Genomic DNA, 57311 nt, shown 5'->3' on the forward strand with positions numbered 1-57311 from the left:
CCTTCCCCGACGCGTGCTCGCGCCGGATCCTCAACACCGTCTCCAATACCAGCATCCCGATCTCGCCGCCTGACACACCGCCAAGCGAACAGCCTAGACCACCGGGATGAGGGGTCCTTTTTCAACGCCGATCACCCCGCTACCGGGGTCCCTTTTCCACGCCGATCCACACCAAGTGCGAGCGGGAAGGCCGCACGGAGACCACGATCGGCAAGATCCGCTGGCTGCTGGGCATGGCCTATCCGCTGATCGGCTCGCATCCGATCGATTCCATCACCCCCACCGAAGCGCTGCTGGTCCTGCGCAAGGTCGAAGCCGGGGGCCGGTTCGAAAGCGCCCGCCGCATGCGCAGCGTTCTCAGCCGGATATTTCGCTACGGCATCGCGACCGCGCGCTGCGACCGGGACGTGGCGGCCGACCTGCGCGGCGCGCTGACCACGCCCAGGACCACGCATCACGCGGCCATCACCGATCCGCAGGAGGTCGGCATCCTGCTCAAGACGATGGATGGCTACACCGGCCAGGCCGTCACGCGCATGGCCATGCGGCTATCGCCGCACCTTTTCGTCCGGCCGGGCGAGCTGCGCCAGGCCGAATGGAGAGAGATCGATGTCGAGAAGGCGATCTGGTCGATTCCTGCCGAGCGGATGAAGATGCGGCGGCCACACAGGGTGCCGCTATCCCGCCAGGTGCTCGAGATGATCGAGGAGCTGCGCGAGATCACCGGGCATCGCCAGCATCTCTTCCCGTGCATGGGACGGCCGAGGAAGCCCATGTCCGAGAACGGGGTCAACCAGGCGCTGCGCCGGCTCGGCTATGAGACCGGCGAAATGACCGCGCACGGGTTCCGGGCGATGGCGGCGACATTGCTCAACGAGATGGGCCGGTGGCACCCCGACGCGATCGAGCGGCAGCTCGCGCATCAGGACATGTCGGCGGTCCGTCGCGCCTATGCGCGCGGCGAATATTGGGAGGAGCGCGTCGCGATGATGCAGCACTGGTCGGATTATCTCGACGGTCTGCGCGACGCCGCGGAGGCGCCGAGGCCTGCGAAAGCGACTTCCGGCAAATCGAAGGTGCGCGGATCAAGGGCCGGGCGCCCTCGCGGCCGGCCGAGGCGATAGGCTGCCTGCACCCTGCGGGGCATGGATCCGGTCCATGTCCCGCGAGGTACGGGCCGATTGACAGGGGGGACAGGGCCTCAACCCGGTTGCCTGGAGCACCCGACGAGGGCCTTGAGGCTGCCATATTGGATGAGCGTCGCCCTACCCACCTTCACCGTCTCGAGATCGCCCGACTGGATCAGCTCGTAGACGCGGGACCGGCTGAGACCGGTTATCCGCACCGCGGTCGAGATGCGCACGGTCAGCGGCTCGATCTTCTGCTCCCAGGCCCGCTCGATCATTTCTGCCCCCGCAGCCGTGCGTCGCGCTCGCGCACGAAGCTCCGGTCGCTTTCGAGGAAGGCGGCGAGCATCGCGGGAATGAGATCCACGACCGCCTCCTCCCGCCCATAGGCCTGCGCGTAGAGAGCCGCATAGTCGCAGAGCGCCTGGTTGAGGTCTGGCATCAGCGAAATGCCGAGCTTGACCGGCGTGCGGTCCGGCAGCTTCGCGAGCTTGAGATCGGGCATGCTATCGCTCCTGTCCGGGCCAGGGCGCGAGGAGGATGTCCTTGTGCACCACCACGCGCAGCGGCCAGCCTGGCCGGACCTTGATGGTCGGCTGGATGTTGAGGTTCTTCGTGACGATCTGGTCGCCGGCACGGGACGTGCCTTGCTGGGTCGATTCGCGGATCGCGCGGACCAGATCGCTCTCGTCGCCCAGGCTGAGTTCGGTGCCGACGCCGAGCAGCGTCGACAGCGCCACCCCCTTGAGCAGCTGCCAGGTGTGGCCGTCGACCTCGTCGGCGAGACCAGCATAGCCCGCCAGGTCGGTCGCCGGCAGATTGTCGATCCGGATCGAGCTGCCGTTCGGCAGCACGATGCGTTGCCACACGACCAGCGCCCGCTTCTGCCCGAAGGCGACGACGCTGTCGTAGCTGCCGATCAGGCGCGCGCCCTGCGGGATCAGCAGGATGCGACCGGTGACGCTGTCATAGGCGTTCTCGGTCACCTGCGCGGTGACGAGGCCGGGCAGGTCGGAATTGAGGCCGGTGATCAGGCTGGCCGCGATGATGCTGCCCGCGGTCAGCATGTAGGGCGCGGCCGGGGCGATCAGCGCGTGCGGGTTGATGTCGCCGGTCGCATCCTTGTCCGCGAGGAACGCTGCCTTGCGCTGCTGGCCGCCTGGATCGCGCACGGGATCGAGGGGCATCGTCGCGGGTGGCCCCATCGGCGCCGGACCGGCGGCCGGGTTCGCAGCTGCGGATGCGTCGCCGGCCGTCGCCCGTTGGGGAGTGGCGAGCTGCATCAGGATACCGGATTCCCGGGCCGCCTTGTGCTCGGCGGCGACGCGCTGCCGCTCGGCCTCGGCCGCCTGCGCCGCCTGGTCCGCGGAGCCCGCCGGCGGCACCGCGCCGAGCGCCTCCTGGCGGCGCAGGATCGGTCGGCCGAGATCGCCCGGCAGCGGCGGCCCGAGCTTCGGCACGTCGCCATAGCTCCTGGGGGCGCCAGCGAGGACATCTTCGGGGCCGCGACTCGCGATGTCCTTCTGGTCGTCGGCGCCGGCGACGACACGGAATGCCGCCGGCTTGAGCGCAACCCAGGTCACGCCGACGACCGCGGTCGACGCCAGCGCTGCGATGGCGATGATCGCGCCGCGGCGAAAGCGGATGATCCGGGCGGGCCGGCCGCGCAGCACCAGCGTTTCGGGATCCTCCTTGGGCGGGACGGCCGGAGCCGGCGTGGCGTCGCTCATGAGGCCCTCCGCTCCCGCCGGTGCCGGTCAGCGCCGGTCCGGGTGATGCGCACCACGGCCTGCTTCCTGGCGCCGAGGCGCAGCTCCGCGATGTCGAACAGGCGGTCGACCACGTAGAAGCGACCGGACATGCGGTAATTGACGAGCTGCGCCTCTCCCTGCGCGCCGATCACGAACAGCGGCGGCGCTTCGCCGACGCCGATGCTTGCCGGGAGCTCGATGAACGTCTGCCGGCCATCGTCGAAGGCGCGTAGTGGCCGCCAGCCGGGCTTGTCGCCCGTGATGGCATAGCCGAAATGGAGCTGCTCGATCGCGAGGCCGACGGCAACCGGCCTTGCCGCCTCCGCCGCCTCTTGCTGGCGGCGGATGGCGATCAACTCGTCTTGCGGATAGGTCCAGGACAGAGCGGCCATCGCCGTGGCCGAGGTGCTCTCGAGCTGTAGGTGATAGGCGCGCCGGTCGGTAGTGATGACGAGGTTGGTGGAGAGGCCGGCGGCGAACGGCTTCACGAGGATATGGACCCGCTTGGTCTCGCCGGCGCCGCTGGTCGTGTCGCCAACCGTCCACCGCGCGGTATCGCCGGCCGCGACGGAGATGATAGCCTCGCCGGGCTGCAGGGCGATGTCGGTCACGTTCTCGGGGGCCGCGAAGAGGCGGTACAGGACACCTTCGCCATAGGGATAGACCTGCACGGCGTTGACGAAGGCCGGGGCCCTCGGCTCCTGGATCGCCTTGGCATTCGCCGCGCGGACCCGGAGCTCCGCGCGGGACGGCTGGCGGCGGTGCCGGGGTGTCGTCGCCGCCTCGGGCATGGCCGGCGGCATGGGCTTCGCGGCGGGAGCCGCGGGGTCGCGGCTGGTTGCGGCGGCCTGCACTGGCGGGAGCGGCGGCGTTTGCGCGAAGGAAGGCGCCGCGACGAGCGCGCTTGCCGCGATGAGGATGCGGTTCATGGGCGTATCTCCGGTTGGGTCTGGTCGGGCTGGCCAAGATTCGGATCGAGGGGCGAGCCGCTCGGCACGTTGGCGGGCGGATTCGGGGCCGGTGCCGGCGTGGCCGGCGGATGATCGGCCGACGTCTCGAGCTCCCGGCTCCAGTCGATGGCGTCGACGTAGAGGCCGAGCGGATTCCTGCGGAGCGTGTCGGCGTCGCGCGGCGTTCTCAGCAGGACGGTGACGATCGCGGTCCAGCGCGATGTCCCGGTGAGGCTTCCGCGCTCATAGGCGCGCTCGGACCACTTCACCTGGAAGCTCGTCTCGGAGGCGCGCACGACGCTCGTCACCTGGACCGACACCGTCTTGTCGCCGACATCGGCGAAGGGATTGGCCGAGCGGGCATATTCGCTGAGGAAGATCGCGCCGCGCTTCGAGGCGAAGTCATAGGCCCGGAGCCAGTTCTCGCGCATCAGCACGGCATCGAGCGATCGTCCCCGGATGTCGGCAATGAAGCGGGCGAGGAACCACGCGATCTGCGGATCGGTCGGTCGATATTCGGTGGCGGCGGCGGCGACCGCCTGCGCCTGGCCGAGCTTGTCGACCTCGACGACATAGGGGACGACCCGGCTTTGCATCGATTGCCACACCAGCGCGCCCGACAGGCTTGCCGTCAGCGAGAGCCCGCCGAACGCCATCAGCCGCCAGTTGCGGGCCTGGACGCGAGCGGAGCCGATCCGCTCGTCCCATAGCTGGCCGGCCCGCTGGTAGGGCGTCTCGGGCGGGTCGGTTCGTCCGTAACGCTGGACGGCACGTTTGAAGCGCATCACTCCTTCTCCTTGATGTCGGGTGTCGCGCCGCCGCCGCCGCGATCCGCACCCTGGAGGGAATGGATCGCGGTTTGGCGAAGCTGACGGCGGGATTGCGTGTTCTGGAGGTCGCGCGCCCAACCCGGCATGGCGTTAGACGCAGAAGCCGGCGCATCCCCGGGGTTGGCTTGCGCGCTGGTGGTGCCGGCGTTCCAGGCAGCGCGCTGGCCCTGGCTCGCAGCGGCACGAACCCCGAATGCGTCGCCCATGCGCTGCGCGAGAGCGCCCCGGGCGGCGGTCGCGACGCCGCCCATCCCGGCGGCGACGGAGGTCGAGCCCGACGTCTCCTGGCCGAGCTTGTATGCAGTCGACGCGGCCGATCCCATCGCGGTTCCGGCGCGGATCGCGCCGAGCCCGGCGCCGGCAACGCCCCTGGCCACCGCAACGCCCGCGCCGCCGGCGATCGCGAGTCCCCCGGCGGTCAGCGCCGTGGTTGCGACGGCCGAGCCGGCGCCGAGCTGCGGCGCGCCGGACACGAGCCCCGAGGCGATCCCGGGGCCGAAGATGCCGAGGCCGAACAGCGCGAGGCTTGCGAGCACCAGGCTCATCGCAGCGCCGATATCCGGCTCCTGCCCCTGCAGCGCGGCAGTGAACTCGCTGAAGAAATTGGAGCCGATGCCGACGACGACCGCGAGCACCATCACCTTGATGCCTGAGGCGATGACGTTGCCGAGCACGCGCTCGGCGAGGAAGCTCGTCCGGTTCCAGAGCGCGAACGGCACAAGGACGAACCCGGCGAGCGTCGTCAGCTTGAACTCGAGGATGCAGACGAACATCTGCACCGCGAGGATGAAGAAGGCGACGATCACGACCACCCACGCGATCAGCAGCACCATGATCGTCAGGAAATTGTCGAAGAAGGTCGTGAACCCGAGCATGTCGCTCGCCTGGTCGAGCAGCGGCCAGGCGGCCTCGAAGCCCGTGCCGGCAACACGTCCGGGACGCAGCAGGTCGTCGGCGGCGAGCGTGCCGCCGCCTGCGGTCAGCCCGGCCTGCGCGAACGATCGGAAGATGATGTCGGCGAGCGTCGAGAAGCGATTGAGGATCAGCGCGAACACGCCGACGTAGAGGATCTTCTTGAGGAAGCGGCCGATGACATCGTCCTCGCCGCCCATCGCCCAGAACAGGCCGGCAAGCGTGATGTCGATGCCGATCAGCACCGATGTCAGGAAGCCGACATCGGGACCGAGCAGGCCGAACCCGCTGTCGATGTAGCGGCTGAAGGCCTGCATGAAGCGGTCGATCACGCTGAGATCGTTCACGGGCTTGTCCTTGGATGCATGGTGCCGCGGGGCCCCGGTGAGGGGAGCTGGGACCGGGGCCCCGCGGGCTGCGGCAGCGGCGGCCGGGGGCTGATGCCGCCGCGACCGGTCTCGCTATTGCTGCGGCGTGTAGGCCCGGCCGGTGCCGAGGAACCGCCTCGTCGCGGCGCGCGCCGCGGCGCTCTCCTGGACGTGGCGTGCCTGCTCGACGGCCTCGCTGCGGAACTGCGCGGCCATCAGCTGCTGGAGCTGGAACTGCTGCTTGGCGGTCAGCGCGAGCAGCTGGTTGGTCGCCTGGGCAGCCTGCAGCGAGCCTTCGGCACCCTGGCTCCTGGCGAGGATGGCATCGAGCTCGCCCATGTCGGTGCGGACATTCTCGACCACCTGCGCCTGGACCGTCATGGTGTGGCGGAAGGCGGCCATGCTGTTGTCGAGCCGACCGCGAGCAGCCTGCACCAACTGGTCGCGACGCAGCGCCTGATCGAAATCCTTCGGGAAGAGCTGGCGAAAACGCTCATCGAGCTGGTCGACGCGGAAATCGATGCCCTGCGCCTGCCGCATCAACCGGTCGATGTCCTGCAGCGCCTGGCGCAACCGGTCGAGCTCGGGGAAGCCGATCCGGCTGAGGTTCCTCGATTGGTTGAGGATCATCGTCGCTTCGTTCTGGAGCGACTGGATCTGGTTGTTGATCTGCTGGAGCGTGCGCGCCGCGGTCAGGATATTCTGGCTGTAGTTGCCGGGATCGAACACCGTAATCTGCGCGTGCGCCGGACTGGCGGTCATCGAGGCCATCGCCAGCGATCCGGCGGCACCGAGCGCGAGCGCGGTGGCGATCAGGTGTTTGCGGGCAAGGATACGCATGGGGGTCACTCCTTCGCTTGGGGATCGGGGAACTGGTCGAGGATCTCGGGCACCCATTCGAGGCCGCCCTCGCCGAGGAACCGGGCGATGAAATCGGCTGGGCCGTGTTCGGCGAGCAGCGCGTCGATGCGCTGCTGGGCAGCGGGGTCGGAGGATCCGCACAGCGCCAGCGCGACTGGACCAAGGCGCAGCTCGAACAGGCGGTTGCCGCGCGCGGACTGGAGATAATATTGCCGCTTCGAAGTGGCGCGGCTGACCAGCTCGACCTGGCGATCGTTCAGCCCGAACCGCGCATAGGCGGCGCGGCCCTGTGGCTCGATGGCGCGATCGTTGGGCAGCAATATGCGCTGCGGACAGCTCTCGATGATAGCGGGCGCGATACCGCTGTCGGCGATGTCGGCGAGGCCCTGGCTCGCGAACACGACCGCGACATTCTTCTTGCGCAGCGTCTTCAGCCATTCGCGGATCCGGGCCGCGAACAGGGGATGATCGAGGAACTTCCACGCTTCATCGAGGATCAGCAATGTTGGCCGCCCGGTGAAGCGTTGCTCGAGGCGGTGGAACAGATAGGTGAGCACCGGCGCCACCACGCTCCCGGACGCCATCAGCGCCTCGGTCTCGAAGCACTGGACATCGGCGAGCGCCAGATCGTCCTCCGCGGCATCGAGCAGCCCGCCGAACGGGCCTTCCAGCGTGTATGGGGCGAGCGCGGAGCGAAGCGCCGCCGACTGGAGCAGCAGGCCAAGGCCGGTCAGCGTCCGCTCCTCCACAGGCGCGGTCGCGAGGCTGGTCAGCGCGGACCAGATGGCCTCCTTCACCTCGGGTGTGACGGCCACCTTCTCGTGCGTGAGCAGCGCGTCGATCCAAGTCGCGGCCCAGGCCCGCTCGTCGGGGCGATCGATATGCCGGAGTGGCTGGAAGGCGATCGTCTCGCCGGCGTCGCCGCCGAGCCCGAGTCCGTGATGCGCGCCGCCCATCGCCAGCGTCGCGGCGCGGGCCGAGCGTCCCATGTCGAAGATGTAGATCTGGTTTTCCGGATAGCGACGGAACTGGAGCGCGATCAGCGCCAGCAGGACCGACTTGCCGGCGCCGGTCGGTCCCACGATCATCATATGGCCGACGTCGCCGACATGGGTGGAGAGGCGAAACGGCGTCGAGCCGCTGGTCTCGGCATAGAGCAGGGGCGGACCGTCGAGATGTTCGTTGCGCGCCGGGCCCGCCCAGACGCTCGACAGCGGCATCAGATGGGCGAGGTTGAGCGTGTGGACGAGCGGCTGGCGGACATTCGCATAGACATGCCCCGGCAGGCTCGAGAGCCAGGCCTCGACCGCGTTCAGGCGCTCGCGGATGCAGGTGAAGCCGAGACCGTTGACGATGCGCTCGACGCCGCGGACCTTCTCCTCCACCCGCGCACGATCCGGATCGGCGACCGTGATCGTGGTGGTGAGGTATCCGAACGCGACGTGATCGCCGCCGAGCGCCTGCAGCGCGAGGTCGGCATCGACCATCTTATTGTCGGCGTCGCTGTCGAGCAGCTGTACCGGCTGGTTGTAGATCACCTCGCGCAGTAGCGCGGTCACGGACTTGCGCTTGTTGAACCATTGACGGCGAAGCCGCGTGAGCGACCTGGTCGCGTCGGTCTTGTCGAGCGCGATGAACCGCGTGACCCAACGATAGCCGAAGTCCTGATGGTTGAGCGCGTCGAGGATCCCGGGCCGGCTGAAGCCCGGGAAGCCGAGAATGGTGAGCGTGCGCAGATGCCGGTCGCCCAGCTGCGGCTCGAGCCCGCCAATCAGCGGCGTGTCGGCGAGCAGCCCGTCGAGATACATGGGCGTCTCCGGCGGGGCGACCGGATGACGTCGTGTCGAGATCCTGCCGTGGAGGAAGGTGAGCGTCGCGACATCGTCGAGCGCGACGATCTCGGGCATGAAGCCGGAGAGCAGGTCGAGCGCGCGGTCGGTCTCCGCGACGAAGCCGGCGAGTGCCTCCCGCCAGTCGCGGTCCCGCCGGTCATCCTCGCGCTCGACCAGCGCCCGGCTGACCCTGTCGATCTGGTCGGGCGGCGGCAGGAAGGTCAGCGTCAGATAATATCGGCTCTCGAAATGCGCGCCCGCCGCTTCGAAGGCGGCGCGTCGTTCCTGGTCGACCAGCCACGACGCAGGATCGGGGAAGCTGCTCCCAGGATAGCCGAGCGCCTCGTGCCGTTCGGCCTCGATGTGCAGCGCCCAGCCCGAGCCGAACCGCTTGAGCACATTGTTCGCGCGCGCACAGGTCGAGACCAGCTCAGCTTCGGTGGCGGACTCGAGATCGGGACCGCGGAAGCGCAGCGTGCGCTGGAAGCTGCCGTCCTTGTTGAGGACGACGCCCGGCGCGACCAGCGCCGCCCAGGGCAGGTGATCGGCGAGCCGGTCGGCCCGCGAGCGATATTCGCCAAGGGCTAGCATGCGAGATACCCCCGCTGCCGGACGTGCCGGACCAGCACCGCGGCGAAGTCGGGGTCGCGTTTCGCCGCGAACACCGCGATCGTATGGCCGAAGGCCCAGACCATCAGCCCGGCGATCCATTGCTGGAGCCCGAGGCCGAGCGCCGCCGCGACCGTGCCGTTGATAATGGCAATGGCGCGTGGCGCGCCGCCGAGCAGGATCGGCTCGGCGAGCGCGCGGTGCAGCGGCGCCTCGAAGCCGTCGATGTGCCGGGCGCTGAGGGAGCTTGCACCGTTCACGCGACCAACGCTCCGCCGCCGAACGAGAAGAAGGAGAGGAAGAAGCTCGAGGCGGCGAACGCGATCGACAGGCCGAAGACGATCTGGATGAGCCTCCTGAACCCGCCCGCGGTCTCGCCGAAGGCGAGGGTAAGACCGGTGACGATGATGATGATCACCGCCACGATCTTGGCGACGGGCCCCTGGACCGACTCTAGCACCTGCTGGAGCGGCTCTTCCCAGGGCATGCCCGTGCCGGCGGCATAGACACGGGTCGCGGCACAGGCAGCGATGGCCGCAACGGCGAGGATCGGACCTGCGCCGGCGCGCGGGATCGGGGAAATCTTCATGGGTTAAGCTCCTTGGCTGGGGCGGGGCGGAAGGGGGCGAGCGCGTAGGCGCCGGTGTCCGGATCGACGCGGACGACGCGCGCGATCGTGTCGACGCGGCGATGGGCACCGCGTCCGGCGATGAAGACGACGAGATCGATGGCTTCGGCGATGAGCCGGCGGGGTACGGTGACCACCGCTTCCTGCACGAGCTGCTCGATGCGGTAGAGGGCGGCTTCGGCGGAGTTCGCGTGGACGGTGGCGATGCCGCCGGGGTGCCCGGTGTTCCAGGCCTTGAGCATATCGAGCGCCTCGGGCCCTCTCACCTCGCCGACAATGATCCGGTCGGGCCGGAGACGAAGAGTCGAGCGGACGAGATCGGCCATCGAGACGGCGCCCGGCCGGGTGCGGAGCGCCACCGTGTCCGGCGCCGGGCTCTGCAGCTCGCGTGTGTCCTCGATCAGGATGATGCGGGCATCGACCCAGCCCATCTCGGCGAGCAGGGCATTGGCGAGCGTGGTCTTGCCCGAGCTCGTACCGCCCGCGACCAGGATATTGAACCGCTGGGTGACCGCCGCGCGCAGCGCGTCCGCCGTAGCCGCGTCCATGAAGCCGTCGGCGACATAGTCGTCGAGGGTGTAGAGGCGCTGCGCAGGCTTGCGGATCGAGAAGCAGGGGCCGGACGAGACCGGCGGCAGCACCCCTTCGAAGCGTTCGCCCGCATAGCCTTCGCGATGCGGCGGCAGCTCGGCCGAGATGATCGGCTGCCCGGCGTGCACCTCGGTGCGCGCATGGCTCGCGACGAGGCGGATGATGCGTTCTGCCTGCGCGGCGCCGATGAAGATTCCGGTATCAACCCGGCCCTCCCCGAGGCGGTCGAGGCGCAACGACCCATCGGGATTGACCATGATCTCGAGGACCAGCGGATCGGAAAGCGCCGCAGCGATGTCGGGACCCATGGCGGTGCGCAGCATCGCGCGCTGCCGGTCGGCGGAAGGCGTGCCAGCCATCAGCCGTCCGCCTTCGGGAGAAGCGTGCGTCGCCCGCTCGCGACAGCGCGGCCGACTTGGGTGACGAACGCGTCGAAGCGCTCGCGCGCCAAGGCGCGGCCGACATGGTCGTTCTCGGCAAGGGGGGCCTGGACGGCGAGCTCGAACCGGATGAACAGCGCCAGCGTCTCGAGCACGACATCGCCGTCGCGCTCGATCCGAGCCAGAGCGCTCGATATCCGTTCGAGACGGAGCGCGAAGCGATCCTCCAGCTCGGACGTGCCGCGTCGATTCAGCCAGGCGGTCACCGCATCGGCGAGGATCGCGGATTTGGAGGCGCCCGGGCGCGCCGCAAGCGCCACGAGCCGGTCGCTCACTGGTTTCGGCAAGAAGAGCTGGTGGCGGACGCGCTCGACCATCTCAGAAGTCCAGCTCGAGATTGCCGGGCCGGCTGTCGGCCATGTCGATGGCGTAGGCGCGACGGACGGCGCTTTGCGCTGCCCGGTCCAGGGCTCGCTTGTCTGCCGCCGGGTCCGATTCATCCTCGCCCAGCCCGAGCGGATCGGCGGGCGCGAGGTCGACAGAGGCGGCGGGCTCGATCTCCTGCGCAGGATGGCGCGCCTGCTCGAGTCCGCCCGCTTCCTCGTCGTCATCGCTCGTGATCGCGGTCAGCCGATCGTCGATCAGACGAACGCGTCCGTACCAGTCGTTCGGCCGCGCGGGCGGCAAGTCGGCGGCACCGTGCGCGCCGGGCTCGGGGGGCGGGAGCAGGCGGGGCTTGAAGGATGCGTCCTCGAAGTAGCGCAGCTTCTGCGCCCGAACGGGTGGATGGCCGGCGACGAGCACGAGCTCGTCGGTGGGCGGCAGCTGCATCACCTCGCCCGGGGTCAGCAGCGCACGGGCAGTCTCCTGGCGGCTGACCATGACATGCGCCAGCCAGGGCGCGAGCCGGTGCCCCGCATAGTTGCGCATGGCGCGCTGCTCGGTGGCGGTGCCGAGAGCGTCGGAGATGCGCTTGGCGGTCCGTTCGTCATTCGTCGCGAACGCCACGCGGACATGGCAATTATCGAGGATCGCGTTGTGCTCGCCATACGCCTTCTCGATCTGATTGAGGCTCTGGGCTATGAGGAAGGCTCGGACGCCATAGCCGGCGAGGAAGGCGAGGCTGGTCTCGAAGAAGTCGAGACGCCCCAGCGCCGGGAACTCGTCGAGCATCAGCAGCAGCTTGTGGCGATCCGGCGCGCCGGCCGCGTGCAGGTGCTCGGTCAGGCGCCGCCCGATCTGGTTGAGCACGAGCCGGATCAGCGGCTTGGTGCGGCTGATGTCCGACGGCGGCACGACCAGATAGAGCGAGACCGGATGCTTCGCCGCGACCAAATCCTCAACGCGCCAGTCCGAGGCCGCGGTCACCGCGGCAACGGTCGGATCGCGATAGAGGCCAAGGAACGACATCGCGGTCGAGAGCACGCCCGAGCGCTCGTTGTCCGACTTGTTGAGGACCTCGCGCGCGGCGGAAGCGACGACCGGATGCACCATCGGTGCTTCGGCAGTGCCGATATGATTGGTGGTCATCATCGCGCGCAGCGTCGCGACGAAAGGGCGCCCGGGGTCGGACAGGAAGGTCGCGACCCGGGCGAGCGTCTTCTCTTCCTCGGCGTAGAGGATGTGAAGGATGGCGCCGACCAGCAGCGAGTGGCTGGTCTTCTCCCAATGGTTGCGCCGCTCGAGCGCGCCTTCTGGGTCGACGAGGATGTCGGCGATGTTCTGGACGTCGCGCACCTCGTCGGCGCCGCGCCGGACCTCGAGCAGGGGGTTGTAGCGCGCCGATCGCGCATCGGTCGGATTGAACAGCAGGCAATGCGAGAAGCGCAACCGCCATCCGGACGTCAGCTGCCAGTTCTCGCCCTTGATGTCGTGGACGACGGTCGACCCGGTCCAGCCGAGCAAGGTCGGAACGACCAGCCCGACGCCTTTGCCCGAGCGCGTCGGTGCGAAGGCCATGACGTGCTCGGGGCCATCGTGACGCAGATAGCGGCCGTGCGCGCGACCGAGGAACACACCGCCGCCGGCCGACAGTCCTGCCGCACGGATTTCGCGCCTGCTCGCCCAGCGGGCGGAGCCATAGGTGGTCACGTTGCGATGTTGGCGCGCCCGCCATACCGACCCCAGGATGGCGGTGCCGCAGCCGGCAAGCCCGCTCACCGCTGCGATCGCTCCGGCTTCGTCGAAGACGACCGGTGCATAGGCGTCGAACTGGAACCACCAGGGGAAGATCGACCAGGGCCGATAGACGGGCACGTCGCCGAGCTCGAACCATGGCGTGCCGAGCTCGGGCTGGTAGCCAAGCCACGCGGCAGCCCATTGGGTCGCCGCCCAAACGCCAGCGATGACGATCAAGGCAACAACCAGCATCTGGCCGAGAAGAAGCTTGGTGGGTGTCATGCGGACCTCCGCCCGCGCGACTACCGCTCGGGCCTTGGCCTCAAGGATCGCGCGCCGAGCCGCCGAACATCAGTCACTCTCGGGAGACCGGAGGTACGTTTGGAGCGCAACTCAACCGGGAAGCTGATTCGGGTTGAGTATCGTTCTATGTTTGTTCTAGTGGTTGTCCTGCCGCGACGCGGCGATTCGATATCAACGGAGCTTAAGCATGGAGCATGATCTCCAGCTGCGTGCGGCTGCGCGCGCGATCTATGACGCCTGCTACCCGAGCGAGGAATGGGCGCCGGTGGGATTCGAGGAAGCCGAGCGTTTCCGCACAATCCACTACCGCCAGGCCGTGGGCGCCGCCCAGCATGCCCGCGCGGTGCTGAACGACCGCGCAGTTCAGCCTAACCTCTTCGCGGGACACGCGCTTGCTGAGGGTGATGTGGCAACGAGGCAGTAGAGAAGTTCTACCGCTCGCCCATCGTTGCGATCTTCAGAAGTTGGACCGTTAGTGGAAGGTCCGCTGTGGTGGCGGTCAGCGCGAAAAGCCAACCATGTGCTTCGAGCGATGTTCGAGCTCTTCTCGAACCCCGATACAATTTACGGCTGGATTGACCGGACTGGTCCCCCAGCTCAGTCGAACACGCTGAATCCAATAGGTAATCCTTGCCACTAAAAATGGTGCAAGGTGCAAGGCGAAGAACTCCTTCTAATAAGCGAACGTATCATTTCGCGATTGATAATTCCGGTTATTATGACAAACTAAATGATCGCAGGGGGGCGTTATGCGATTCGCAGCGTTTGCTATCCCGTTGATGCTTTCCGCTTGCGCAGCCAACGAACTGCGCATCGAGCGGGCCAACAGTCTCTCAGCACAAGCCAAGGTCACGGTCGCCGCAGGGCGTACCTATATTACCGATCTTCAGGCTCGGCGTCGCGAGGCCGCGCTCGCTCTCATCGCCAGCGACCCTTCTTGCCTTTGGGTGCCGACCCTGACGGTGGATGCTGAGTGGGATGGCAGTCGCGGCTTGTGCGATCTTACCGGTGTGCCGGCAACGCGGCAGGAGACCATCAACCTGCAGCCTATATCGCCTGAGGGGCTGAAGGCGATGACCACTGCCATCGCCGGTATTGCCGCCTATCAAGGCTCGCTTGCCGATATTCTCGAAGAGGAACCCGAAAACGCGCGGGAATCGATCGGCACCGCGATCGAAACACTCGCCACTGCGGCCGGCGACATCAACCGCATCGCCGGCGACAATGTGCTCGACCTCGGACCGCTCACGAGCGATCGGGCGGCCGCCGTGGTTGCGCTGATCGGCACGCTCGACGCGATGCGGCAAACCGAACTCAAGGTTCGGGACGTGCGTGCCCTCGTCGCCCGAACCGACAGCACGGCGCTGATCGATGTGCTCGACGAGAGCGCGACACGTCTCAACCGCATCCAGGACGGCAATGCGGTCGTCCTTCGTCTGCAGGGGCTCAATCGCGCCTATTCGGATGAGCGTTCTAGGCTCAACTTCTCGGAGCGCGTCGAGCGGCTGCGCGAGCTTGCTGCCGCGAATGACGATTTTGTCTCTGGTCGTCGGCTCCGCCTGGAGACCTTCCGCGGCGTGCTGATCGAGCTGAGAAGGTCGGATGCCGCCTTGCGCGACGCGCTCGCCGGCCGGTTCACTGCGGAAGAGCGCCGCCGCATCGCGCGCGAAAACCGTCGGCAGCTATTCTCCATACTCAGCCAAGTCGCCGCTATCTTCCCACCGCTTTGAGGAGGCTCTCATGGTCGCGTGTGCGCTCGTTGTCGAGGCCTACACTGAACTTCGCGACGCCCTCACTGGTCGCGCGATGCGCACCAGCCATCCAGGCGATCGCAATCTCCTGCTTCACCGCGCGGGGGTGAGCGGCAGCCTTGCTGAACAGTGCGACGGCAAATTCTCGGGCCGGGATGTCCCGAATGGCGGCGCCGCAGTTGACCAGGCCAATGCCGTTAAGGCGCTCGCCGACCGGACCGACCATGCCGACCATGCCGCCAATCAAGCCGTCATCGAGGAGGCCGAGCACGCCAACGCGACATTGGCGGCGATCGTCGGGCGCGTCGCGTTCGGGGCGTCACTTTCCGACGCACTCGTGGGCTCCTTGCGCATCACTCCCTCGAGGCGTGCGCTGGCCCGCGCCGGCGGCAATTTTGCGGCGGCCGCTTCCGAAAGGCCCAAACCGGCGGTTCCGAGCTACATTACCCAAGTCGCGATGTTGTTTCCGGTCGAGGCGGCGACCTTGTTTCCGCTCGGCCAGAGCATCGCCGGCAATAGTCCGAGGATGCTCCTCGTGGTGATTGTCGTGACCGCGCTGTTCGTCATCGCGCTGCGCTATTTCGCGACGCAGGAGGACGGCAAGGCCTCGTGGAACGAGATCGGCGGGGCGCTCATCTCGCTCCTACTGTGGATCGGAGCGACCAAAGGTTACTGGGTCACCGGCGAAGGGCTGATCAACCTCGGCATCAACGCGACCGAAGGCGCCGCACTGTTCGGCTTCGTCACCGTGATGTGGGTCGCTTTGGCCCCCTACCTGGTCAAGGAGAAGGCCAGGCGCGACGCAGCCGCGGAAGATCTCCCGAAATGAAACGCGCCATTGCGGCGATACTGCCCGTCAATTCCTGAAATCGAGGTCGCCCCATGGCCAAGCCCCCAAAGATCGCCGAGTCCGCTCCCACCGACACCGCCGGAAGCGCGCGCTATCGCTTCGGGCCTGCCGCCTTTGCGCTGGGAGCGCTGGTTCGCCGTTCGGGCCTGCCTGCCGGGCTGTCGGCCGGCGCGATTTCGGCAATCTCGGCGATCATCGAAGAGCGTGCCGGCGCCGCCGCTGCCGCGGGCGTCACGCCTGGCCTCGCGAACGTCGCGTCGGAAGCGATAGGGATGCTGCCGACCCAGGTCTCCAACGCCGCCGCGCTGGATCCTGAAGACCTGCAGCCGATGGCGATCGGAACGAGCATTGCGATGGATCCCCGTCTCCAGCTCGCCATCGCAAACCGCCGTTCGGGCAAGAAGGGCCTGTTCACCGCCTCGACCGCGAGCGACGAGGTCGCGGTGATCGCGCGCGTCAAGACGCGGGCCGCGTGGACCGAGCATCCAGACGTCGTCCCGGGCTCCTCGCTCGGCAAATCCGAAAAGGGGGGGTGGATCGTCACCGGCCGGATCCCGCTCGATCGCGCCGAAGCGGTGCGTTCTTCGCCCGGCGTGCTCAGCCTCAAGGCGGCGCAGGCGGTCCAGCCGGCGCTCAAGGCGACGATCGAGGCGATGGGCACCGCGCCGGCTGCATTGCCCACCGGGTTCGATCCCTCGGACGGCGCGGGAGCGGTGATCGGCATCGTCGACTTCGGCTGCGACTTCGAGCACATGAACTTTCGCGCGGTGGACGGCTCGACGCGGGTCGAGGCGATCTGGGACCAGGGCGGCATCGCCGGGGCGGACAGCCCGTTCGGCTATGGCCGGCTCTATCGCAGTGACAAGATCAATGCCGCGCTCGCCGCCGCCGACCCCTATTCGTCGCTCGGCTATGGCCCTGAGCCCGACACGCCCAGCCAGGCCGGTTCGCACGGCACTCATGTCATGGACATCGCGGCCGGGAACGGCCGCGGCTCGTCCCAGGCGGGAGTCGCGCCCGCCGCGAGCATCATCTTCGTCGAGGCGAGCAGCTCGGACATCAGCTGGGTCGGGCCGGGCACGGTCAACCAGGCGTTCGGCGATTCGGTGCAATTGCTCGAGGCGGTCAGGTTCATCTTCGACGAGGCCGGCACACGTCCCTGCGTCGTCAATCTAAGCCTCGGCACCAACGGCGGACCGCATGACGGCACGTCGCTGGTCGAGCAGGGGCTCGACGCGCTGGTGCGCGAGGCGCCCAATCGCGCCGTGGTGATCGCCGCGAGCAACTCGCAGGAGGACAATATTCACACTTCGGGGCAGGTGCCGGGATCGGCAAGCGCCGACATCGTCTGGACTCACAGCCCCTTCGGCGGCGGCGAATTCGAATTGTGGTATCCGGGCGGCCAGCAGTTGAGCGTCGAGCTGATCGCGCCCGACGGCACGAATTTCGGGCTGGTCGGGCCGAACCAGAACCTTCCGCTCGGTTCGAGCGAAGTCGTCATCTTCATTTCCAATCGCCTCCAGGACCCGAACAATGGCGACAATGTCATCGGCATCTGGGTGGCGGACAGCGTCGCGGGGGGAGACTGGACGGTTCGCCTGACCGCGCTCGGTCCTGCGGCAGTGGACTATCATGCCTGGATCGAGCGCAACGATCGGGCCCAGTCGAGCTTCGCCGCGCCGGTCCCGACTCACACGCTGGGCTCGATCTCGACCGGGCAGGAAACCATCGTCGTCGGCTCGTTCGACGCCCACAAGACGACCATGCCATTGTCCGGCTTCTCGAGCAGCGGCCCGACCCGCGACGGGCGCGACAAGCCGGAAATATCGGCGCCCGGTCATGCGGTCATCGCCGCGCGCTCGCGGACGACCAGCGGCGTCATCCGCAAGTCGGGAACGAGCATGGCGGCCCCCGCCGTGACCGGCCTCGTCGCCCTGATCTATGCCGACGCCTTGCGCACCGGCGCGAGCCTGACGATCGAGGATTTGCGCAAGCGGCTGCTGGCGAACGTCAAGCGCGATCCGCCCCCGGGCAAGAAATGGGATGCCCGCTACGGCTTCGGGCGCGCCCATGTCTGAGCGCCTGCATTTCGAGTGCCCGCATTGCTTGCACCGACGCGAAGACCTATATTTGCAATCGGCTGTTGCGGCAGGATCAGATGCCGATCGATTTTGGATCCTTGAAGAAGCTCGAAGGTCTCCCCGCGCTGCGCCGCGCGCAGCCCGGCAATGCGATCACTCACCTGCTGGTGCTCCTCAAGCTGCGCAAGGGCTCGGACGTGCCGGACTATGTCGAGGCGCGCGGCGAGCCGGCGCCGGGCTTCTGCTCGGCGGTCGTGTCCGAGGACCAGCTCGCGCGGCTCAACGACGATCCGGCGATCGAATCCTTCACCGTTTCCCGAGCGCTTCCCGCAGTCGAATAGACCCATTGCCGGGCTCGGTTCGCTGCGACCCCTTCAGCCGCAGCGACGAGGTTCGACATGCGCATTCTCGATGATGCGAGCCGCTTTGCGGTCCGCCAGGTGATCGACCAGTACACCGAGGCGTTGCGGAAGATTCCGGGCTTCGTGGCGGCCGAGCCGGGATTTCCGGTGGTCGACGGCGAGGTCCTGCTAGAGCCGGCGGTGCTGGTTTTCGTCGACGAAAAGAAGTCGATTTCGCACCTGCTGCCGAGCGAGCGGGCGCCGCGTCAGCTCGGCCCCTATCGCGTTGCGGTGATGCAAGCGGATCCCGAACGGCAGGTGGCCGCACGGGCCGACGAGCTCGGTGCATTGCTCCCGGAGCTGTCGAGCGAGGATCTGACCTATGAGGGATTGCCCGGCGATCCGATCGATCAGCCGCATGAGGTTACCGGCAAGTTCCTCTGTCACGCCGGGCCCGACGCGGGCTGGCCGGTCCTGAAGACTTTTCTCTTGGGGACCCGCGAGCGGCTCACGGCAGCCATGTACGACTTCAACGCCGGCCATGTGATCGCGACCTTCATCGACACGGTCCGCGCGCTCGACGTCCCGACGACGCTGACCTGGGACGACGGGATGACACCGGCCGAGACAGCGGTGCGCCAGCGGCTGCGTCAGGCGCTCGGACAAAAGCTCGACGGCTGGATCGTGCGCTGCGGCGGCGGGCGGCGTTTCGCCAGCGCCTATCACGAGAAGGTCGCCGTGCGCGATTCGCGCGCCTTCTGGCTCTCCAGCGGCAACTGGAGCTGGAAGAGCCAGCCCGACATCGACCCGATCGCGCGACCTGCCGACGCGCGGTCGATGTTCAGCCGCGGCAACCGCGAGTGGCACGTCATCGTCGACGACAAGCCGCTCTCGGAACTGTTCGAACGCTATATCCGCCACGACCGCGACGGCTCCGAGGCGGAGCAGCAGGCCGGCGCGCCCGGAGTCGTGCTCGGGGCGGAGGAACGCCTCGCCTTTCCTGACCTGTTCGTCCCGCTCGAGACGTTCGCGCCATCATTCGATCTCGCGGTGCCCGAGCCCGCGCCGCCGGCCACGCTTCCGAGCGCCTCACGCTCCATCACAGTCCAGCCCCTGCTCAGTCCCGACAATTATCTCGCCCGGGTGAGGGAGCTGATCGCAAGCGCGGAACGCAGCCTCTATCTGCAATTCTCATATATCACCTGGAGCGCGGCGCAGCGCGACAGGGGCTTCACCGAATTGCTGCGCGACCTCGCCGAGCGGAGCTATGCGCCCGGCCTCGATTTGCGCATCATCGTCGGGAACAACAGCGCGCCCGAGAAGATCCGCCGCTTGGTCGAGGCGGGATTCAACCCCAGGGTCTTCCGCGTGCAGACCAACGTCCATAATAAGGGCATCATCGCCGATGGCGAGCGCGTGCTGGTGAGCAGCGCCAATTGGTCGAGCGACGGCGTGTTGCGCAACCGCGACGCTGGGATCGTCATCCACGATGCCGAGATCGCCGCCTATTATCAGGCGATCTTTCTTGATGATTGGGACAATCGCGCCCGCGCCAGGCTCGACGACGGACCGCCGGTGCGCGTGGCGGGCACGGAGGAGCCGACGCCGCGAGGAATGGTCCGCGTATCCTGGGCCGACTATTTTGGTTGAGCGCTAGGGGTCGACTGCTCCGCGGGGTCGCCTGCGGTCCGCGGAACGGAACGAAGGGCCAGGGCTGACCGGCAAGCAAGACACGTCTCGCTCCCGAGAAGGCGGGTGACACTGGCTTGGCATCGATCGAATGCTCTGCGGTTGACCCCGGTTCGCCAATGACGCCGTTGGCGCCGCCGCTGCCCGCCCCGAAGCGGCACCGATGACGAGCGGACGCTGGCTGCGCCCCCTCGCCGCCAATCGCGCGCAGTTCTTCCTCGATGTCGCCGTGCGCAGCCAGAGACCGGACGTTCCGCTTTGGGCTGTTCGGAGGCGCCGTCGACGACCGAGTTTGAGGCGCGAAGCAGCCGTTCCAAGTCAGGAAATCTGAGGCCCGCCGCGCCCTCTGCCGAGCTGCCAGCTGATCCCTTCGCTTCGCATGATTCCCGCAATCGGCTTGCCGAGGTGCCGCTCCAGTACGGGCCGCCATGGCACTAGGGTGAACTCCCGGCTGCGCTCGACAAGGGCATGGGGCCCGCTCGTCAACTCGAGACGCCGCGTGAGCCTTCCCTCGATCCGCGCGCCCGGCGCTGCCTCGACAAAGTCCTTGCCAAGCTCGCTCCCGATCTCCCCGGCGATGCGCAGCAGCTCGCGGCGCTGCAGAAGCACGATCGCATTGCGTTTCAGTCTGACGGCGTCGCCTTCCGGCTCGGCCAGCTCCTGCTCGACAAGCCACTGACGTCGGGCGGCGAGAGCGTCGCCCAGTTCCCGGCCGAAGCCGGTATCGCGCAACACCAGGGGTTCGGAGCGAGCGATCGCATGGTCGAGCCAGGTGGCGGCGTCCGCCCCATGCAGCCTCTCGAGCGGAGCCGCCGACAGCATCTCAATCGCCACCGGATGATCGCGCAGCTGCCGCGTCTCGAACGCGGCCGCCCGCTCGACATGGTCGGCCGCAATGTCCCAGCTGCCGTCCGACAGCCGCTCGACCACACCCGCACGCCGCATCGCCTCGAGCCGGCGGACGTGCGTCTCGGCAAAGGCCTGGCTGGCGCTCGGATCGTGCCGGAGATGCAGGGCGACCGAATAGCGTCCGCCATTCTCCCGCGCGATCTCCGCAACGGTCCGATCGACATCGCGCGCGCCGGCGCTGCGCGGCGCGACACGCACGATCGCCCCTTCGGGCGTCGGCTCGGTCGCCGCCGCGCGGCCGATGTCCAGATGGTGCACGCGCCCATCGACCCCGCCGACGATCAGATAGTGGCGGTCGCGATGCTCGTCTAAGAAGCCGCGCTTGATGACGCGCCCGATAATCGGCGCCTTCAGCTCACCCTCGATGACGCGATCGGCCGGCGTGCGCTCGAGGCGGCGCGCGGTCAGCTCGCGCTGCACCAGCCGGATGATATCGCCGCGCTCGCCCATCCGGCGCAGCGTCTCCTCGAGCCCGTCGGCGAGCCGCCAGCGGCCGCTCCCGAGATCCTCGGCCAGCCCCATCGCGCCGAGCTTGCGTAGGCGCCCGGTCGCCACCGCCTGCTGGAAGGGGTCATTGTGCGTGGGACTGGTGACGCGCTCGGCGTCCATCCGGCGCAGCAGCCGGCGGTCGATCGCGGTCAGCCGCTCCTGCTCGACGTCGCGCCGCAGCCGCTGCTGGATCTCGCGGTCGGTGCGCGGGCCGAGGTCGAGCGTGGCGAGCTCGGCCGCGCGCTCGCGAAAGCCATGAGCGATATACTCGCGCGCGATGACGAGATTCTTGCCGCGATCATCGACGCCGCGCAGCATGACATGGGTGTGTGGCTGGTCGGTGTTGAAATGGTCGACCGCGACCCAGTCGAGCCTCGTGCCGAGGTCATGCTCGGCCTGCGCCATCAGCCGCCGGATGTAGGGCTTGAGGTCGGGATATTCGGCACCGTCCTCGGCCGAGACGATGAAGCGGAACTGGTGGCGATCGTCGCGACAGCGCTGGAGGAATTCCTTCCCGTCGGCGAGGTCGGTCTCGCGCCCGTACAGCGCGCCCGGCGCTCCCTCCCGCGTGACCCCGTCGCGCTGGATATAGCGCAGATGCGCGCGAGCGGCGGCGAAGCCGTTCCCGGCCATGCGCACGAGCCGCGTCTTGACGATCGCGCGGCGCGCCCGAAATCCTGCCAGCCGGTCGCGGCTCGACAGCAGGCGGCCGATGCTCGCCCCGCGGCCGATCCGGCTGCCATCGAAGCGACGCGTCCGCACGCCGGTCTTGCTTCCCGCCAGCCGCGCGGCGGCGAGCACCCGTCCGCCATATCTGACGAGGCGCTTGCCGTCCTTGCCCTTCGACTTGCCGAGCCTGGGCGTGAACTCGTCGTCGCTCACCGCCCGCCTCCCGGAGTCTCCCGAAATCGGGCAAGAATGCGCGGTTTTCCGCCGTTCCAGCCATGCCCGTCTCGCGCGCCGAGAGGCAAGTCTCGTAGAAAAAGGATGTGCAGACAGTCACTTGAGCAGTGTCGCGAGACACTGCCTTTATCTTGTCTTCCCTGTCCCTCCTGCCTGCCCCCCTCTCGGCGCAAAAAGAAAGCCGGGACACGCCGCCTGTCCGGCAGCGCATCCCGGCCCCGAACGGATGCGATCTCATGCATCCGCGAACGCCCGCCGCGCCCGATCCGCGCGCGCGAACCGGCGCTTGCCGAACATGCCGTGCGCATTGCCATCGCCGTCGACGAGCATCACCGCGACGAACCAGTGCCCGTCGATCCGACCGAGGATACGCACCCGGTCGAGCTCGATCCCGGCCTCCTCGCTGCCATGGCAAAAGCCGAGCCAGCGCTCCTGCAGGCGCGCATCCCAGTGGAAATCGACCTCTTCGGCAGCAAGGAAACGCTGCGCCAATGCCGCGCCCGCGCTGTGCCCGAACTCCTGCTCGAGACCCGAAACCAGTGCCGTCATCACGCGATCGGCCGCGTTCGAGATGGATTGCAGCTGTGCCATGACCTGTCTCCGCTTGCGGTCCCCACCATCGAGGACGAGGCCTCCGGGACGGGTGGCGACGCGGATGTCAGGGCCGCCGGAGCGACAGCGCAGGCGCCGCGAAGCGGACGCGGGGGGAGCCGATTTGCGGAGCAAATCGGGGGGTACCCGCGGGCCTTGAGAGCCGCTTCGCCAGCCGTCATGCTGGGACTTCACGACGAGCCCTCCCTTGCCTCTCCACGTCACGGCACCTCGCGGCGAAGGACGAACATCGCCGGCGTCGAGGGCCCTGCGACGGACGACGGCGGCGCCTCGCGGCGCACGACGAACAGGGTCGCCGGGGGCGCCTCGGGCGGCCCCGGGGTAACGGGCGGGTGCGCACCGACGCTGCGCAGATAGGCGACCGTCTCTCCCGGGAGCATGGCCTCGCCCGCGAGCCAGGCGGCGTAGCGGCCGGGCCCGGCATTGTAGGCAGCGAACAGCCCGGGATAGCCGAAGCGGTCGTACATGCGCCGGAGATAGCAGGCACCGGCGACGATATTGTCGGCGGGCAGGTCGGCATCGTCGCCGAGGCGGAGATCGCGACGGAGCTCGGCCCATGTCCTCGGCATCAGCTGCATCAGCCCGATCGCGCCCTTGCGGCTGCGGATCGGGCGGCCGCCGAGCGTCGTGCGGCCACCGCTCTCGGCCCGCATCACCCGCACGATCCACTCGCCCGGGATGCCACAGCGAAGCGCCGCGGCGTCGATCTCGGCCGACCAGCGTGCGACGTCGCTTGCCGATGGCGAAGCCCCCGCCAGCGTCAGCGCAAGCAGGCTCAGCGCCGCCATATCAGCCTCGCGCGGCCGACGAGATCATGCGCGCGGCTGATCCCGAAATAGCGCCCGTCGAACGAGCCCGGCGCGTCCATCAGCAGCAGATATTCGGCCTCTGCGAGCCGCCGGCAGCCGTGCCACCAGGGCAGCGGCCGCCCGGCGCGATCATGGCCAAGCCGCGTCGCCGCGAGCTTGCCGTCGACCAGGATCCGGGCCCCTGACGCACAGACGAGGGCGCCCCGCCTGGCGGCGACGCGCTTGACCAGCGGCACATTGGCGGGGAGATAGCGCCGCCGCGCGGCGAGCGTGCGCCAGGGTTCGGGGACCCGCGCGACGACCATATCGCCGCGCGCGGCCGTTCTGCCTGGCCACACCCAGTAGAGGCCGACCGGCGCGCTCGCGCTGGCGTTCCAGACCAGCCGGGGCGCAGGCGAATAGATCGGGGGAGCGGCCAGCAGCACCAGGCCCGCGCCGCCGAGGATGGCGAGGCGGAGGTGATGGAGGTGGCGCTGGCGATGGGCATGGCGCGTAGCGCCCCATGCGAGCAGCGGCACCTCGGCACGCGGCTTGCCGGCCTTCATGGCCGGATGCTCCGCGCGGCGGTCTCGCGGCTCCAGGCCTCGAGGTCGTCGATATGGTATTGGACGCGCCGGCAATGGCGGCGGAAAGGCGGACCTTCGCCGGTCACGCGCAAGTGCATCAGGTGCCGCAGCGAGATCTGGAGCCAGGCCGCGGCCTGTTGCGGGCTGAGGAAGGGCGAGCCGTGCCTCGCGAGGTCGGCCCGATCGCTGCTGCTCCTGTCCATGGCGCATTCCCGTGGTTGTCGATTGCGACGGGATGCGCGTCAGGGCGCCGGCGAAGGAGTGTCGAAAAGGGCACCCCCTGATTTCGACACCCCGGAGGGATGCGCCCCGCACCGGTGAGGCGCGGGGCGCTTGCTGCTCAGCGCGACCAGATCAGATTATGCGTGCCGCCTTCGCCCTCGACCAGGGTCGCGTAGATCGGCGCGGGAAGCGACGGGTCGTCGAGCTTGACCGAGACATCGGGTCGTTCCTCGCGCGAAACCTTGGTCCAGCCGGCGCCGAACTCGACCCCCGCCGAGGTCGTCACCCGATAGTCCGGCGCCTTGTCGTGATCCTTGCTCGAAGGCTTGATGCTCGCCTTGGCGTTGAGCGTCAGGGTCCGGATGGTGCCGGTGAACACGCCGTTGTCGTCTTTGGTGAAGCTGCCGATGGTGGCCATGATGCGTCTCCTTCTCGTGCTCGAAGCCGCGCCAGTGCGGCCTCGATGGCGTCGATCCGGCACCGCCAGCGGCCGGCATGCACCCGGCCCGCAGGGCCGGGCCGCAGCGCGAGCGAAGGACGGCCAAAGCAAGGCTTTCTTGCCTCGCGAGGAAGGCGCGGGCGCGAAGCGCCCAAGCCGGGGAAGAAAGCCGGCGACGCCGTTGCTGGCCCAGGGCCGCGCGGTGCCAGACCGCCATCGTGAAAGAGGCCGCATGCGGCTGCGCACGTCGGAGGGGATGCCGAAACTCGCCGATCGGTACGGTTCGCCTCGACATTTTCGGCTCGCCGCATCCGGGCTGCGCCACGCCGATCGGCGCGCTACGAGGACCGGTTCGGGGGAACGACATGACGGTATTGGACCAGGTGCGGGCATTGATCGAGCGGCTGTCGCCCGAGCCGGTGTGCGACGACTGCATAACCGAGCGGCTGGCCCTGAGTGTGAGGCAGCACGCCAACATCAAGACCCGCGAGCTCAAGGGGCGAAGGGTCGGGATCGAGCGCGTCGGGCGCAGCTACGACCGCACTGTCGCGCGCGTCCGGCTGGACGGGCGCGACGTCGCGGCGCTGCTGGTCGAGAAGGGCGCGGCGCGCTGGTGGCCGCGCGGCAAGCCCAGGCCGAACTGGTGCAAAAGATGAGAGAAAAGCGGGGCGGCATCGCCGCCCCGCAGGAGGTTCAGGCGGCGAGCGCCTGCGGTTCGGTCGTGACTTCGGGAACGGGTTCCGGCTCGGGCGCGGGCCGCGCCGCCTCGGCCTTGGCATGGGCGCGCACGGTGCCGACGCCGCCGCGCGCCGTATAGGCCGAGGGCGGGAAAGCCATCCAGCGCGGCACCCAGTTCTCGACCTTGGTCCGACCATCGGCCCCGGCAAGATGGTCGGCGACGATCTTCTTGAGCGTCGCGCCCTTCTCGCCGGCATTGGCATTGGCGACCGTGTTGCCCGCCACCTCGGCGACGATCAGCTGCAGCACCTCCTTGTCGCGAATGAGGTCGAACAGCGCCTCGTCGGCCTGCCACCAGCGCGCCATGTCGAGCCCAAGCTCCAGCCCGACCGCCTCGACCGCCGGGCTCCCGGCGGCGAGCGTCTCGCCGATCAGCACCGCGACCGCGTCCATGACGACTCGGTCGGAGAGACCGAGCAACGCCATGAAGATCGCGGTCAGGCGATCCCCGTCCGCGCCCTCGACGCGCCCGCCGCGCACGGTCGGCGACTCGGGGTCGAAACCGAGGGTGACAAGCACCGTGCGGCGCTTCGCGTCGAACACCGTCTCGCCGCGACAGGTCTCGACCGACTCGGCAATGGCGTCGCTGCGCGCTTCCTGCGGCTCGGTATCGACGCGCCACAGGTGCGAGCCGGCGATGGCGTGCGCGACCATCAGCCGCAGCGCGACCTTGGGGCGCGACAGCAAGGCGGCGCGCACGGCGGCGTGGCGATGCAGGTCGATATAGGTCTGCAACGGCCCGGTGATCTCGGGGCGTGCGACCTTGGGCTGGTCGCTCGCCGGTTCCTCGCCGCGTGCGATCCGCCGCGTTTCCTTGCGGCTCATATAGCCCTCGTGGAACACGACCTCGCCGCTGGCGCGCACGTCGATATAGACGCGTCCGCCCTTGCGCTTGGGCGCCTTCTCATATTCCCAATGCTGGAAATGCTCGCCCGGCGGCGAGATTTCGACGCCTGCCCAGCCCGCTTCCAGATAAGCGGCCCGACGCGCCTCGATCGCCGCGTTCTGCGCCGTCCAGAAGGCGTCGGCATCGGCGATATAGCGCTGCTCGGCGAACAGGTCGGCGACCAGCGCCAGCCCCGCCGCATCCACGTCGAACAGCGCATGATGGGCGCAGATCGCCTGCCCGCCGAGCAGCCAGCCGCGCAATTGCCAGCCGAGCGGGCAATGCGCGTCGGACGAGTCCCACAGCGCGAGCCAGTCCTTCTGCCGCGCCTTGCTGGCGAGGGTCAGGTGCCGCACGGTCGCCGCGTCGATCTTGTCATGGCGATAGAGGTCGCGGATGCGCGGCAGCAGGTTGCCGAGCGCGAGCGTCCGCCTGACCGCGAGCACCGGCAGCGCGAAGGTGTCGGCGATCTCCTCCGGCGACTGGCCTTCCTTGACCAACCGCACGAAGGTTTCCCAGCGGGTCACCTCGTCGGGATCGAGCCGCGCCATGTTCTCGATCAGCGAGGCCTCGACGGCGGCGGCATCGTCGCCCGCCTCGAGGATCGCGCAGGGAAAGAGGAAGGGCTCCGGCTCCGCCTCGCCCTCGGCGCGCTCGCCCGCGACGATCTCGCCGGCGCGGAAGCGCCGCGCGCCCGCAAGGATGCCGAAGCGGTCCTCCTCGCCGGGACGCACGATCAGGGTCTGGAGGATGCCGCGCTTGCGCACGCTCGGCAGGATGTCGGCGACATCGGGCGGGCGCTTGGCGAAGCGCATGTTGGCCTTGTCGACATAGAGCTTGTCGAGCGCGATGAATTCGAGTTTCATGGGTGTCGCTCCTTGTGAGCGCCGGGCCCGTTTCATCTTGAGAAGTGGGGCGGGACCGGCTTCGGGATTGCGGCGGGACGGCGCGCCGCGCGCCTTTCCTTACCGTCACCCGGACGGCGGAAACCCGTCTGCGAGGCCGCTCGCCGTCGCGCTTGCCCGCGCGATCAGCGCCTCGGCCCAGAGGATCGACCCGGCCTTGCGCGCCCATGCCGCCCATTCCGACAGGCCGAGCGTCGTCGAGAAGAGCAGGTCGCGCTCGATGCGAAGCCCGAAGGGCAGGCGCAGCGCCTCGATCTCATGCAGAGAGAAATAGCCGAGTTCGGGACAGCCGAACCCCAAGTCGGCGAGGCCGAACAGCGTGTCGCCGTCCTCGCCCAGTTCGCTCGCCAGCCATGTCGCGGCGGAGAGCGGATTGAACAGCTTGACCAGCGGGCGCTTGTCGTCGCCGTCGCTGCTCGCGGCGAGACGCAGCGCGGCGCGAAGCTCGGGGGTGAGGAGGGTCATGCCGCCGCTCCCATCTCCGGAGCCTCGGCGCGGAACGCCAGCAGATAGTCGGCGGCCTTGCTGGCGAGGCTCGCGGCGCGGAAGATCGCGCGATTGTCGGCGCGCAGCACCGCGAGCCAGCTGCCCAGATAGTCGGCATGGCGCACGCTCGGCTCGATCCCGAGCGCCGCGCAGAGGAAGGCCGAGGCCAGCTCGGCAACCAGTTCCTCGCGGGCATAGCCCGCGCTGCCGAACGGATTGGACAGGTCGCGCGCCAGCCGGGTGGCATGGCCGGTCCAGTGCCCCAGCTCGTGGAGTGCGGTGCGGTAATAATCGATCTGGTGCCGGAAAGCGGGCTGCGGCGGCACCCGCACATAGTCGTCGCCGGGCGAATAATAGGCCTCGGCCCCGCCGATTCGGAAGTCGGCGCCACAAACTTCGATCAGCGCCTCGGCGACCGGCACCAGCTCGCGCGGCGGCAGCGGCGGTGAACGGCCAAGCATCCGCTCGGGCAGCCCGTCGCACTGCGCGACGTTGAACACCGTGAAGCGCTTGAGGAACGGTACCGCGCGCGCCTCGCCACCCTCGGCGGCGGCGCGCTCCTTCTCCGCCTCCGGAGTGAACCGGTCGGCGAAGACCACGCAGGTCCCCCGCTCGCCCTTTCGGACGCAGCCGCCCGCCTCAAGCGCCTGCCGGAAGGTGAGCCAACCCTGCGAGGCATAGCCGCGCATGATAACCTCGCCCCAGAGGATCAGCACGTTGATCCCGGAATAGGCGCGTCCCGAACTGGCATTGCGGGGCAGCCCCGGCACGGCGGCGGCGGCATCCCAAGGCTGCACCCATGGGAAGCGCCCGGCCTCCAGCTCGGCGACGATCCGCCCCGTCACCTCGTCATAGAGCGTCGCGCGCGCCTCGCTCCCGCTCGCCTCTCCACGCACCCGACGTCCGCCACGCCTGCCCATGACCGTCCTCCTCGTCCAAAATCCGCACCCGACCCCGGAAAGCGGGGTGGGCGGCGGGGAAGCCCGGACGGGCCCGCGACTTGAGGGCGGGGCGCACCGCAGGCTGGAACGACAGTGGAGGACCCGGGGCGAAGGCCCGGGTTGCGCCGCGCCCGAGCGGGCCCAGAAGGGCGCGCCGGCCATCCCGCGCATCCGGGATCGGCCACACCCAACGCCGGTGCGCACCAGCGCACCGTCCGCAGCAACGCGCCAGCGATCGTCACCGCCAGGCCGGGACGCAGCGCGGCCCGGCGGCGCGAAGCGCCGTAGAGCGCGGTCGCGGAACAGCGATGCCCACAAACCAACGCACTCTTGCCGACACCGCCGGCGCGGCGGCGTGCGCGCGGGCCAAGGGGGTCAGCCGCCGCCGTGCCCTAGGTCCAAGGCAAGTGTGCCGCGCGGGCAAACCGAAGGCGCGAACCCTGCGGCTGACTGCCAGCCGCAGTGTGCGCCCATAAAACGGCCGCGCCCCAAAAAGATCGCACCGCGAGGCGCCACCCCAACAAGCGGAGCTTCCACCCACTCGCTTCGTCGACCCGCAAACCCAAGGAGGCACCACCGATCGAACGCCTGGTCCGAGTGCTTACCGCTCACGCGCTGAGCAGGAACGAAGGCGACATGGACTCGGCGGGAGAGGGTGTCGACGTGCTCTGACCTGACCATGCCGACGCCGCACTGGCCGCGCTCAAGGCGCTGAGAGAACCCAGCACCATGATGGCCGCCGCCGGCGACCCGGCTATCTGGGCGCAGATGATCCAGGCAGCGATCGAGGACGAGCCCCGCATCCTGACCGAATCGGGTTTGCCAAAATTCGGTAAGCCTCAGATAGCAGTGGGATACCGAGGCCGGCTTGCGAAACTGGTGGGCGCGGTCATCACGTGCCTCAAATTCGCCGCTTACCCGGCTTGGCTTTCACATAGCCCATTCTTCGTGCGGGCGCGCGCGTAGCGCGCTCAATCCAACGTCGCTCGCGCCTGTCAATTTCGCGCGCGGCACGCAGCCATGCCTGGGCGGTATCGTCGCGCAGACGCCCTAGCGTCTGCACGGACGCGATTGCATCCAGATCCCAGGGCTGCGGATATAGCAAAGTCGTTACCTGAACGATTGCCTGCGCAGTATCGATACCAGGACCTTCGAATCCCGCAGCAAAGGCATCGGGTATATGTGTTGTTGGATCCCAATGATGCAGGGGCTGCTCCAATGTCTGAGTGCTCGCATGCGTATCGAAGGAAGAGAGGCGGTAGCGCAACTTCAATGACAGACTCCCCGCCACCTCTTGGAGATGATGAAATTTCGGATCGGCTGGCATACCGAGCTGGCCGCTGGCCCAGCCATACATTCCCTGGAAATGCTTCCCATGGCGCGCAACTGCAGCCGCATATTCTCGCTCTATGGAAACCGCCTGGCCGGAGGGGATAGCGTTCTCACCGGCGGCAGCTGCGGCCCGCCGATGGTCTTCCAGCGCCCGTTTGCGCTCGACCGCCTCATGGTCGAAGAATCGCCCGGCGAGCGCATCGCCTCCCTCTGCGATCAGCGATGCAGTGACGGCGATCTCGTGCAAGGTGCGCCAGCGGGCCTGCGCACCTTCGGTATGTCCATGTTCAAGCAGGAGCTGGATTTCATCGGCGATGCGGCAGGCGCGGATATGCAGTCGAGCAAGTGCCTGTGTTCGCCCTCCCTCGCGCGACCGCCGGGATTGTAGGTGCGCGATGTTGAACCTTTCGCCTTCCTCCGAACAAAGCGTCACCAGCAGCCGCAGCGCGTCGAGGGGCTCTGCCCAGTCCTTGCGGATACGAGCCCGCACTTCGGCCGTCGGATCGGTGGAAGGACGTGACTCTTCCCACTGTACGCGGAAGGCGGCTACCCTCTCCTCGACGGTCGCGGCGAGAAGCTCCTCTACCAGATCCGGCATGCGCTCGTTCAGCGCTGTTGCAGCCTCCTGTACCCGATTGAAATCCGCGTCGGTGAATTTGAGGCGGATCGGCCGATCACACGGAATATTCGCGGCCTCGGCATTGCCGCTCATCAGAGCATCCACGATGCGATCGAGCAGCAACTCATCCTCAATGCCCTCGTCGCTGAGCTTCTCCCGCACGACGCGCTCGATCCCGAGGCGGGGGAGCCTCTCGATCTGCCGGTCGAACGCATCCTGCAGCTTGCCCATATTCGTCGTCCCGGACTGTAGCTGTCACCATTGGAATCTATCTTCGCACCGGAGCCGTCACCATTCCTCCGGTCCCGATGGGTTGTCGCGCTCGATCGCCTCGATCTCCTCTTGGTAGCGCTGGGCCAGTGCTTCTGCTTGCGCGGCAAGAAGGGTCAGGGCCTCATATTTCTCGCGTAGAATCGATATATTCCGCCTGCCTAACTGGCGGCCCTCGTCAGCGGAAAAGCGCAGGATCAGTTGGATATCAGCTCCGCTGCCGACCTGCGCGTCCAGCGCGAGCTTCACCCAAGTCCTGGTTGTATCCGCGGCATGCTCGGCAGCATCGCGCAGCATTGCACCGATGAGCAGCCGCGCGCCCCACTCTGCGGTTCTGACTTCCGTGAGTTCGTCCGCACCTTCGCGCTCCGCCAAATCCGCAGCATCCCAGACCGGGCGGTGGAAAAAGGGTCGGCGCTGATCAGGGTCGAACGCCTGCAGGACGCCGGCAAGCGGTTCAAGCGCGGCGAGCGGCCTGACACCATTGGGCAGTTCCGCACGATGCGCCCACAGAGCGAGGATCGCGTCCTGGCACCTTTTACCCGCAGCTCCCGCATCTGCTTCGGACGCCGTCTCGGCTTCCGTAATGCACTGCGCGACATAATGGGCCATCCATTTGGTGAGGGTGTCGCTACGTTCGTCTAGGCCGAGTTCGGTTGCGAGCGCCGCGCCGAGCCGGAGGAGCGGATCCGGGTTGCCACCACCCAGTGCCGGCTTCGTAGAGATAGATCTGCGTGACGGTCCTCGCATCGGCGACGTCCTTGTCCCTAAATGTTGAATAGCGCAGTTCGGCCAGGTCGCGTTCGATCCGCACATGGACCAGCAGCGACATCCCTGTCGCGCTCACAAGTGCCTCAAGCATGCTTCGGTGCGAAACCGAACGGATGCCGCCGCCATAGCGGATCATGTCGCCGTCGATGCCGTCGCTCCATTGTGTCGTGGTCATCACCGGCTGGCCCTCCGCGTCCACCCAGACGCGCCCGTCGTGCCTCCCCGTGACCCCGAGCAGTGTCCGGTACGGTGCTGCCGGGGAGAAGAGGCTCGTTCCCAATTCGGCTGCCCACGGATCATGACGGTCCAGCCCCTGGTCATGATGCCCGCGCAGGATCCATCCCTCGAAACGGAATCCTTCCCTGTCGATAGCCGGGTCGCCGAAGTTCGGAACGTCGGCGCCCCAAGGATTGACGTGGATGCGGTAAGTACGCGCAAGTGCACGTCCATGCTCTGCCGAGACCAGAGCGCTCGCGATGGTGACGCGCTCGCGGCGCTGCCCGGAAAAGCGCGAAAAGCGTGCGCCGACCGTCACCCAGTCCCGCTCGGGGAACATATGCGCCTCCGCATCGACATCGCTCGGCGAGGCAGGCCAGCTTTTGTCCTCGCCCTCGGGTAGCACTGTCAGGTCGGCCGGCAACGGATCGCGATGGTCAGCGCGCCAGGTTCCATCAGGATAGGTCAGTCCCTCGTCCCGGAACCACCCTGCAAATGCATCTGCATCGAACCCGAGAGCCGCTGCCCGGATCCCCAACAGCTTGCCCGCGGCGACGTGCCGCGCATGGAACGAGAGATACCGGTTGAGGTCGTCAAACCGTGTCTCGCTGCCACCGGCATATTCCGTTTCCGGGTAGATGCTCCGCGTTGCCCGCGCGTCCTCGTCCCAGCGTCCGCGGTCATCAAGGCGCCAGTCATCACGAATCACGGCCTGTATCGTCTCGGAGACTACCTGATCCGAGACGCCGAGGGCAGTCGACAGGGCCGGAATTTCGTGGCGTCGGACATCGTGGTCGATCCCGAATCGTTCCTCGAAATCGGCTGCCGGACTGTTCGGAATATCGGTGACAGGGGTCCGACACCTGGTCCGTCCCGCGGACATCTCTTCCAGCTGTCGCACCCGAGCGGCTCCCATCGCCGGCATTCCCGCATGATGGAGGGACAACAGGGCACGCGCGGCGAACCCGCGGAGGAGAAGGTGCGGGTTGTCATCCGCGGCGATGGCGTCCAGCCAGTCGGCATGCGGCGCGATCGCTCCCGGGCTCTCGGCTGCAGCGCGTGCAAAGGCAATGACGAGCCACAGTCGCGCGTGAAGCGCATAGAAGCGCAGACCGGCGTCAGCGAATGGGCCGGCCTCTCCGGCTTGAGCGAAGGCGACCAGACCGGACAGCATTTCGGCCTGACCAAGGCGGGCCAGACTTCGTACGGCGTGCGCCGCTTCCCATCTCCGTGACGCCGCCGGAGCCCCAAGAGCCACCCAAACATAACCTGCCCAGACCTGGTCGGTCGCTGGAGAAGGACATAGATTAACGGACCAGGGACCATCTCCGCTGCCGGCCTCGAACAGCGGCTCGTACAGGTCGAGCGCGCGCGACATCGTCGCTTGTGCCTCGACCGGTGTCATGAGCGCCGCAAGCAGGTTCACGAGGCGGAACAGATCGTCCGAGCCGAGAGGATCCGACTGTTCGCCGGTTGCGGCTACTGCTTCCCGAGCGATATCCTGCTTCCCGAGCCCGCAGACCGCCTCGAGTTCAGACCAAGGCAGGTAATCATGATAGGCGCCCAGATACACTAGCCGGCTCTCGTCGCGGACGAGTTTGCGCACGAGCCGGGTGAGGGCGGGAGGAACCGAGGCACGCGAGCGCCACTCCAGGGGCAGGGCGCCGAACAGGTCGCGCAGTCCCAGCAGTCTGGGCGATGCACCTTCTGCCATCGCGTCGAGGAAGCGGGCCTCGCTCCCTGCGGGCACGAGGGCCATCGCCTTCGCGTAGAAATCGCGCCATTCGAAGGGAGGCCTGCCGGTCCGGAGCCGCTGCTCCGCTATCGCGAGGTCGGCAGAGCGCGTTGGGTCGAGGCCGCGAAACAGCCGGGCATAGCCGCGGCTTGAACGTCGCGGCCTCGAGCGGGCGCGCGTCGTCCGGACTTGGACGCCTGACCCGCGAGCAGCTTCTGCGCGGAGTGCGGTATCCAGGCCCGCCTGTGCTTCACAAGTATCGAGACCGTGCGCTTCAAGGCCCGCGATGATGCGGCGCCAGATTGAAGCGCCCGGCCGGTCGAACCGGGCGTGACGGACAAGCATTGTCGCTGCCGCTTGCTGCACGGGCGCGGCTTCGTGCTCGAGCACACGCTTCAGAAGATCTATTCGGTCCCAGTCGCCGTCGAACGACTCCAGCGCCACCGCGGCGGCCGGGGAGAGGTCTCCCCGTCCCAGCTGAAAGCCGGCAAGCGTGGGGAGGTAGCGACTTTCGCTGCCGAACCCCCGGTCGAGCCAGCGGCTGAACTGTGCCGGAGCGAGGCGGGGAGACAGTCCGGCAAGCGTGGTGACCGACCGCTCCCAGTCGAAATGCTTGTCGCGCACGCAGTGCGCATAGGTGAGTTCGGCGGCGCGGGCGAAGCGATATGCGGTCTCGGGCAAGTCGACGGGGTCTCGGGTGGCAGTTGCGCCGAGATCAAGCATCGCCTCCCAGCTCGGCACATTCTCCTCTCCCACGCGCGAGGAGAGGAGTACCGCGCGATCGAAATATGCGCGCGCTTCGTCGATACTCAGCGGCAATACGGCGCGAGCAATGCTGACGCAGCTGTCGATCTGACTCTCGGCATCCTCGTCAGGGCCGCCAATCTGCGAGAAGGCATCGTTGGCGAGGTCCAACGCGAAATTTCCGAGGCCCCCGCGCCGGGCGGCGCGTCGCGCCAATGCTGCCTCTGTCGGAATAAACAGCGGAACGTTGAGAATGCCCCGCCAGTCGAGAAGCTGTTGCCAGGCAGACTGATCATATCGCGGATCGTCCAGAATGCTGCTCCACACGCGCGCGATCTCGTCAGCGGTCCGCGAGCGTTCGCGGCTGCCCGGATAGTGATGGCTCCGCCACACAGACAGGCATTGGGCGAACTCGGCGGCGGCAACTGGTGCCAGGGTCAGTAGCGCTTTGGCTCTGAGATTATGCCAAGGGAGCAGCACGCTAAGCAGCTGCCTCGCCTCGTAGCTGTCACCGTCATACGAGCGGCGGGGTTGCTTCTTGCCTCGCTTCCCGGGCTTCTTACGAAGAGCGAGATAGGCGTCGACATCCAGCGGGCGGCCGCGGAGCGCGGCGCGCAGGGTGAAGCCGCGCAGATAGGTATGGCGGTCATCGCGCACCCCCCCATAATCGTGCCGCGAGAGTTCGGGAGGAGATTTGGGTAAATAGCGTTCGAGGAAGCGGGCGAGTTCTGGACGCCTGCCGACCCGGTGGGCAAGTGCCGCCTCGACCAGCGCGAGTACGGCCTCGAGCAGCGTCTGCTCGGCCCGCCAATCGCCGCAGCTGCGGAGCTTCACACCCCGCCGCGTCGCGATCCGCAATGCACGCCTGACGACCGGCTGCGGCGGTGAGCGACCGACCTCACTGAGCTCCTGGGAGAGCGCAAGGATCAGCCCGAGATCGTTCCCGGCCGCGAGAGCGAGCGCGTCGAGTTCCTCAAATCGGGCGGCATCGACCAGGCGTGCAGCGACGATCCGGCCCGCGGCGAACGAGACCTCCCGGCGGTGCCAACGCCGCAGGTCGGCCGCGCAGGCCACTGGTCCCCGCAAATTGAGCACGGCCATTGCGAGCTCGGCGACATCTGCCTGCTCGACGCGTTTGCCTCCGCGCGGCTGCTGCCCTGTTCGTGCCCAGTGGTTGAGCCAGTCGAAGGCGATCCGCAGCAAGCTCCGCGCATCGCCATGAAGTTCGGGTACCGTAGAAAGAAAGGCTGCCTCATAAGCATGTTCGGAGCCGGTCCACCCTCCGCCACGGATGAGGCGGCGCGACACCTGCTCGAGCATCTGCTCGGGCGCGAAAAAATTACCGCCCAGGTCGGTATGGGCGCTCAGCATGCGCTGCTGACGTGTGTCGGCAGCCGCCTCGCGGCCGGCCTTCATCGCCAGCGCAGCAGCATCGGCGTTCCGGCCCGCGCGGATCGCGGCCTTGATCGCGAACTGGAGCCGCTGCAGCTGGACATCGCGGCGCGCAAGCGCATCATTTTCGGGAAGGCCCGCATCGGCCAAAGCGAGTGCGATCAGGGCATCGAGTTGGCCCGCACCCAGCATCAGTGACGGCAGGCTTGCGGCAACATAGGCACTGCCTGCCGCCAGCGGGCGCAAGCGGTCGATGAAGGCACCGAGTTGGGCGGGAGGGGGCCGAAAGCGGTCCCGAAACCAGGTTTCGGTCGGCTCGTCACGGAACTGGACGGCATCCTCACGGATGAGCAGCGGATGGGCCAGATCGTTCGCGATGCTTCGCACCAGTGAAATCGGCACATCGGCCGTCGCAGCGACGATTCTGAGCGGCACGAAGGGACGCAAGGTTGCCAGGGCAGTGAAAACCCTGTCGATGTGTTGCCGTTCGATCACGCCCGCATCGAACCGGAGTCTCGCGATGGCGCCTTCGAGCAGACGTGCGATGGTCACGTCGACCGTAAGTGGTGCGGTGCCGAGGCGCTGAAGAACGCCGGCCAGCGTGTCGGCGGCTGCTAGCGCGGCCGACTGAACACGCGGATTCTGTGAGGTCAGACGATGAAACTCGCGGGAATCGTGTTCACTCGCATTCGGGTATGCCGCGCGCAGAAGCGCTGTGGTCTCGGCAGCCGTGAAGGGAGCTAGGTCGATCTCCAGGACGTCCGCCGGAGGTTCGAGCAGAGACACCCGGTGAGGCCTGGCCGTAAGGAGCAGGCGTACATTGTCCGGAAGCTTTTCGCGGAGCAGCAGGAACGCAAAGCTGTGACCGTCATGGGCTTCGGCAGCTGCCATCTCGGCATTGTCGGCGGCATCGATCACGATCGTGAGGAGGGCGTCGGGGTCACGCGCGGCGAGAACCGCACCCGCCTGTTCGAGCCGGGCTTTGAACGCGCGCAAATAGCTGCCTACGTCGGCGGTCGATGAGGGAATAAGAGGGTCGCTTAGCTGGCGTACGGCCATTTCATTGGCGAGTTGGACCAGACCATCGCGGGGGCGGTGCCGGTATTCGGTCGCGCTGCGATAGCCGCCATTGCCGAAACAGTCGTAAACGAAGGTTTCGCTTCCCTTGGGCAAGAAGCTACCCAGCCGGGTCGTCAGGACCGACTTTCCCACGCCTCCGTCGGCACGCAGGATCACTGCCGCACCTGCAGAGGCGATTGCACCGACAATCCCCGGCATCTGCTCGCGATCGACGGTACTCGTTGGGATGTCGATCAGATTTGGCGCGGGGAAAAGATCGCGCTCGCTGGCATTGAGCGCTTCTAGCACGTGCAGGCGAGTGATCTCGGGCCTGCCTTCATACTCCGACGTCGCACGGCGAGTAACCATTTCCTTCAGGCGAAGCGGTGCATCGCGATCGCGATCGGGAAGGTGGGCAAAGGCCTCTTGCTCAAGTAGGTCGCGCTGACCAAGATAGTCCGAGACCTTCCCCGTCAGAGTCAGGAGACTGGCAAATCCGGCTGTCCGATTCCCAGTCAGGCCGATCACTTTAGCGAGCCCGACAGCCGCCGGATCGGTCGATCCATCCTGCAGGAGTTTCAGGGTACGGCTCAGGGAACCGGCGATCGGCCGGTTGCTTAGGAATTCGAAGGTGAAGCGCTGGGCGACGTCCTCGATGCCGAAGCGATCGACCAGCGCATCGTAGCGTTTTCCGAAATTGCTGAGCGTGCGCTTCACGCCACTCAGGGTCCAGGGTTTGGCAGCGTCGCGGGTCGAATGCTTCAACTGAAGATATCGGACCCGTTCCGCCTTATCAATTTCCTGCGCACCATAATATTCGCCGACATCGATGGCGTCGAGACCGGCGCTGAGGCTTGCGCCCTCTCTGGCGGGCACACCCTCGACCGTAATGGCGACTGGCCGGCCCGTCGAACCGAGCATCGCAAGGCAGCGTCGCGAGGCCCAATGGTAGTGAAATTGATCCCCGTCCCGGCTGGGACGGACCAGGTCCTCGGTATTTGCCATCCAGTCGACTGTAGATCATCATTTTCGGGAGATCGATTGATACCAAGAAGCGTTGTCCAACAACGAAGCGGCGGCTTCACTCATATGTCATTTTCCTAGCAATGCCCGCCAGCCTCCCGCGGCCATCGCCCGGGCCTCCGCCGCGCGCCTGCGCACGCGGGTCATCAGGAAGTCGGAGCGCCCCCTCCACTCGGCGCGAACCCGCTCCTCGCCATAGAGTGCGACCGCCATCTCGCGATAGGAAGCGCCGTCCGTGAGCGCGTCCCCGATGCGGAGCGTCTCGAGCCGCCGGGGCAGTCCCGGCTCGGGCGGATAGAGCATCGGGGTGAAGCGCCCAGTGCGCCAAAGCCCGAGCATGCGCCGCAGGGTCAGGACATGCGCGTCTACCCGGGTCAGCCCCGACAGCAGATAGTCGAGCCGGGCGGGGCCTTCCTCGACCAGCGTCCCCTCGACCACATCGATGCGGATGCGATGCCAGCCATCGGACAGGGCGACATGCTGGCGGTCGCCGCCGCGCACGATCGTCGCCCAGCGGGCCAGGCGCGCGAGGTCGATCGCCTCGGGGTCCGACCCTTCCGCGGGCACTGCACGGACCTGAAGCACGAAGGGATCGAGATCGGCGTGCCAGAGCAGGCGTGCCGCGGGCGCAGGCCGCCCGGCATCCTCGGCGAAAGCACAGCCCGAAAGCCCGGGCGTCGGCCTCCATCTCGAGATGCGCGGCGGCACCGACGGCGACCCGACGCAGCCGCGCGCTCAGCGCCGCATAGGCGGGATCGCGGCGCAGCCATTCCCAGGCGAGACCGGCGCGGTCGATGCCGATCAGCGCGCGATACGGCGCGCTGTCCCGCCAGTCCGGACGGCCCTCAGGCGCGGGCCCCATCGCGGGACCGCGAGGCCAAGATCCATGGACGACAAACGCTTGACCCGGATTCCTGCGATGCAAATTTGCGCGACGCCCGCGAACCCATTATCAGCATCGATCTTTCGAGCCGGTCGCGGCGCCGATGGGAAAGCGGCGCGCGCAGGCATGGCATGGCTGGGGCAAGGACGTAGCGGCTTGGGGCGCGTCCAGCATCGGCATGGCATCGCCTATGGTTATCGCGACGGCGCAACAATTCGCACTGGCGGTCGAGGCTGCGGAGAGCATCGACGAGCTCAGCAACCTGCTCGACGCGATCACGGGCGAGATGGGTTGCCAGTTCTTCGCGCTGTCGCATCATGTCGACCTGCCGAGGGCGCCGCAGCCCGCGATCCGCATCCACAACTATCCCCTCGAATGGGAGGAATTCTTCGACGCTCAGCGACTGGGTCCCTCCGACCCGGTCCATCGCGCGAGTCATCTGACCAATGTCGGGTTTCCCTGGTCCAGGCTCCCCCAATTGATCGTGCTGACCCGGCGCGACGAGGAGATCCTCGCGCGCTCGAGGCGCGTCGGTCTCGCCGATGGCTTCACGGTGCCTGCGCATATCCCCGGAGAGTCGGCGGGCTCCTGCTCGTTCGCGACCGCGCACGGGCGGACCATCCGCGCGGAATGGCTGCCGCTCGCGCAATTCGTCGGCGCGGCCGCGTTCGAGAGCGCGCGACGCCTGTCGGGCGTCCGCCGCACCGACCAGGACCGGCCGCGGCTCAGCGACCGACAGCGCGACTGCATCTACTGGGCCGCGCGCGGCAAGTCGGACTGGGAGACCTCGCAGATCCTCGGCATCGGGCATGACACGGCGTCCCAACACATGAAGGAGGCCCGGAAGCGCTACGGGGTCACCAACCGGACCCAGCTCGCGATCCACGCGCTCTATGACGGGGCGCTCACCTTCACCGATGCGCTCAAGCGGTAAACTCCCCAATTCTGGGGAGTGGCCATCGCCGACGCCCAAGCACAGCATCCGGGCTCCACCACGGGAGCACCGCCATGTTGTTCACGCAGGACGATCGCAGCGCCGCCAGCGACGCGGTGATGCGCGCGATGTTCGAGGCGAGGAAGCGCGTGTTCGTCGACCTGCTCGGCTGGGACGTGCCGGTCCTCGCCGGCAAATATGAGCTCGACCAGTTCGACGACACCCACGCGCGCTACCTGATCCTCGCGGACAGCGACCAGAATCATCTCGCCTCGGCACGGCTGCTGCCGACGACCAGGCCGCACATCCTCGACACGCTGTTCGCCGAGCTGTGCGACAACCCTCCGCCCACAGGTCCTCAAACATACGAAATCACGCGATTCTGCCTCGACCGCAGCCTAAGGGCCGCAGAGCGGCGGCGCTGGCGCGACGCGCTGGTCACCGGTCTCGCCCATTATGCGCTCGAGCACCACATCACCACCTATACCGGCGTCGCCGAACAAGGCTGGCTCGAGCAAATCCTCGCGTTCGGCTGGAACGCCCGGCTCCTGGGCGCGCCCAGACCGATCGACGGGATGATGCTCGGCGCGCTCAGGATCGACATCGAGCCCGAGACGCCCGCGTTGCTCGCCGCGAACGGCATCCTGCCAGCCACCCAAATCCCGCAAGCAGAGGCAGCGTGATGGCGACCCAGCCCAAATCCCCGGCGCCACAAGCCGACGTGGCGAGCGACGCCGTCTGGCAGCTTCGCGAGCATGGCTACGCCGTCGTCAAGCGGGCCATCTCGGCAGGCACCATCCATGCGCTCGACGGCGACCTTGCCGATGCCTTCGCGCAAACGCCCTTCTGCCGAGGCGGCTTCTATGGCGAGCGCACAAAGCGCTTCGGCCGGCTGCTCGCGCGCAGCCCCCATGCCGCCGAGCTGGTCATGCATTCCCACATCCTCGCTATCGCGAACGAGATCCTCGACCCATGGTGCGACTGCCTGCAGCTCAATCTCACCCAGGCGATCGCACTCCACCCGGGCGCGCTGCCGCAACTGCCCCACCGCGACCAAGATATGTGGCGCGGCGCGATCGGCGAGACCGAGTATCTGCTCAACGTCATGTGGTCGTTCACGCCATATCGCGAGTTGAACGGCACCACGCTCGTCTGGCCCGACAGCCACGGCTCCAAGGCGCTCGAGCCCATCCCGGACACAGCACCGATCGCCGTCGAGATGGATCCCGGCGATGCGCTCCTCTTCCTCGGCTCGACGCTGCACGGCGCCGGCGGCAACCGGAGCTTCACCACGCGCCGCGGCGCGATCGTCAGCTACTGCCTAGGCTGGCTCAAGCCCTATGAGAACCAGTGGCTGGCCTATCCACCCGAGACCGCGCGCCACTTCTCGTCCGAGCTTGCCCAGCTGGTCGGCTACCGCCAGCACCGCCCCAATCTCGGCAACTACGAAGGCCAGTGCCCGTCGATCCTGCTCCAAGACCGTCAAGACCGACCAATCGGCGCGATCGACGCACTGCGCCCGGACCAGCAGGCACTGATCGAAGCGCATGTCGCAGGCCAGCACGGCTGGCACAGGTCATGAGCCCGGGTGCCACCTTCGAGCGCGTCTATTACGATCTGAGGCGTATGCTGGCCCAAGGGGAGCTGCCGCCAGGCTCTCCCATCGAGCCCGCGCTGATCGGCCGGGAGATCGGCGCGAGCATTACGCCGGTGCGTGACGCACTGCACCGCCTGGTCGGCGAGCGCCTGGTCGAGGCGCCGAACCACAATGGCTTTCGGGCGCCGATTCCCACCGAAGCCGGCCTTCGCGACCTCTATAGCTGGAATGCCCAGCTGCTAGCCCTCGCGGCACGTCGCATACGTCCAGCTCAGCCCGGCCACGAGGCCAGCGGGATCGAGCATGGGCAGGATGCGGTCGCAGCAACAGAGGGCCTGTTTGTGGAAATCGCCCAAGCGGCCAGCAGCATTGAACATGTCCGCGCCGTCCAGCAGCTCAACGATCGTCTCGCACCTTTTCGGCGTCTCGAGGCGCGGATGCTGAGTGATATCGCTGACGAGCTTGATTTGCTGGTTCTGCACCATCGGCGGGGAGACCGCGCGCAGCTGGTTCGCCTGCTCGAGCGGCACCGTCATCGCAGGCTGAAGATCGTTCCTGCTATTCTGCTCGAGCTTCACAACCCGTAGAACCCGGCGGTTCACTGAATTCGGCATCTCTCCTAGTTTCCTCAGGCCCAGTTCAGCGCCTTACACGAGTAAATGCGCGCTGGATTGCACGCTTGATCGAGTATATGACATGGCATCGCTCGACCGTGCTGCAGTTTATGTCATGCCTATCCTCATCACTGCCTGTACCAAGAAGAAACTGGGCACTGCACAGGTCAGCGCCGCCGATATCCGCTCGGGCGCGATCGAGGTCGTGGGAAGCAGCTGGGTCGCCGCTCTGAGCGCGGTAGAGGACCTGACGCGCGCGGCCAAACTCTATCAAGGCGGGAGCCATGCCGAAAGCAGGCGTGCCGCACAAGATTCGGGCTATCCCCATTTTATCGTCTCCGCCGGTCTCGGTTTGATCGCGGCGGATGCCGAGGTTCCGCATTATGCGGCGTCGGTGCTCGCCGGTGACGACGATATTCTCGGCAAGCTGGGGGACGGCACGAACGCCGATACCTGGTGGCGCTGGCTGCAAGACCGATCGCCCTTCGCCCGGTCGCTCAAGACCATAATCCTCGCGACCCACGGGCCCTGTCTGATCGCGCTTCCGCAAGCGTATCTGGAGATGATTCGGGAGGAGCTCCTAGCCCTTCCGGAGCAGCTGCTAGACCGGGTTCGCCTGTTCTCCGGATCGCGCGCGCCGGCGGCGCTCGCGCACCTGCAAATGCCCTATGACGACCGGCTCGACGGTCCTCAAAGCCCGTACAAGGGCACGCGGTCCAATTTCGCGCCAAGAGCGCTGCGGCACTTCGCCACCCGGATCCTCCCGGGCAATGAGGGCCAGACGGCCGGGCAACATGCCGAGGCGGTCGAAGCCGCGCTTGCGAACTGGAGCCGGCCCGTCAGAACCTCTGGAGCCCGCAAAACGGATGCCGAACTGCGCGCGATCCTCGCGACGCACTGGGAGGCAATGGGCGGGCGGTCGACGCGAATGCTCCGGCTTCTTCGCGACGAACTCGGGATCGCGTGCGAGCAGGGCCGCTTTGCGGGGCTGGTGCGCGGCATGCGCGAAGAACGGGGAAGTGCGGCATGACGCGAGCAGAAAAGCTGAGCGTCCGCGCGACACGCACGCGGCAAGGCAACGATATCGAAGTCTTCTCCTTCTTCCTGCGAGGCGCCGACGTCGCGCGCATTGCGGACATCAACCGCGTCGGACGCTCGAACGATGAGCTCGAGGGCTTTCAGCGGCCCGAGGTCAAGGATCACGTCCGCTCGATCGTCGAGTTCCTCGATTCCGGACCCGTCCTGTTTCCCAATGCGATCATTCTGGCCTTCTCGTCGGACGTCACGTTCCGGTCGGTTCGCGGACGCGGGGTCAAGGATTGCTCGGACATCAGCGACGGCGGCGTCATCACCATTCCCGTGCGGACCGAAGGCAAGCGCGCCGCATGGATCGTCGACGGCCAGCAACGTTCTCTCGCTCTGGCCCAGGCCCGGAACGACACGCACGTCGTGCCGGTCGTGGGCTTCCTGAGCGCAGATCTCGCAACCGCACGCGAGCAGTTCATTCTCGTCAACAAGGCGAAGCCGCTGTCGCCGCGGCTGATCGACGAACTTCTTCCCAAAGTCGGCGGGCTCTTGCCGAGGGATCTCGAGGAGCGCCGACTGCCGAGCGTGCTGACCGATGAACTGGCGAAGGATTCCAACTCGCCCTTCTACAAGATGCTGAAGCGCAAGTCGGATCCGGCAAACGTCGGGGTGATTACCGATTCCTCGCTCCGCGCTGCGATTGGGCAGAATCTGAAATCGTCGATGGGAGCGCTGTCGCAATATCGCGGCGGCGATGAGGTCGACACCGACGCGATGTACCGGACGCTTTTCATCTATTGGTCGGCAGTGCGCGACGCCTTTCCGGATGCCTGGGGCAAGAAGAGCACGCAAAGCCGGTTGATGCACTCGGCCGGTATCCGCGCGATGGGCGTGGTGATGGACCAGATCATGGTGCGCGCGGACAGTACCGCCGATCCGGAACTGGAGGTTCGCACGTCGCTCGAACGCCTGGCGCCGCATTGCCGCTGGACCGGCGGCGAGTGGGATGAGCTCGGCCTCAAATGGAACCAGGTCCAGTCGACGTCCCAGGACATCCAGCGCCTTGCCGAGCATCTATGCCGCATCGACCGCAAGCTCGCGCGGGTGCGGACATGAAGTTCATCTTCGCCGACAGCCTCGACTATGTCGATCCGGCCTTCGACTTCATCGCCGACCGCAGCCCGGCGGAGCGCCAGCCCTATTGGGACGACGCTTATCCGCACGAGATATTGGGCTACGCTCCCTATGACGGGGTGCTGGTCTCGCGTGGCATCATCGGGGATCACCGCGTCAAAGGAAAATATACCGCGAGCCAAGCGCGGCGCTTCCATCTGGTCGGCGCGCGCAAATTCCTGCGTCTCGACAAGCCGCAGTTCGCGAAACTCGACATCTTCGGAGACTGCGGCGCCTTCACCTACGTCCAGGACGAGCGGCCGCCCTACAGCGCCGTCGAGATGGCCGAATTTTATGACGAGTGCGGCTTCACCCACGGAGCGTCGGTCGACCATATCATCTTCGACTTCGAGGCCGAGGGCACGGGCATGTCCGGCGGCAGCGACGACGCCAAGGCCCGCTTCGATATCACGCTCGAAAACGCCGACGCCTTTCGCCGCGAGGCGCTGGCGATCGATGCGAGCTTCGTGCCGATGGGCGTGGTACAAGGCTGGTCGCCCGGCAGCATGGCGGAAGCTGCGCGCCGGCTGGTCGCCATGGGCTATGACTATCTGGCGCTCGGCGGCATGGTCCCGCTGAAGTCGCCCGAGATCAAATTATGCCTGGCGGCGATCCGCGACGCGGTTCCGCCATCGACCCGACTGCATATCCTCGGCTTCGCCAAGGCGGACGATATCGATGGCTTTCATGGCTTCGATATCGCGAGCTTCGACACGACCTCGCCACTCATTCGCGCCTTCAAGGACGCGAAACAAAATTACTATTTGCCGGGCGAGGACTTGGGGCTGCGCTATTTCACCTCGATCCGCATCCCCCAGGCGCTCGAGAACCCCAAGCTCCAGCGAGCGGTAAAGAAGGGGGTCTTTCGTGCCGAAGATCTGGTGGCGATGGAAAGCGCGGCGCTCTCGTCGCTGCGCGCCTATGACGCAGGAGCTGCGGAAATAGGCGATGTTCTCGACGCCGTGCTCGTCTACAGCGCGGCGCTGGTCGAGGAGAAGCCGTACGAAGAGTGCGCGGGCAGCCCTTTGCTGGCGCGTCTTGCCGCGCGCTATCGGGAGACGCTGGTTGAGAAGCCGTGGCAACAATGCAGCTGCCCGATCTGCTCGACCGCGGGGGTCGAAGTCATCATTTTCCGCGGAAGCAACAGGAACAAGCGCCGCGGGATTCACAACCTCGCAATTTATCACGAACACATCGAACGATTGGATTTGAAGCGTGCCGTCGACCGACCCGATGACCTATCTCGCCATCTGTGCACAGCAGAGCGATGAGCATCAGCTCTTCACTTTCGCCGCACGAGCGGGCGACATCCTGCGCTTTGCCGCGATCGACCGGATCGGGCGCAGCGTACAGGGGGAGCTCAGCGGGTTCCAGCGGCCGCAAGTGGCGGCGCATATTCGCGAGATCCGCGACTATCTCGAAAAGCCCAATGCCGTGCTCCCCAACCCGATCGTCGTCGCCTTCATCGAAGGGGTCGCGGTCGAGACCCGCGACGGAGGAGCTTCAATGTTCCACATCGACGTGAGCGCGGGCCCGCCAGGATTGGTGGTCGACGGCCAGCAGCGCCTGTCGGCACTCGCCGATCTCGACCGCGACTTTGAGGTGTTCGTGTCGGCACTGATCTGCCGGGATGAAGCGGAACTGCGGCGCCAGTTCGTGCTGATCAACAACACCAAACCGCTGCCCAAGTCGCTGATCTACGAGCTGCTGCCGACGGTCGACGACCTGCCGCCGCGACTCTCGCGCCGTTCGACCGCCGCCGACATCACCGCCCGGCTCAACTTCGAGAACACTGCGCTCAGGGGCTATATCAAGCAGCATACGATGCCCGAGGGCGTCATTTCCGATACCGTGATGCAGAAGGTCATCATGGAATCGCTGACCAACGGCGTGATGCGTGAGCTTGTCCGCACGCCGAAGGGCGAGGATCGCTGCGTGCGGCTGGTCTCCAACTTCTTCGATGCGGTGAAGCGCGTCTTCCCGCTCGACTGGCACGGCCATAAGCCGTCGACCTCGCGTCTGCTGCACGGTGCCGGGATCCAGGCGCTCGGCGACGTCATGGAAGTCCTCGCCCAGCGCGCCGACGCTCGTTCGATCGACGAATTCCAGGAAGGGCTCGTCTGCCTAAAGGGAAGGACGGCCTGGACGTCGGGCGAATGGGACTTCGGTGGCGAGGTGCGCCGCTGGAACGCGCTCCAGAACGTCAATCGCGACGTAGCACTCCTCAAACATTATCTCGTGGGGGTCGTGAAGGCGGATCTGCGCCGTCGCGAGAAGGCCGCGCCCGCGCCGTTGCTCGATCGGGCGGCCAGCGCATGAGCTACGCGGTCAAAGAGATTTTCCGGACGCTACAAGGCGAAGGCGCGCAGGCGGGCCGCGCCGCCGTGTTCTGCCGTTTCACAGGATGCAATCTCTGGTCCGGGCTCGAGCGGGACCGGGCAAAGGCAATCTGCACCTTCTGCGACACCGATTTCGTCGGCATGGACGGGACCGGCGGCGGCCGCTTTGCCGATGCCGAGGCGCTGGCGGAGGCGATCGCCTCAGCATGGGGCGAAGGATCCGCGCAGCGTTATGTCGTGCTGACCGGGGGCGAGCCGCTGCTTCAGGTCGACGCGGCGCTTGTCGATGCGCTGCACCGCCGCGGCTTCGAGATCGGGGTCGAGACCAACGGAACCCAGGCTGCACCCGATGGGATCGACTGGCTCTGTGTCAGCCCCAAGGCGGGGTCCGAACTGGTGCTTCGCGCCGGCAACGAGATCAAGCTGGTCTACCCGCAGTCCGCCGCCGATCCGGCGAGCTTCGAGGATCTCCATTTCGAGCATTTCTTCCTCCAGCCGATGGATTCGCCGACTGCCGGAGAAAATCTCGCCGCCACCATCGCCTATGTGTCGCAAAACCCGCGCTGGCGCCTGTCGCTCCAGTCGCACAAGATGATCGGGATCCGCTGATGTTCGAACTGAGCAAGCAATTCCGTTTCGACGCCGCGCACACGCTCGAGCGCTCGATCGAGACCGAGTCCAGCCGCCGCATTCACGGGCATAGCTACCGCGCGGAAGTCACGGTGCGCGGCCGCCCCGATCCGGCGACCGGGATGATCATCGACCTGGGGCTGCTCGAGCGTGCGATGGAGGATGCGCGCGACGCGCTCGATCACCGCTTTCTCGACGAGATCAACGACCTTGGCCCGGCGACGATGGAGAATCTCAGCCGCTGGATCTGGGATCGGCTTCATCCGACGATCGCCAATCTGCACAAGGTCGCGGTACACCGCGATTCGAGTGGCGAGACCTGCGTCTATTGGGGAGAGGAAGTCGCGGCATGAGCGAGGGCGCGCTGGTTCTGTTCTCCGGCGGCCAGGACTCGGCGACGTGCCTCGCCTGGGCGCTCGAGCGCTTCGATCGCGTGGAGACGGTCGGCTTCGATTATGGCCAGCGCCACCGCGTCGAGCTCGAGTGCCGAACGAGCTTTCGCGAAGCGCTTACCGGTCTCAACCCGGAATGGGCGGCTCGGCTCGGGCCCGACCATATGCTGGACTTGTCCGTACTCGGACAGGTGAGCGAAACCGCGCTGACGCGGGATGCCGAGATCGGGCTGCGACAGGACGGTCTGCCGAACACGTTCGTGCCGGGGCGCAACCTGCTCTTCTTCAACCTGGCCGCGGCGCTCGCCTATCGGCGCGAACTGCGCCACATGGTCGGGGGCATGTGCGAGACCGATTATTCGGGATATCCCGATTGCCGGGATGACACGCTGAAATCGCTCCAGGTCACGCTCAACCTCGGCATGGGCAACCGCTCGGTCATCCACACGCCGCTGATGTGGCTCGACAAGGCGGCGACCTGGCGGCTCGCAAAAACGATCGGCGGCGAGGACCTGGTCGAACTTGTCCGTACCGACACCCACACCTGCTATGTCGGTGAACGCGCACATCTGCATGATTGGGGCTATGGTTGTGGAGATTGCCCTGCGTGCGAACTGCGCGCGCGCGGCTATTCGGCATTTCGGGAAGGCGCATAGTGAACGAGCCGATTGCCACCGCTGCGACTTCCCCAGCGCCGGGTGATGCATCGGTCACGTCGGCGAAGGTCAGGACGGGCGCGAGCCTGTGGATGCCCGGTGCTGCGGTGCGCTCGTTCTTCGACATCCCGCTCGGTTTCTATCCGCGGCTGGGTGAGCCCAGCAAAAGCGTCACACCGGAGCAGATCGTCGCGCAACTTGTCGGACCCGGCGGGGCGATGGAGCATTGGGACACGCTCGACCCGACCGACGACGCGCTCGACGACGCGATCGATCTGGCCAAGGCATCGCTTGAGGAAGCCAAGGCCCAAACCGAATATCAGGATGGCAAAGCCACGCGGCTGCTGACCGTCACGACCTTCCTGACCGCGCTGGCGGGCGCATTCTTTGCCAGCTTCGCCACCGATTATCCGCTGCGCACTCTCGCCGATCAGGCGGGCGGGACCTATTGGCTGTTGCTGTTCACTTATCTCGCTTTTCTTGCCTTCGTATTGTTCGCTCTCGGCGGCGCGCTGGTAACCTTCCATGCGACGCGCACCCGATTCAAATACCCGGCTACCGCGACCGTGGCGAAACAGGCCGGGCCCACAAAGTCGTTCCTCTTCTTTCGCGAGATCATCGGCGTGACGCCGGCGGGATGGGCGAATTCGTTCGTGACCGTGGCGGATGCGAGCGGCAAGCTGGCCGCCACGCTTCGGCCTGACCTCAAGATCGAGTATCTGAAGAACTATGTCGTGGAGGCGTATCTGGTCGCCGCCAAGGCCGCGGACAAGCTACGTTACCTTCAGCCAGCACAGAGCCTTTTGGCATGGGCCCTTCGCTGTCTGCTGATCTACATCGTACTGCTGACGTTTTCGCAATCCATGATCAAGCCGACCAAGCCAGCGGCTCAGGCGAGCAAGGTCGAAGTGATCAAGGCGCCCCAGCCGCTTCCCGTCCAGATCATAGCTCAGCCGGCGCCTGCCAACGCGGGAGGAACGCGATGAGTGCGGCGCCCGAGCGAGCCACCATCTTCATCGACGCCGACAACACCTTGTGGGACACCGACGCAGTGTTCGCCGAAGCGCAGCTCGCGCTATTGGACGCGACGGAGGAGCGGCTTTCCCGCCCGGCGGGCGCAGATGATCGTCTGGGGTTCGTTCGCGCGGTCGATCAGGCTCTGGCGCAACGTCATCATGCGGGCCTCAGATACCCGCCGCGGCTGTTGGTACGCGGGCTCGAACTGGCCCTGAAGGGGGCTAGTGCCGACGATGCCGCGCGCGGCGCATGGCGTGGCGGCCATTCCTACGCAATCGCCGATGACACGGCCGGCGAGATCGAAGCCGCCTTCTTTGCCGCTCTTGGTACAGCGCCGGCGATCAGACCAGGCGTATCCGAAGGGCTAAGAGCGCTTGAAGCGGCAGGATATCTGTTGCTGGTCGTGACGGAGGGCGCCAGGCCGAAAGTCGAAGGCAACGCCGAGCGCCTTGGCCTTCGCTCCTTTTTCGACCGGATCGTGGAAGGGCCCAAAGCGCCGACGCTTTACCGGCGGGTTATGTCGCTGACCGGGGCGCCCAGGCGTGCCTTCATGGTCGGTGATCAGCTCGACCGGGATATCGCGCCCGCGCGGGCCGCCGGGCTCCGGACGATCTATTTCCCCGGTGGCTTCCGTCCAAGCTGGGCGCCGGACGCTAAAGCTGTGCGGCCCGATCACGTGATCCGAAGCTTCGCCGAAGTGCCCGGCATCGTCGAGGCGGAGCTTGCCGACGAGCCGCGTAGGGCGGCCGCGAGCTAATCAGGCCCCGCCGGAACGACGAAAGCGGCGCCGGAGCCAAGCGGCCAGCGGGCTCAATGCGAGCAAGCATGAAAGTTTGAGACGATCGAGCACCAGATTGGAATATAGATCATCCACTTTTTGATTGGTTCTCAACCCTCTCCAGGTAAGATGCTGATCACGGCGCGACAGCGGGGGTCGCTAGCCGAAGGGGGATGCACCTGTTTAGGGGGATGCTTGTCGGTCTGCCCGGCCAAAAGGGCGTCGGGAAGCTGCAATCTGCGGCTAATGGCCGCTGCACTGTTTCGGTCTTCTATTCTATTCAGCGCAGTGAAGACATCGACTGCGATATAGCGGAAGTCGAGCGCGCTTTCCTCAGTCCTCAGACGCGTGCCTATGTCCTCGACGGCGACCGGATGCGTGTCGGCCGGATCAGCGACTATCTCCAGCAGGAAAACGGGCTCGTTACCTACGAGGTACGCTTTCCCAACGGAAAACGGAGGGACGTCAGCGAGATCGACTTGGTCGTTCGACCATGGAGCGCACCTGAAGATCCTGCTGAGATACTGGCTGCAGGAGGTGCCGAGAGCCAGTTCCTCCATGACCGTCGCCAAGCCGCCCTGGCGCCGCTTCGGACTCTCACCAGCGCTGCACAAGGTCTGACTTCGCTGCTCTCGGCAGGCATCGATTTCGTCCCGCATCAGGTTGCCGCAGTTCGGCGCGTCCTGAGCGATCCCATCCAGCGCTATTTGCTGGCCGACGAGGTTGGTCTCGGCAAGACAATCGAGGCCGGGCTGATCATTCGCCAGCATCTGATCGACAATCCTGAAACCGAGGTGCTGATCGCCACCCCGCCCGCGCTTTGCAGCCAGTGGCGTCGAGAACTCACTACGAAGCTGCGCCTCGATCAATTCGGCGAGGCTTTCGAATGCTGTTCGCATACGGAGATCGCACAGGTGAGGCGGAGACCCGATGTTCTGGTAATCGACGAGGCCCACCACCTCGTAGGGGTAGAGAGCGGGGCTTTGGCCAAATCGGCGGCACGCCTGCGCGAACTTGCCGAGGATGTTCCCGTCCTGCTGCTGCTCTCGGCGACACCGCCACTTGGCGAGGAAGCGAGATTTCTGGCGCTTCTCAACTTGCTCGATCCCTTGACCCATCCGCTTGAAGATCTGGAGGGATTTCGCGCCAAACTGGAGCAAAGGAGAGCAATTGGCCGGTTGCTCCTCAGTCTCGACCCGGACGGGTCTGGCCTCGTGTTGCGGCAGCGTGGCGCTGAACTCGGCCGGATATTCCCCGACGACACTGTCGTGCAGGAACTGGCGCCGCAGATGATTGCCGCCACGCGCGATGCGCCCGAACGCCTGGTCGATCTATGCGGCGCGCTCAAGGAGCATATCGCCGACAGCTATCGCATCCACCAGCGGCTGATCCGATCGCGACGTGCGGACGCGCAAGGATGGGAATTTCGCTCGCGTGGGCCTGATGGCGAGGCGCTGACGCATGTCCGTACGGAAGGCGATCCAAGCGACGATTTGGCGGTCCTGCTCGCGACACTCGAAGACTGGCGAGCAGCAGCGGTCGACTCCCTCGTCGATCATGATCTCGGGAACGCCTCGCTCGTGTCACGCTATCGAGACTTGCTGAGTGCAATCGGAGAAGGTCGCGACGCACTACGCCTGTTGCTTGCCGACGCCAGCCCCTTGTTCGCAGGTGAGGCCGAAATTCTGGATGCGTTGCGGGAACATGCCGAGGCAGTTGACGATATCGGTCGCATCGACACCATGATCGAAAGCGTCCGCCGGTTGGTCAGCACGCTTGGTGCCGAGGTCCCGCACCCCAAGATCGTCGTGTTCGCGACGGCACCCGCTTTGGCAGAGGCATTTCACGAAGCCTTGGAAAGCGCCGTCCAGGGGGCGCTGTGCCTGCTGCTTTCGAAGGCGGACCAGGCTGAAACCGAGGACGAGTTTGAAGAGGGCGCCGAGAGCCAATTCGCTCTCGCGCAGAAGGCCGCGATTCTGACGGTGGATCGCTCGGCCGAGGAAGGTCTCAACCTCAGTTTTGCGGATGCGATCGTCCATCTCGATCTGCCGCTGAGCGCGAGCAGGGTCGAGCAACGCATCGGTCGGCTGGACCGCTATGGGCGCACGCAGGGCATCATTCGGCACCGAATCCTGCTCCCTTCCGATGAGGACGGCAGCCCTTGGGCGGCCTGGTATAGCTGGCTCGCCGAAGGGTTATCCATCTTCCACCGCTCGATCAGCGACGTCCAGTTTCTGCTGGAGGCCTTCGAAGCGCGGGCATTCGAAACGTTGCTTATGCGCGGCTCGGATGCGCTTGCGGCACTTGCGGCCGATATCCGGGCTCAAATTGTGGACGAGCGCAAATCGCAGGACGAACAATATGCGCTCGATCGCATCGCGCTGGCGGAGGAGCCTGTCGAGACGTTCATCGGGGCGCTTGATGATGCCGAGGCTGACGAAGCAGCGCTCGAGGCGGGTGTAGATCAGTGGCTGGTCGCCACGCTGCAGATGGTGAAGCGGCCATATGCCTGGCCGGCCGAGGACCCATTCAAACTGGCAATCGCCAAGCAGACCTTGATTCCCAAGCTACCATGGCAACAGCAATTTGAACTCGACGACAGCGAGGCATTGAGCTGGAAACGTCGAATCGCGACGCGGCGTGCGGGCGTGACCTTGCTGCGACCCGGGACACCGTTGATTGACGCCGTTATGCGCTTCACGCGCTGGGACGATCGCGGAACAGCCTTCATCACATATCGCACTGTTCCCGGCCTCGAGGATGCCTGGATCGGGTTCAAGCTTTGCTTCACGATCGAGCCAAATCTGCAGATGGTAGATCTGCTGGCGCCGTCACGCTCCGAATTGGCGAGTTTCCGTCGAGCGCAGCGCTATTTTCCTCAAAGCGAGCATATTCTCTTCATCGACATCAACGGTGATCCGGTCACCGATCCGATGCTGCTCGAGATTTTATCCAAGCCTTATGGCGCTGAGGGCAAAGGCGCGAGCGCCGATCTCAACTTGGGAAGCCGGCCGAACATCCTCGCCGAGTTCATCGAGCCTTCGGCCTTCGAAACCGCCTGCCGGCGCGTGCGCGACGAAGCGCGTCATCTTCTGTCGCAGCAGCCAAGCGTCGAGCAGGCAATCAAAACTGCAACGGCCCTCGCATCTGGGGACCTGCAGCGGCGCAAAAATCGCCTCCAGCGGCGTCACTCTGCCGGTGATGCCATGGCACGCGAGGATATCGCACTCATCGAATCGATCCTGCCGAGTATCTCGGCGCCTGCGATCCGGCTTGACGCGATGGGATGCCTGGTCCTGGGTAAAGGGATTGCGGCGGAATCCAGCCATGGCTGAACTCGACGGCCATGATGCCTTCCTGGCACTGAGCCGGCTGCTCGATCGCGCCGACAGCGGCGTAGACTGGCAGGCGCGCTCGCCGGCAATCGAGCGTTTGCGTTGCGCGCTGATCGATCCGAGGCGCATCGCGAGTGCGCTCGACCTCGCCGTGCTGCTCCGTCAGGCGCTGACGCACGAACATGTCCGTCGCGGCGCGGCCGTATCACCTGCCGTTACCGTTTCGCATCCGCGGTTCGACGGCTTTGCATTGTGGGAGCGGACCGGCTTGCGCGCGGCCGCAGCCGATCAGACGCGACTGGTAACCCTTCTGCCCTGGAAACCCGCCTGGCTTTCCGATGTCGGCGAGGGCGTCGACACCTATGCCGCGTCCGAGACGAAGCGCCGCGCGTTCAACATGGCAGGTTGCGAAGGCGATCCCCTGCTCGCAGCGGTCGGGCGCACGTCCTATCGTAGCCGTGGGCAGCGCGCCGCCGTGCGCGCCGCGCTTTCAACGCCGACTGGAGGAAGTATCGTCATTGCCCTTCCGACCGGGGAAGGGAAGAGTATGATCTTCCAACTCGTCCAGACCGTTGGTTTCGTTGGCGCGGACCAGGCCGAGAACCGCGGCGTGACTTTGGTGATTGTCCCGACGGTCGCTCTGGGGGTCAATCATGAAAATGAAGCGGTCGAGGTTTGCGGCTTATCGCGGCCACTAGCATTCCAGGGCGGCAATGACGTCCAGAACGGCATCATTGCCGAGCGAATCGCCGATGGCACCCAGGGACTTTGCTTTGCATCGCCCGAAGCCGCCTGTGGTCGTTTGCGCGACTCTTTGCGGCGTGCCGCGGAAGCGGGCCTGCTCCGCGCGATCGTCATCGACGAAGCGCATCTCGTCGACCAATGGGGAACCGGATTCCGAACCGAGTTCCAGGAACTGAGCGGCCTGCGGCGCGAACTGCTGTCCGCAGCCCCGGAGGGGCAAGCGCTGCGCACGATCATGCTGTCCGCGACGCTGACGGACTCGTCTCTGGAGACGCTCCGATCACTGTTTGGCGCCGAGGACGCTTTCGAGAGCCTGGCAGCTGTTCAGTTGCGCCCCGAACCAGACTATTGGATTGCCCCGTTCGCCAGTGAAGCGAACCGCATCAGCCAGGTTCTTGAGGCGCTTCATCACGTACCTCGACCAGCGGTTCTCTACGTGACCGAGGTTCCGGCCGCGAACGCCTGGTTCACCCGCCTGACCGATGCGGGCTTTCGCCGCGTGCGCAAGCTTCACGGCAAGACCAGCCGCGCCGAGCGTGAGGAAATTGTCGGTCAGTGGCGCGACGGCGCGCTCGATATCGTTGTCGGCACATCTGCCTTCGGCCTTGGCATCGACTATGCCCACGCCCGCAGCGTCATACATGCATGCGTGCCGGAGACGCTCGACCGTTTCTATCAGGAAGTTGGACGAGGTGGGCGCGACGGCAAGGCCGCGCTCTCGCTGATCGTGCCCACAACCAAGGACGTGGCGATCGCCGAGCGGATCAACGCCCAACAAGTCATCAGCGTCGATCGCGGCTATCATCGCTGGGCGGCGATGTTCGCCCGCAAGACGCGCTTTGGCGACGGGCGCTTCGCCGTGCGGATCGACGGACGGCCGGGTACCGACGAGCGCGATATCGACATGTTCGGTGACGCGAACACCGATTGGAATCTTCGCACCGTGGCGCTGATGGCGCGCGCCGGCATAGTTCGCCTGCTGGGCACGCCCTATCCAAGGATCCAGCAAGAGGGCGATTGGCTGGAGATCGAAATCATCAACGATCACCATCTCGACAAGGCGTTGTGGCAGGAGCGCGTGGAACCGGTCCGGCGGATCGGATGGCTGGCCGCCAAGCGCAATCTCGACCTTATGCGTGAATTTCTTCGCAATATGCGCTGTCCGGCGACTATTCTCGAAGAACTCTATGGCGCCAATCGGGTCGGGCGTGTGTGCAGTCGCTGCAGCCGTTGCCGCTTCGACGAGGCTTGTCGTCTGAACTCCGTGCCGGTCGGAGAACCGCGTAGTCCCTGGGCTGAACCGCTCGACCCTCTGATCGCAAATCTGCTGGATCGCGACTTGCGCCTGCTCGTCAGCTATGATCCAGGCGCCCTTACGCGAAATTCTTCACGCCGTCTCGGCGAGACCCTGCAGCGCCTCCAGAAGGCGCGCCTCTCCAAGCTAATCACGCTCGGGCCGCAACCGTTCGACATGGACCGCGTGCTCAAGTTCGCGGAAAAAGCGGCTTTCTTCGTCAGCGATCTCCCATCGCTCGCCTTGTCACGACTGCCGCGCGGCCCCGAACTTGTAATGGTAGGCGACCAACAGGTTCTGGAACCGCAGAATCTGGTGTCGAGGGCCGACAATCCCCGGATATTCCTGGCGCCGATCGATCAACCCGCGCCTGATGGCCGCAGACTGAAGGATGTCTTCGGTGGCCGGACGCTGACGCTAGACGAATTCAACGCAAGAGTGGCGCAATGAGCATTGTTACAACATTCGAAGCTGTACCCAGCCGGCTATACGCCATTTATGCAGCGTTGTTCGATAGCGAGAGCGGAGAAGTAAAAGATCGTCTGGAAGCTTGGGCGACACCACCTTCCTTGAGAAATCGCGGCGGCGAAGAGGGAGAATCGACCACCACCCTGTTCAGCAATACGCTCGCTGAAGCGCGCCGCATCGGTCTCGTGGAAGAGATTGACGGCAAGCTACGATTGACCAGCGATGCCCGTGGGGGCGGGAAAAAGGGACGCGACAGCGAGACCTATTTTCGCGCTTATATGCGCCGCACCTTGTTCGATCCGACGCGCGCGGCAGACACCAGACAATCCGGGTATATGACCGCCCTTTCGTGGTTTCTCAGCACCAGCCCGCTCCGACCGATGAACTTCTCAAAAGAGCCGATCAACGAGTTGAGGGCCCTGATTGGTGATCATGCTTCGAAGTTTGAGATTGCGGACTATGCCGGCTGGCAGAGCTTTCTCTACTGGAGCCGTTATCTCGGCTTCGCGACCATCGTCGGTGGCGGCAACAATGCCGAGGATCTCACGACACGCCGGGTAATCCCCGATCCGCTCGAAGCTATAGAAGGCGCGCTTCCGGCCATCTTTGCCGAAACGAATGAATTGCCCGTAGAGCAGTTCGTCACGCGGTTGGCGGCGATCTTCCCGGTGTTCGAAACGGGCAGCGCTCGCCAGGACTTCGAAGGGATGCGACTCACACCCCTCGTCGATGGAGACAAGCGCCTGTCGATCGCCACCAGCCTTGCTCTTCAGCGTCTGAGCGATCGCCAGCGCTTGACCATGACGAGCGTCGCGGACGCCGCGGCGCGCATTCTCGACTTTGGGTCACGCGAGGGCCGGGTCAGCCGCATCGCGCTACGGGACGCCGCATGATGCGCAACTATCTGTGCTGGGATCCTCGCGCCGTCCGTCAGATCATCAATCCGTTCGCCGAACACATTAGCGACAGCCTGTTCCGGGCGGTTCACAGCGACTGGGATTTGAAGGTCAGCCCTCAGGTCGGCAAGTCCTTTCAGGAGATTGGCGAAGCCTCATGGGCCGACATGACTCCAGCCGTCTTTCTCGAGGATTTCCTGCGCGACGATCGCCCGCATGCGCTTGCGGCGATCCTCGGTGAAACCGGTTCTGGAAAGTCGCATCTGGTTCACTGGATGCGGCTTAACATCAAGCCGTCCAAAGAGCGTGTCGTGCTGGTGGTGCGCAAATCGGGCACCAGCCTGCGCAACATCGTCAGGATGATCATTGATAGACTTCCCCCGGAGCAGCAGGGAAGTTTTCTCGAAACGCTCCAGTCGGCCGGCGACGGCACCCAAAGCCGCAATGATCAAAAACAGCAGCTGCTCAATGACCTCGCCCAGGTTATCCGCGAGGAA

50 protein-coding genes and 2 pseudogenes (1 of these 52 running past the window's edge) are annotated in these 57311 nt (G+C 66.4%); 25 read left to right on the top strand and 27 right to left on the bottom strand.

Annotated elements, in window-relative coordinates; genetic code table 11:
- Positions 1-173: 173 nt before the first annotated feature.
- Positions 174-1124 (top strand): annotated as a pseudogene (locus tag ABLE43_RS17605) (tyrosine-type recombinase/integrase); the annotation flags it as partial.
- 77 nt (positions 1125-1201) lie between these two features.
- On the opposite strand, the gene ABLE43_RS17610 reads toward ABLE43_RS17605, so the two are convergent.
- The 13 genes from ABLE43_RS17610 to ABLE43_RS17670 all read right to left on the bottom strand — a co-directional run bounded on the left by ABLE43_RS17610 (position 1202) and on the right by ABLE43_RS17670 (position 13239).
- The gene (locus tag ABLE43_RS17610) at positions 1202-1405 is read right to left on the bottom strand and encodes a helix-turn-helix domain-containing protein (protein ID WP_331027544.1); all 204 of its coding nucleotides are present in this window, start codon (positions 1403-1405) and stop codon (positions 1202-1204) included.
- Complete coding sequence (locus ABLE43_RS17615; RefSeq protein ID WP_348979631.1) at positions 1402-1632, bottom strand: DUF2274 domain-containing protein; 231 nt, start codon at positions 1630-1632, stop codon at positions 1402-1404. Before ABLE43_RS17615 ends, ABLE43_RS17610 begins: the two co-directional genes overlap by 4 nt.
- A 1-nt stretch (position 1633) precedes the next feature.
- The gene (locus tag ABLE43_RS17620; RefSeq protein ID WP_348979632.1) at positions 1634-2857 is read right to left on the bottom strand and encodes a TraB/TrbI/VirB10 family type IV secretion system protein; all 1224 of its coding nucleotides are present in this window, start codon (positions 2855-2857) and stop codon (positions 1634-1636) included.
- Complete coding sequence (gene trbG, locus ABLE43_RS17625; protein ID WP_348979633.1) at positions 2854-3807, bottom strand: P-type conjugative transfer protein TrbG; 954 nt, start codon at positions 3805-3807, stop codon at positions 2854-2856. Before trbG ends, ABLE43_RS17620 begins: the two co-directional genes overlap by 4 nt.
- Positions 3804-4613: a conjugal transfer protein TrbF gene (gene trbF, locus ABLE43_RS17630; RefSeq protein ID WP_348979634.1), complete on the bottom strand. Its 810-nt coding sequence runs from the start codon at positions 4611-4613 to the stop codon at positions 3804-3806. Before trbF ends, trbG begins: the two co-directional genes overlap by 4 nt.
- Positions 4613-5917, bottom strand: a complete 1305-nt coding sequence (gene trbL / locus ABLE43_RS17635) for a P-type conjugative transfer protein TrbL (RefSeq protein ID WP_348979635.1) — start codon at positions 5915-5917, stop codon at positions 4613-4615. The genes trbF and trbL overlap by 1 nt, the downstream gene beginning before the upstream one ends.
- Positions 5918-6031: 114 nt before the next feature.
- Complete coding sequence (gene trbJ / locus ABLE43_RS17640; protein ID WP_348979636.1) at positions 6032-6778, bottom strand: P-type conjugative transfer protein TrbJ; 747 nt, start codon at positions 6776-6778, stop codon at positions 6032-6034.
- Positions 6779-6783: 5 nt separating this feature from the next.
- Positions 6784-9222 carry a conjugal transfer protein TrbE gene (gene trbE / locus ABLE43_RS17645; RefSeq protein ID WP_348979637.1) on the bottom strand — a complete coding sequence of 813 codons (2439 nt, stop codon included), beginning with the start codon at positions 9220-9222 and terminating at the stop codon, positions 6784-6786.
- Entirely contained in the window at positions 9216-9500 is a 285-nt protein-coding gene (locus ABLE43_RS17650) for a VirB3 family type IV secretion system protein (RefSeq protein WP_348979638.1), read from the bottom strand. Before ABLE43_RS17650 ends, trbE begins: the two co-directional genes overlap by 7 nt.
- The gene (locus ABLE43_RS17655) at positions 9497-9829 is read right to left on the bottom strand and encodes a TrbC/VirB2 family type IV secretion system protein (protein WP_348979639.1); all 333 of its coding nucleotides are present in this window, start codon (positions 9827-9829) and stop codon (positions 9497-9499) included. The genes ABLE43_RS17650 and ABLE43_RS17655 overlap by 4 nt, the downstream gene beginning before the upstream one ends.
- Positions 9826-10818 carry a P-type conjugative transfer ATPase TrbB gene (trbB, locus tag ABLE43_RS17660; RefSeq protein ID WP_348979640.1) on the bottom strand — a complete coding sequence of 331 codons (993 nt, stop codon included), beginning with the start codon at positions 10816-10818 and terminating at the stop codon, positions 9826-9828. Before trbB ends, ABLE43_RS17655 begins: the two co-directional genes overlap by 4 nt.
- Entirely contained in the window at positions 10818-11216 is a 399-nt protein-coding gene (locus ABLE43_RS17665) for a CopG family transcriptional regulator (protein WP_348979641.1), read from the bottom strand. The genes trbB and ABLE43_RS17665 overlap by 1 nt, the downstream gene beginning before the upstream one ends.
- 1 nt (position 11217) lies before the next feature.
- Positions 11218-13239, bottom strand: coding sequence for a conjugal transfer protein TraG (locus tag ABLE43_RS17670; RefSeq protein WP_348979642.1), 2022 nt, complete (start codon positions 13237-13239; stop codon positions 11218-11220).
- Positions 13240-13447: 208 nt separating this feature from the next.
- On the opposite strand from ABLE43_RS17670, the gene ABLE43_RS17675 reads away from it, so the two are divergent.
- From ABLE43_RS17675 to ABLE43_RS17700, 6 genes are all read left to right on the top strand, one after another.
- Positions 13448-13684, top strand: coding sequence for a hypothetical protein (locus tag ABLE43_RS17675; RefSeq protein WP_348979643.1), 237 nt, complete (start codon positions 13448-13450; stop codon positions 13682-13684).
- Between the two features lie 325 nt (positions 13685-14009).
- Positions 14010-14990 carry a hypothetical protein gene (locus ABLE43_RS17680; protein ID WP_348979644.1) on the top strand — a complete coding sequence of 327 codons (981 nt, stop codon included), beginning with the start codon at positions 14010-14012 and terminating at the stop codon, positions 14988-14990.
- A gap of 10 nt (positions 14991-15000) precedes the next feature.
- On the top strand, positions 15001-15840 hold the full coding sequence (locus ABLE43_RS17685) for a hypothetical protein (protein WP_348979645.1): 840 nt from the start codon (positions 15001-15003) through the stop codon (positions 15838-15840).
- 53 nt (positions 15841-15893) lie between these two features.
- Entirely contained in the window at positions 15894-17939 is a 2046-nt protein-coding gene (locus ABLE43_RS17690) for a S8 family peptidase (protein WP_348979646.1), read from the top strand.
- Between the two features lie 101 nt (positions 17940-18040).
- Positions 18041-18283, top strand: a complete 243-nt coding sequence (locus tag ABLE43_RS17695) for a hypothetical protein (protein ID WP_348979647.1) — start codon at positions 18041-18043, stop codon at positions 18281-18283.
- 57 nt (positions 18284-18340) lie between these two features.
- Positions 18341-19933 carry a phospholipase D-like domain-containing protein gene (locus tag ABLE43_RS17700; RefSeq protein ID WP_348979648.1) on the top strand — a complete coding sequence of 531 codons (1593 nt, stop codon included), beginning with the start codon at positions 18341-18343 and terminating at the stop codon, positions 19931-19933.
- A gap of 357 nt (positions 19934-20290) precedes the next feature.
- Here the strand turns inward: ABLE43_RS17700 and rlxS are convergent, their stop codons facing one another.
- From rlxS to ABLE43_RS17730, 6 genes are all read right to left on the bottom strand, one after another.
- Entirely contained in the window at positions 20291-22252 is a 1962-nt protein-coding gene (gene rlxS, locus ABLE43_RS17705) for a relaxase/mobilization nuclease RlxS (RefSeq protein ID WP_348979649.1), read from the bottom strand.
- Positions 22253-22507: 255 nt separating this feature from the next.
- Positions 22508-23059, bottom strand: coding sequence for a hypothetical protein (locus tag ABLE43_RS17710; protein WP_348979650.1), 552 nt, complete (start codon positions 23057-23059; stop codon positions 22508-22510).
- Between the two features lie 26 nt (positions 23060-23085).
- The gene (locus tag ABLE43_RS17715) at positions 23086-23673 is read right to left on the bottom strand and encodes a lytic transglycosylase domain-containing protein (protein WP_348979651.1); all 588 of its coding nucleotides are present in this window, start codon (positions 23671-23673) and stop codon (positions 23086-23088) included.
- A complete protein-coding gene (locus ABLE43_RS17720; protein ID WP_348979652.1) occupies positions 23661-24239 on the bottom strand; it encodes a S26 family signal peptidase in 579 nt (192 codons plus the stop codon). Before ABLE43_RS17720 ends, ABLE43_RS17715 begins: the two co-directional genes overlap by 13 nt.
- Entirely contained in the window at positions 24236-24463 is a 228-nt protein-coding gene (locus ABLE43_RS17725) for a helix-turn-helix domain-containing protein (RefSeq protein ID WP_331027579.1), read from the bottom strand. The genes ABLE43_RS17720 and ABLE43_RS17725 overlap by 4 nt, the downstream gene beginning before the upstream one ends.
- A gap of 137 nt (positions 24464-24600) precedes the next feature.
- Positions 24601-24900 carry a DUF736 domain-containing protein gene (locus tag ABLE43_RS17730; protein WP_348979653.1) on the bottom strand — a complete coding sequence of 100 codons (300 nt, stop codon included), beginning with the start codon at positions 24898-24900 and terminating at the stop codon, positions 24601-24603.
- A 386-nt stretch (positions 24901-25286) separates the two neighbouring features.
- Between ABLE43_RS17730 and ABLE43_RS17735 the strand changes: the two genes are divergently transcribed.
- Positions 25287-25577 (top strand): thermonuclease family protein, encoded by a 291-nt coding sequence (locus ABLE43_RS17735; RefSeq protein ID WP_348979654.1) that lies wholly within the window; start codon positions 25287-25289, stop codon positions 25575-25577.
- 37 nt (positions 25578-25614) lie between these two features.
- Here the strand turns inward: ABLE43_RS17735 and ABLE43_RS17740 are convergent, their stop codons facing one another.
- The 8 genes and pseudogenes from ABLE43_RS17740 to ABLE43_RS23195 form a co-directional block, all read right to left on the bottom strand.
- On the bottom strand, positions 25615-27411 hold the full coding sequence (locus tag ABLE43_RS17740) for a ParB/RepB/Spo0J family partition protein (protein WP_348979655.1): 1797 nt from the start codon (positions 27409-27411) through the stop codon (positions 25615-25617).
- Positions 27412-27516: 105 nt separating this feature from the next.
- Positions 27517-27915: a DUF2958 domain-containing protein gene (locus tag ABLE43_RS17745; protein WP_348979656.1), complete on the bottom strand. Its 399-nt coding sequence runs from the start codon at positions 27913-27915 to the stop codon at positions 27517-27519.
- Entirely contained in the window at positions 27912-28856 is a 945-nt protein-coding gene (locus ABLE43_RS17750) for an ArdC family protein (RefSeq protein ID WP_348979657.1), read from the bottom strand. Before ABLE43_RS17750 ends, ABLE43_RS17745 begins: the two co-directional genes overlap by 4 nt.
- A 922-nt stretch (positions 28857-29778) precedes the next feature.
- The gene (locus tag ABLE43_RS17755) at positions 29779-31059 is read right to left on the bottom strand and encodes a DUF5677 domain-containing protein (protein WP_348979658.1); all 1281 of its coding nucleotides are present in this window, start codon (positions 31057-31059) and stop codon (positions 29779-29781) included.
- A 57-nt stretch (positions 31060-31116) separates the two neighbouring features.
- Positions 31117-31710 (bottom strand): hypothetical protein, encoded by a 594-nt coding sequence (locus tag ABLE43_RS17760; RefSeq protein WP_348979659.1) that lies wholly within the window; start codon positions 31708-31710, stop codon positions 31117-31119.
- Positions 31711-31729: 19 nt separating this feature from the next.
- Complete coding sequence (locus tag ABLE43_RS17765; protein ID WP_348979660.1) at positions 31730-38020, bottom strand: hypothetical protein; 6291 nt, start codon at positions 38018-38020, stop codon at positions 31730-31732.
- Positions 38021-38107: 87 nt separating this feature from the next.
- On the bottom strand, positions 38108-38623 hold the full coding sequence (locus ABLE43_RS17770) for a DNA -binding domain-containing protein (RefSeq protein WP_348979661.1): 516 nt from the start codon (positions 38621-38623) through the stop codon (positions 38108-38110).
- 76 nt (positions 38624-38699) lie between these two features.
- Positions 38700-38900 (bottom strand): annotated as a pseudogene (locus tag ABLE43_RS23195) (transcriptional regulator domain-containing protein); the annotation flags it as partial.
- Between the two features lie 211 nt (positions 38901-39111).
- Between ABLE43_RS23195 and ABLE43_RS17775 the strand changes: the two are divergent.
- The 17 genes from ABLE43_RS17775 to dpdH all read left to right on the top strand — a co-directional run.
- Positions 39112-39855 (top strand): LuxR family transcriptional regulator, encoded by a 744-nt coding sequence (locus ABLE43_RS17775; RefSeq protein ID WP_348979662.1) that lies wholly within the window; start codon positions 39112-39114, stop codon positions 39853-39855.
- A gap of 74 nt (positions 39856-39929) precedes the next feature.
- Positions 39930-40538, top strand: a complete 609-nt coding sequence (locus ABLE43_RS17780) for an acyl-homoserine-lactone synthase (protein WP_348979663.1) — start codon at positions 39930-39932, stop codon at positions 40536-40538.
- On the top strand, positions 40538-41437 hold the full coding sequence (locus ABLE43_RS17785) for a phytanoyl-CoA dioxygenase family protein (protein WP_348979664.1): 900 nt from the start codon (positions 40538-40540) through the stop codon (positions 41435-41437). The genes ABLE43_RS17780 and ABLE43_RS17785 overlap by 1 nt, the downstream gene beginning before the upstream one ends.
- The gene (locus ABLE43_RS17790) at positions 41434-42039 is read left to right on the top strand and encodes a GntR family transcriptional regulator (RefSeq protein ID WP_348979665.1); all 606 of its coding nucleotides are present in this window, start codon (positions 41434-41436) and stop codon (positions 42037-42039) included. Before ABLE43_RS17785 ends, ABLE43_RS17790 begins: the two co-directional genes overlap by 4 nt.
- Positions 42040-42148: 109 nt before the next feature.
- Positions 42149-43096 (top strand): hypothetical protein, encoded by a 948-nt coding sequence (locus ABLE43_RS17795; RefSeq protein WP_348979666.1) that lies wholly within the window; start codon positions 42149-42151, stop codon positions 43094-43096.
- Positions 43093-44208 (top strand): DGQHR domain-containing protein DpdB, encoded by a 1116-nt coding sequence (gene dbpB, locus ABLE43_RS17800; protein WP_348979667.1) that lies wholly within the window; start codon positions 43093-43095, stop codon positions 44206-44208. The genes ABLE43_RS17795 and dbpB (ABLE43_RS17800) overlap by 4 nt, the downstream gene beginning before the upstream one ends.
- On the top strand, positions 44205-45536 hold the full coding sequence (dpdA, locus tag ABLE43_RS17805) for a tRNA-guanine transglycosylase DpdA (RefSeq protein WP_348979668.1): 1332 nt from the start codon (positions 44205-44207) through the stop codon (positions 45534-45536). The genes dbpB (ABLE43_RS17800) and dpdA overlap by 4 nt, the downstream gene beginning before the upstream one ends.
- Positions 45499-46584 carry a DGQHR domain-containing protein DpdB gene (gene dbpB, locus ABLE43_RS17810; protein ID WP_348979669.1) on the top strand — a complete coding sequence of 362 codons (1086 nt, stop codon included), beginning with the start codon at positions 45499-45501 and terminating at the stop codon, positions 46582-46584. The genes dpdA and dbpB (ABLE43_RS17810) overlap by 38 nt, the downstream gene beginning before the upstream one ends.
- Positions 46581-47213, top strand: coding sequence for a 7-carboxy-7-deazaguanine synthase (queE, locus tag ABLE43_RS17815; protein ID WP_348979670.1), 633 nt, complete (start codon positions 46581-46583; stop codon positions 47211-47213). Before dbpB (ABLE43_RS17810) ends, queE begins: the two co-directional genes overlap by 4 nt.
- On the top strand, positions 47213-47587 hold the full coding sequence (locus tag ABLE43_RS17820; RefSeq protein ID WP_348979671.1) for a 6-pyruvoyl trahydropterin synthase family protein: 375 nt from the start codon (positions 47213-47215) through the stop codon (positions 47585-47587). Before queE ends, ABLE43_RS17820 begins: the two co-directional genes overlap by 1 nt.
- Complete coding sequence (gene queC, locus ABLE43_RS17825) at positions 47584-48282, top strand: 7-cyano-7-deazaguanine synthase QueC (RefSeq protein WP_348979672.1); 699 nt, start codon at positions 47584-47586, stop codon at positions 48280-48282. The genes ABLE43_RS17820 and queC overlap by 4 nt, the downstream gene beginning before the upstream one ends.
- Positions 48282-49268, top strand: a complete 987-nt coding sequence (locus ABLE43_RS17830; RefSeq protein ID WP_348979673.1) for a hypothetical protein — start codon at positions 48282-48284, stop codon at positions 49266-49268. Before queC ends, ABLE43_RS17830 begins: the two co-directional genes overlap by 1 nt.
- Complete coding sequence (locus tag ABLE43_RS17835) at positions 49265-50056, top strand: HAD family hydrolase (RefSeq protein WP_348979674.1); 792 nt, start codon at positions 49265-49267, stop codon at positions 50054-50056. Before ABLE43_RS17830 ends, ABLE43_RS17835 begins: the two co-directional genes overlap by 4 nt.
- A gap of 194 nt (positions 50057-50250) precedes the next feature.
- The gene (gene dpdE, locus ABLE43_RS17840) at positions 50251-53412 is read left to right on the top strand and encodes a protein DpdE (protein WP_348979675.1); all 3162 of its coding nucleotides are present in this window, start codon (positions 50251-50253) and stop codon (positions 53410-53412) included.
- Positions 53405-55900 carry a protein DpdF gene (gene dpdF / locus ABLE43_RS17845; RefSeq protein WP_348979676.1) on the top strand — a complete coding sequence of 832 codons (2496 nt, stop codon included), beginning with the start codon at positions 53405-53407 and terminating at the stop codon, positions 55898-55900. Before dpdE ends, dpdF begins: the two co-directional genes overlap by 8 nt.
- On the top strand, positions 55897-56811 hold the full coding sequence (gene dpdG, locus ABLE43_RS17850; RefSeq protein ID WP_348979677.1) for a protein DpdG: 915 nt from the start codon (positions 55897-55899) through the stop codon (positions 56809-56811). Before dpdF ends, dpdG begins: the two co-directional genes overlap by 4 nt.
- Positions 56808-57311, top strand: partial view of a protein DpdH gene (gene dpdH / locus ABLE43_RS17855; protein ID WP_348979678.1) — the start only. It continues 2538 nt past the right edge of the window; 504 of the gene's 3042 nt are visible here — the first part of the coding sequence; its start codon is at positions 56808-56810; its stop codon lies beyond the right edge, outside the window. The genes dpdG and dpdH overlap by 4 nt, the downstream gene beginning before the upstream one ends.

Origin of the sequence: Sphingomonas silueang (assembly GCF_040049155.1) — a bacterium.
GTDB classification, from domain to species: Bacteria; Pseudomonadota; Alphaproteobacteria; order Sphingomonadales; family Sphingomonadaceae; genus Sphingomonas; species Sphingomonas silueang.

Excerpts from the sequence above, each read along its gene's own strand:
- dpdA (WP_348979668.1), top strand. The coding sequence starts at position 44,205 with ATGAAGTTCATCTTCGCCGACAGCCTCGACTATGTCGATCCGGCCTTC.
- ABLE43_RS17700 (WP_348979648.1), top strand. The coding sequence starts at position 18,341 with ATGCGCATTCTCGATGATGCGAGCCGCTTTGCGGTCCGCCAGGTGATC.
- ABLE43_RS17655 (WP_348979639.1), bottom strand. The coding sequence starts at position 9,829 with ATGAAGATTTCCCCGATCCCGCGCGCCGGCGCAGGTCCGATCCTCGCC.
- ABLE43_RS17755 (WP_348979658.1), bottom strand. The coding sequence starts at position 31,059 with ATGGGCAAGCTGCAGGATGCGTTCGACCGGCAGATCGAGAGGCTCCCC.
- ABLE43_RS17730 (WP_348979653.1), bottom strand. The coding sequence starts at position 24,900 with ATGGCCACCATCGGCAGCTTCACCAAAGACGACAACGGCGTGTTCACC.
- dpdG (WP_348979677.1), top strand. The coding sequence starts at position 55,897 with ATGAGCATTGTTACAACATTCGAAGCTGTACCCAGCCGGCTATACGCC.
- trbJ (WP_348979636.1), bottom strand. The coding sequence starts at position 6,778 with ATGCGTATCCTTGCCCGCAAACACCTGATCGCCACCGCGCTCGCGCTC.
- ABLE43_RS17795 (WP_348979666.1), top strand. The coding sequence starts at position 42,149 with ATGGCATCGCTCGACCGTGCTGCAGTTTATGTCATGCCTATCCTCATC.
- ABLE43_RS17615 (WP_348979631.1), bottom strand. The coding sequence starts at position 1,632 with ATGCCCGATCTCAAGCTCGCGAAGCTGCCGGACCGCACGCCGGTCAAG.
- trbB (WP_348979640.1), bottom strand. The coding sequence starts at position 10,818 with ATGGCTGGCACGCCTTCCGCCGACCGGCAGCGCGCGATGCTGCGCACC.
- ABLE43_RS17610 (WP_331027544.1), bottom strand. The coding sequence starts at position 1,405 with ATGATCGAGCGGGCCTGGGAGCAGAAGATCGAGCCGCTGACCGTGCGC.
- dbpB (WP_348979667.1), top strand. The coding sequence starts at position 43,093 with ATGACGCGAGCAGAAAAGCTGAGCGTCCGCGCGACACGCACGCGGCAA.
- queE (WP_348979670.1), top strand. The coding sequence starts at position 46,581 with ATGAGCTACGCGGTCAAAGAGATTTTCCGGACGCTACAAGGCGAAGGC.
- ABLE43_RS17745 (WP_348979656.1), bottom strand. The coding sequence starts at position 27,915 with ATGACCCTCCTCACCCCCGAGCTTCGCGCCGCGCTGCGTCTCGCCGCG.
- ABLE43_RS17790 (WP_348979665.1), top strand. The coding sequence starts at position 41,434 with ATGAGCCCGGGTGCCACCTTCGAGCGCGTCTATTACGATCTGAGGCGT.
- dpdE (WP_348979675.1), top strand. The coding sequence starts at position 50,251 with ATGCACCTGTTTAGGGGGATGCTTGTCGGTCTGCCCGGCCAAAAGGGC.
- ABLE43_RS17835 (WP_348979674.1), top strand. The coding sequence starts at position 49,265 with ATGAGTGCGGCGCCCGAGCGAGCCACCATCTTCATCGACGCCGACAAC.
- ABLE43_RS17725 (WP_331027579.1), bottom strand. The coding sequence starts at position 24,463 with ATGGACAGGAGCAGCAGCGATCGGGCCGACCTCGCGAGGCACGGCTCG.
- ABLE43_RS17690 (WP_348979646.1), top strand. The coding sequence starts at position 15,894 with ATGGCCAAGCCCCCAAAGATCGCCGAGTCCGCTCCCACCGACACCGCC.
- dbpB (WP_348979669.1), top strand. The coding sequence starts at position 45,499 with ATGACCTATCTCGCCATCTGTGCACAGCAGAGCGATGAGCATCAGCTC.
- ABLE43_RS17735 (WP_348979654.1), top strand. The coding sequence starts at position 25,287 with ATGACGGTATTGGACCAGGTGCGGGCATTGATCGAGCGGCTGTCGCCC.
- ABLE43_RS17685 (WP_348979645.1), top strand. The coding sequence starts at position 15,001 with ATGGTCGCGTGTGCGCTCGTTGTCGAGGCCTACACTGAACTTCGCGAC.
- ABLE43_RS17780 (WP_348979663.1), top strand. The coding sequence starts at position 39,930 with ATGTTGTTCACGCAGGACGATCGCAGCGCCGCCAGCGACGCGGTGATG.
- ABLE43_RS17715 (WP_348979651.1), bottom strand. The coding sequence starts at position 23,673 with ATGGCGGCGCTGAGCCTGCTTGCGCTGACGCTGGCGGGGGCTTCGCCA.
- ABLE43_RS17750 (WP_348979657.1), bottom strand. The coding sequence starts at position 28,856 with ATGGGCAGGCGTGGCGGACGTCGGGTGCGTGGAGAGGCGAGCGGGAGC.
- ABLE43_RS17680 (WP_348979644.1), top strand. The coding sequence starts at position 14,010 with ATGCGATTCGCAGCGTTTGCTATCCCGTTGATGCTTTCCGCTTGCGCA.
- queC (WP_348979672.1), top strand. The coding sequence starts at position 47,584 with ATGAGCGAGGGCGCGCTGGTTCTGTTCTCCGGCGGCCAGGACTCGGCG.
- ABLE43_RS17820 (WP_348979671.1), top strand. The coding sequence starts at position 47,213 with ATGTTCGAACTGAGCAAGCAATTCCGTTTCGACGCCGCGCACACGCTC.
- ABLE43_RS17760 (WP_348979659.1), bottom strand. The coding sequence starts at position 31,710 with ATGGCCCATTATGTCGCGCAGTGCATTACGGAAGCCGAGACGGCGTCC.
- ABLE43_RS17670 (WP_348979642.1), bottom strand. The coding sequence starts at position 13,239 with ATGACACCCACCAAGCTTCTTCTCGGCCAGATGCTGGTTGTTGCCTTG.
- ABLE43_RS17665 (WP_348979641.1), bottom strand. The coding sequence starts at position 11,216 with ATGGTCGAGCGCGTCCGCCACCAGCTCTTCTTGCCGAAACCAGTGAGC.
- ABLE43_RS17740 (WP_348979655.1), bottom strand. The coding sequence starts at position 27,411 with ATGAAACTCGAATTCATCGCGCTCGACAAGCTCTATGTCGACAAGGCC.
- trbF (WP_348979634.1), bottom strand. The coding sequence starts at position 4,613 with ATGCGCTTCAAACGTGCCGTCCAGCGTTACGGACGAACCGACCCGCCC.
- ABLE43_RS17765 (WP_348979660.1), bottom strand. The coding sequence starts at position 38,020 with ATGGCAAATACCGAGGACCTGGTCCGTCCCAGCCGGGACGGGGATCAA.
- ABLE43_RS17675 (WP_348979643.1), top strand. The coding sequence starts at position 13,448 with ATGGAGCATGATCTCCAGCTGCGTGCGGCTGCGCGCGCGATCTATGAC.
- trbE (WP_348979637.1), bottom strand. The coding sequence starts at position 9,222 with ATGCTAGCCCTTGGCGAATATCGCTCGCGGGCCGACCGGCTCGCCGAT.
- ABLE43_RS17720 (WP_348979652.1), bottom strand. The coding sequence starts at position 24,239 with ATGAAGGCCGGCAAGCCGCGTGCCGAGGTGCCGCTGCTCGCATGGGGC.
- ABLE43_RS17775 (WP_348979662.1), top strand. The coding sequence starts at position 39,112 with ATGGTTATCGCGACGGCGCAACAATTCGCACTGGCGGTCGAGGCTGCG.
- trbG (WP_348979633.1), bottom strand. The coding sequence starts at position 3,807 with ATGAACCGCATCCTCATCGCGGCAAGCGCGCTCGTCGCGGCGCCTTCC.
- dpdF (WP_348979676.1), top strand. The coding sequence starts at position 53,405 with ATGGCTGAACTCGACGGCCATGATGCCTTCCTGGCACTGAGCCGGCTG.
- ABLE43_RS17785 (WP_348979664.1), top strand. The coding sequence starts at position 40,538 with ATGGCGACCCAGCCCAAATCCCCGGCGCCACAAGCCGACGTGGCGAGC.
- ABLE43_RS17620 (WP_348979632.1), bottom strand. The coding sequence starts at position 2,857 with ATGAGCGACGCCACGCCGGCTCCGGCCGTCCCGCCCAAGGAGGATCCC.